The sequence below is a fragment of the Vibrio sp. B172a genome, assembly GCF_030248355.1.
In the GTDB taxonomy this organism is placed as follows: Bacteria; Pseudomonadota; Gammaproteobacteria; order Enterobacterales; family Vibrionaceae; genus Vibrio; species Vibrio owensii.
The window spans coordinates 1-57,671 of record NZ_JAHGAC010000004.1 but is presented as its reverse complement, the minus strand read 5'-3'; the positions used below and the strand labels follow the sequence as shown (position 1 = coordinate 57,671).

49 protein-coding genes and 1 other RNA gene (1 of these 50 running past the window's edge) are annotated in these 57,671 nt (G+C 45.6%); 34 read left to right on the top strand and 16 right to left on the bottom strand.

The features are described 5' to 3' along the window. The 12 genes from pepB to KIT90_RS06075 all read left to right on the top strand — a co-directional run. Window positions 1-1,098, top strand: partial view of an aminopeptidase PepB gene (gene pepB / locus KIT90_RS06130; RefSeq protein ID WP_009705579.1) — the 3' portion only. 201 nt of this gene lie to the left of the window's left edge; 1,098 of the gene's 1,299 nt are visible here — the last part of the coding sequence; its start codon lies off the left edge, out of view; it ends in the stop codon at window positions 1,096-1,098. Between the two features lie 100 nt (window positions 1,099-1,198). After that, window positions 1,199-1,624, top strand: a complete 426-nt coding sequence (gene ndk / locus KIT90_RS06125; protein ID WP_005440311.1) for a nucleoside-diphosphate kinase — start codon at window positions 1,199-1,201, stop codon at window positions 1,622-1,624. A 211-nt stretch (window positions 1,625-1,835) separates the two neighbouring features. After that, on the top strand, window positions 1,836-2,963 hold the full coding sequence (locus KIT90_RS06120) for a bifunctional tRNA (adenosine(37)-C2)-methyltransferase TrmG/ribosomal RNA large subunit methyltransferase RlmN (RefSeq protein ID WP_009697672.1): 1,128 nt from the start codon (window positions 1,836-1,838) through the stop codon (window positions 2,961-2,963). A 419-nt stretch (window positions 2,964-3,382) separates the two neighbouring features. Then, entirely contained in the window at window positions 3,383-4,345 is a 963-nt protein-coding gene (gene rodZ, locus KIT90_RS06115; RefSeq protein WP_054824404.1) for a cytoskeleton protein RodZ, read from the top strand. Window positions 4,346-4,350: 5 nt separating this feature from the next. After that, window positions 4,351-5,469 carry a flavodoxin-dependent (E)-4-hydroxy-3-methylbut-2-enyl-diphosphate synthase gene (gene ispG, locus KIT90_RS06110; RefSeq protein WP_005424674.1) on the top strand — a complete coding sequence of 373 codons (1,119 nt, stop codon included), beginning with the start codon at window positions 4,351-4,353 and terminating at the stop codon, window positions 5,467-5,469. 55 nt (window positions 5,470-5,524) lie between these two features. Then, on the top strand, window positions 5,525-6,793 hold the full coding sequence (hisS, locus tag KIT90_RS06105; protein WP_005424690.1) for a histidine--tRNA ligase: 1,269 nt from the start codon (window positions 5,525-5,527) through the stop codon (window positions 6,791-6,793). Window positions 6,794-6,918: 125 nt separating this feature from the next. Further along, window positions 6,919-7,533: a YfgM family protein gene (locus tag KIT90_RS06100; protein WP_005440307.1), complete on the top strand. Its 615-nt coding sequence runs from the start codon at window positions 6,919-6,921 to the stop codon at window positions 7,531-7,533. A gap of 12 nt (window positions 7,534-7,545) precedes the next feature. Next, entirely contained in the window at window positions 7,546-8,706 is a 1,161-nt protein-coding gene (gene bamB / locus KIT90_RS06095) for an outer membrane protein assembly factor BamB (RefSeq protein ID WP_009705582.1), read from the top strand. Window positions 8,707-8,887: 181 nt separating this feature from the next. Then, the gene (gene der, locus KIT90_RS06090) at window positions 8,888-10,384 is read left to right on the top strand and encodes a ribosome biogenesis GTPase Der (protein ID WP_005440296.1); all 1,497 of its coding nucleotides are present in this window, start codon (window positions 8,888-8,890) and stop codon (window positions 10,382-10,384) included. 79 nt (window positions 10,385-10,463) lie between these two features. Beyond that, a complete protein-coding gene (locus tag KIT90_RS06085) occupies window positions 10,464-11,333 on the top strand; it encodes an alanyl-tRNA editing protein (RefSeq protein ID WP_285375878.1) in 870 nt (289 codons plus the stop codon). Window positions 11,334-11,627: 294 nt separating this feature from the next. Further along, a complete protein-coding gene (locus tag KIT90_RS06080) occupies window positions 11,628-12,632 on the top strand; it encodes a sensor domain-containing diguanylate cyclase (RefSeq protein ID WP_039841889.1) in 1,005 nt (334 codons plus the stop codon). A gap of 71 nt (window positions 12,633-12,703) precedes the next feature. After that, complete coding sequence (locus tag KIT90_RS06075) at window positions 12,704-12,928, top strand: zinc ribbon domain-containing protein (RefSeq protein ID WP_005424754.1); 225 nt, start codon at window positions 12,704-12,706, stop codon at window positions 12,926-12,928. Here the strand turns inward: KIT90_RS06075 and xseA are convergent. Then, window positions 12,921-14,252 (bottom strand): exodeoxyribonuclease VII large subunit, encoded by a 1,332-nt coding sequence (xseA, locus tag KIT90_RS06070; RefSeq protein ID WP_285375876.1) that lies wholly within the window; start codon window positions 14,250-14,252, stop codon window positions 12,921-12,923. The two genes, KIT90_RS06075 and xseA, sit on opposite strands and share 8 nt — an antisense overlap. Window positions 14,253-14,483: 231 nt before the next feature. On the opposite strand from xseA, the gene guaB reads away from it, so the two are divergent. The 5 genes from guaB to KIT90_RS06045 all read left to right on the top strand — a co-directional run bounded on the left by guaB (window position 14,484) and on the right by KIT90_RS06045 (window position 21,997). Continuing rightward, a complete protein-coding gene (gene guaB / locus KIT90_RS06065) occupies window positions 14,484-15,947 on the top strand; it encodes an IMP dehydrogenase (RefSeq protein WP_005447694.1) in 1,464 nt (487 codons plus the stop codon). A 125-nt stretch (window positions 15,948-16,072) separates the two neighbouring features. Continuing rightward, the gene (gene guaA, locus KIT90_RS06060; RefSeq protein WP_005424749.1) at window positions 16,073-17,626 is read left to right on the top strand and encodes a glutamine-hydrolyzing GMP synthase; all 1,554 of its coding nucleotides are present in this window, start codon (window positions 16,073-16,075) and stop codon (window positions 17,624-17,626) included. A 164-nt stretch (window positions 17,627-17,790) separates the two neighbouring features. Continuing rightward, window positions 17,791-19,314 carry a Na+/H+ antiporter NhaC family protein gene (locus tag KIT90_RS06055; protein WP_285375875.1) on the top strand — a complete coding sequence of 508 codons (1,524 nt, stop codon included), beginning with the start codon at window positions 17,791-17,793 and terminating at the stop codon, window positions 19,312-19,314. A 200-nt stretch (window positions 19,315-19,514) separates the two neighbouring features. Next, a complete protein-coding gene (locus KIT90_RS06050; RefSeq protein WP_020194993.1) occupies window positions 19,515-21,224 on the top strand; it encodes a glycoside hydrolase family 19 protein in 1,710 nt (569 codons plus the stop codon). Window positions 21,225-21,403: 179 nt separating this feature from the next. Beyond that, window positions 21,404-21,997 carry a GPR1/FUN34/YaaH family transporter gene (locus KIT90_RS06045; protein ID WP_009705589.1) on the top strand — a complete coding sequence of 198 codons (594 nt, stop codon included), beginning with the start codon at window positions 21,404-21,406 and terminating at the stop codon, window positions 21,995-21,997. 128 nt (window positions 21,998-22,125) lie between these two features. Here KIT90_RS06045 and KIT90_RS06040 read toward each other — a convergent pair whose 3' ends face one another. Both KIT90_RS06040 and KIT90_RS06035 read right to left on the bottom strand, forming a co-directional pair. Beyond that, on the bottom strand, window positions 22,126-23,673 hold the full coding sequence (locus KIT90_RS06040; protein ID WP_005440270.1) for a sodium:alanine symporter family protein: 1,548 nt from the start codon (window positions 23,671-23,673) through the stop codon (window positions 22,126-22,128). A 307-nt stretch (window positions 23,674-23,980) separates the two neighbouring features. Beyond that, window positions 23,981-25,237 carry a D-amino acid dehydrogenase gene (locus KIT90_RS06035; RefSeq protein ID WP_285375874.1) on the bottom strand — a complete coding sequence of 419 codons (1,257 nt, stop codon included), beginning with the start codon at window positions 25,235-25,237 and terminating at the stop codon, window positions 23,981-23,983. Between the two features lie 106 nt (window positions 25,238-25,343). Between KIT90_RS06035 and KIT90_RS06030 the strand changes: the two genes are divergently transcribed. The 6 genes from KIT90_RS06030 to KIT90_RS06005 all read left to right on the top strand — a co-directional run bounded on the left by KIT90_RS06030 (window position 25,344) and on the right by KIT90_RS06005 (window position 31,928). Then, window positions 25,344-26,246 (top strand): LysR substrate-binding domain-containing protein, encoded by a 903-nt coding sequence (locus KIT90_RS06030; protein WP_285375873.1) that lies wholly within the window; start codon window positions 25,344-25,346, stop codon window positions 26,244-26,246. Window positions 26,247-26,408: 162 nt separating this feature from the next. Next, window positions 26,409-26,981, top strand: coding sequence for a DUF6795 domain-containing protein (locus KIT90_RS06025; protein ID WP_039841875.1), 573 nt, complete (start codon window positions 26,409-26,411; stop codon window positions 26,979-26,981). A gap of 1 nt (window position 26,982) precedes the next feature. Continuing rightward, window positions 26,983-28,125: a lipase family protein gene (locus KIT90_RS06020; RefSeq protein WP_038895991.1), complete on the top strand. Its 1,143-nt coding sequence runs from the start codon at window positions 26,983-26,985 to the stop codon at window positions 28,123-28,125. A 168-nt stretch (window positions 28,126-28,293) separates the two neighbouring features. Next, window positions 28,294-29,562, top strand: coding sequence for an O-acetylhomoserine aminocarboxypropyltransferase/cysteine synthase family protein (locus KIT90_RS06015; protein WP_285375872.1), 1,269 nt, complete (start codon window positions 28,294-28,296; stop codon window positions 29,560-29,562). Window positions 29,563-29,769: 207 nt separating this feature from the next. Next, window positions 29,770-31,098 carry an aspartate aminotransferase family protein gene (locus KIT90_RS06010; RefSeq protein WP_285375870.1) on the top strand — a complete coding sequence of 443 codons (1,329 nt, stop codon included), beginning with the start codon at window positions 29,770-29,772 and terminating at the stop codon, window positions 31,096-31,098. Further along, window positions 31,092-31,928 carry a 3-keto-5-aminohexanoate cleavage protein gene (locus KIT90_RS06005; RefSeq protein WP_285375869.1) on the top strand — a complete coding sequence of 279 codons (837 nt, stop codon included), beginning with the start codon at window positions 31,092-31,094 and terminating at the stop codon, window positions 31,926-31,928. The genes KIT90_RS06010 and KIT90_RS06005 overlap by 7 nt, the downstream gene beginning before the upstream one ends. A gap of 48 nt (window positions 31,929-31,976) precedes the next feature. Here KIT90_RS06005 and KIT90_RS06000 read toward each other — a convergent pair whose 3' ends face one another. The 6 genes from KIT90_RS06000 to smpB form a co-directional block, all read right to left on the bottom strand. After that, window positions 31,977-33,344 carry a Na+/H+ antiporter NhaC family protein gene (locus tag KIT90_RS06000; protein WP_045415715.1) on the bottom strand — a complete coding sequence of 456 codons (1,368 nt, stop codon included), beginning with the start codon at window positions 33,342-33,344 and terminating at the stop codon, window positions 31,977-31,979. A gap of 179 nt (window positions 33,345-33,523) precedes the next feature. Then, window positions 33,524-34,099 (bottom strand): DedA family protein, encoded by a 576-nt coding sequence (locus KIT90_RS05995; RefSeq protein ID WP_285375894.1) that lies wholly within the window; start codon window positions 34,097-34,099, stop codon window positions 33,524-33,526. Between the two features lie 145 nt (window positions 34,100-34,244). Then, window positions 34,245-36,287, bottom strand: coding sequence for an FUSC family protein (locus KIT90_RS05990; RefSeq protein WP_285375868.1), 2,043 nt, complete (start codon window positions 36,285-36,287; stop codon window positions 34,245-34,247). Between the two features lie 95 nt (window positions 36,288-36,382). Then, window positions 36,383-37,279: a LysR family transcriptional regulator gene (locus tag KIT90_RS05985; protein ID WP_285375866.1), complete on the bottom strand. Its 897-nt coding sequence runs from the start codon at window positions 37,277-37,279 to the stop codon at window positions 36,383-36,385. Window positions 37,280-37,403: 124 nt separating this feature from the next. Continuing rightward, window positions 37,404-37,771: a transfer-messenger RNA gene (gene ssrA, locus KIT90_RS05980) on the bottom strand. A gap of 68 nt (window positions 37,772-37,839) precedes the next feature. After that, on the bottom strand, window positions 37,840-38,325 hold the full coding sequence (gene smpB / locus KIT90_RS05975; RefSeq protein WP_005440253.1) for an SsrA-binding protein SmpB: 486 nt from the start codon (window positions 38,323-38,325) through the stop codon (window positions 37,840-37,842). A 118-nt stretch (window positions 38,326-38,443) separates the two neighbouring features. Between smpB and KIT90_RS05970 the strand changes: the two genes are divergently transcribed. Further along, entirely contained in the window at window positions 38,444-38,887 is a 444-nt protein-coding gene (locus KIT90_RS05970) for an SRPBCC family protein (protein WP_005424743.1), read from the top strand. Further along, the gene (locus KIT90_RS05965; protein WP_005440246.1) at window positions 38,877-39,233 is read left to right on the top strand and encodes an RnfH family protein; all 357 of its coding nucleotides are present in this window, start codon (window positions 38,877-38,879) and stop codon (window positions 39,231-39,233) included. Before KIT90_RS05970 ends, KIT90_RS05965 begins: the two co-directional genes overlap by 11 nt. Window positions 39,234-39,289: 56 nt before the next feature. Here KIT90_RS05965 and KIT90_RS05960 read toward each other — a convergent pair whose 3' ends face one another. The 6 genes from KIT90_RS05960 to nadK all read right to left on the bottom strand — a co-directional run bounded on the left by KIT90_RS05960 (window position 39,290) and on the right by nadK (window position 46,035). Further along, complete coding sequence (locus KIT90_RS05960; protein ID WP_009705602.1) at window positions 39,290-40,555, bottom strand: erythromycin esterase family protein; 1,266 nt, start codon at window positions 40,553-40,555, stop codon at window positions 39,290-39,292. Window positions 40,556-40,775: 220 nt separating this feature from the next. Next, entirely contained in the window at window positions 40,776-41,135 is a 360-nt protein-coding gene (bamE, locus tag KIT90_RS05955; RefSeq protein ID WP_005440242.1) for an outer membrane protein assembly factor BamE, read from the bottom strand. 247 nt (window positions 41,136-41,382) lie between these two features. Further along, window positions 41,383-41,865: a GNAT family N-acetyltransferase gene (locus tag KIT90_RS05950; protein ID WP_285375864.1), complete on the bottom strand. Its 483-nt coding sequence runs from the start codon at window positions 41,863-41,865 to the stop codon at window positions 41,383-41,385. A 28-nt stretch (window positions 41,866-41,893) separates the two neighbouring features. Then, window positions 41,894-43,558, bottom strand: a complete 1,665-nt coding sequence (recN, locus tag KIT90_RS05945; RefSeq protein WP_009705604.1) for a DNA repair protein RecN — start codon at window positions 43,556-43,558, stop codon at window positions 41,894-41,896. Window positions 43,559-43,726: 168 nt separating this feature from the next. Further along, a complete protein-coding gene (locus KIT90_RS05940; RefSeq protein ID WP_285375862.1) occupies window positions 43,727-44,914 on the bottom strand; it encodes a DUF3103 domain-containing protein in 1,188 nt (395 codons plus the stop codon). A gap of 236 nt (window positions 44,915-45,150) precedes the next feature. Next, a complete protein-coding gene (gene nadK / locus KIT90_RS05935; protein ID WP_005440235.1) occupies window positions 45,151-46,035 on the bottom strand; it encodes an NAD(+) kinase in 885 nt (294 codons plus the stop codon). A gap of 145 nt (window positions 46,036-46,180) precedes the next feature. Here nadK and grpE point away from each other — a divergent pair, with 145 nt between their 5' ends. The 4 genes from grpE (at window position 46,181) to dnaJ (ending at window position 52,066) form a co-directional block, all read left to right on the top strand. After that, complete coding sequence (grpE, locus tag KIT90_RS05930; protein WP_285375861.1) at window positions 46,181-46,777, top strand: nucleotide exchange factor GrpE; 597 nt, start codon at window positions 46,181-46,183, stop codon at window positions 46,775-46,777. 420 nt (window positions 46,778-47,197) lie between these two features. Further along, a complete protein-coding gene (locus tag KIT90_RS05925) occupies window positions 47,198-48,472 on the top strand; it encodes a dicarboxylate/amino acid:cation symporter (protein ID WP_009705607.1) in 1,275 nt (424 codons plus the stop codon). Window positions 48,473-48,796: 324 nt separating this feature from the next. Continuing rightward, window positions 48,797-50,713, top strand: a complete 1,917-nt coding sequence (gene dnaK, locus KIT90_RS05920; RefSeq protein WP_005440231.1) for a molecular chaperone DnaK — start codon at window positions 48,797-48,799, stop codon at window positions 50,711-50,713. 204 nt (window positions 50,714-50,917) lie between these two features. Continuing rightward, window positions 50,918-52,066: a molecular chaperone DnaJ gene (dnaJ, locus tag KIT90_RS05915; protein ID WP_005440230.1), complete on the top strand. Its 1,149-nt coding sequence runs from the start codon at window positions 50,918-50,920 to the stop codon at window positions 52,064-52,066. Between the two features lie 94 nt (window positions 52,067-52,160). Here dnaJ and KIT90_RS05910 read toward each other — a convergent pair whose 3' ends face one another. Beyond that, the gene (locus tag KIT90_RS05910) at window positions 52,161-52,598 is read right to left on the bottom strand and encodes a type IV pilin protein (protein ID WP_285375860.1); all 438 of its coding nucleotides are present in this window, start codon (window positions 52,596-52,598) and stop codon (window positions 52,161-52,163) included. 103 nt (window positions 52,599-52,701) lie between these two features. On the opposite strand from KIT90_RS05910, the gene KIT90_RS05905 reads away from it, so the two are divergent. From KIT90_RS05905 to KIT90_RS05885, 5 genes are all read left to right on the top strand, one after another. Next, window positions 52,702-53,217, top strand: coding sequence for a GspH/FimT family pseudopilin (locus KIT90_RS05905; protein WP_285375893.1), 516 nt, complete (start codon window positions 52,702-52,704; stop codon window positions 53,215-53,217). Window positions 53,218-53,226: 9 nt separating this feature from the next. Then, window positions 53,227-53,853, top strand: a complete 627-nt coding sequence (locus tag KIT90_RS05900; protein ID WP_285375859.1) for a PilW family protein — start codon at window positions 53,227-53,229, stop codon at window positions 53,851-53,853. Beyond that, window positions 53,853-55,181 carry a hypothetical protein gene (locus KIT90_RS05895; protein ID WP_285375858.1) on the top strand — a complete coding sequence of 443 codons (1,329 nt, stop codon included), beginning with the start codon at window positions 53,853-53,855 and terminating at the stop codon, window positions 55,179-55,181. The genes KIT90_RS05900 and KIT90_RS05895 overlap by 1 nt, the downstream gene beginning before the upstream one ends. After that, window positions 55,171-55,581 carry a prepilin-type N-terminal cleavage/methylation domain-containing protein gene (locus KIT90_RS05890; RefSeq protein WP_039984746.1) on the top strand — a complete coding sequence of 137 codons (411 nt, stop codon included), beginning with the start codon at window positions 55,171-55,173 and terminating at the stop codon, window positions 55,579-55,581. The genes KIT90_RS05895 and KIT90_RS05890 overlap by 11 nt, the downstream gene beginning before the upstream one ends. A gap of 289 nt (window positions 55,582-55,870) precedes the next feature. Beyond that, window positions 55,871-57,430, top strand: a complete 1,560-nt coding sequence (locus KIT90_RS05885; protein WP_005440222.1) for an AbgT family transporter — start codon at window positions 55,871-55,873, stop codon at window positions 57,428-57,430. Window positions 57,431-57,671: the final 241 nt, after the last annotated feature.

Below are 57,671 nucleotides of genomic sequence, written 5' to 3'. Positions count from 1 at the left end.
TTGGAAAGCGTTTGGGCATTCCACCAAGGTTACCGCAACCCGAAAAAACACGGCACGCTAGAGTGGGTTGAGCTTTCTGAGCAAGACCAAGCAGAGTTGCACGCTCGCATCACCTCTACGGACTTTACTCGCGATATCATCAACAAAACAGCCGAAGAAGTGGCGCCACGTCAATTGGCAACCATGGCGGCTGAATTCATCAAATCAATCGCACCACAAGGCACAGTAACGGCTCGCATCGTTAAAGATAAAGATTTGCTTTCAGAAGGTTGGGAAGGTATTTACGCAGTAGGTCGTGGCTCTGAGCGCACATCGGCAATGCTGCAACTTGATTACAACCCAACAGGCGATGAAAACGCACCAGTCTTTGCATGTCTAGTAGGTAAAGGCATCACCTTTGATTCAGGTGGTTACAGCTTGAAGCCATCAAACTTCATGACAGCAATGAAAGCGGATATGGGCGGTTCAGGTACGATTACTGGCGGTCTTGGTCTTGCTATTCTTCGTGGTCTTAATAAGCGTGTGAAGCTGATCCTTTGTTGTGCGGAGAACATGGTTTCTGGTCGTGCACTTAAACTTGGCGACATCATCACTTACAAAAACGGTAAGACCGTTGAGATCATGAACACCGACGCAGAAGGTCGTTTGGTTCTTGCTGATGGTCTTATCTACGCAAGTGAACAAAACCCTGAGTTGATCATTGACTGTGCAACCCTAACGGGCGCAGCAAAGAATGCACTGGGTAATGACTACCATGCACTAATGAGCTTTGATGATGAGCTGTCACACCAAGCGCTAACGGCGGCGAATCAAGAGAAAGAAGGTCTATGGCCACTGCCTCTTGCTGATTTCCACCGTGGCATGCTGCCATCAAACTTTGCAGACCTATCTAACATCAGCTCTGGTGATTACTCGCCAGGTGCAAGTACAGCAGCGGCATTCTTGTCTTACTTCGTAGAAGATTACAAGAAAGGTTGGCTACACTTCGATTGCGCAGGTACGTACCGCAAGTCAGCGTCTGATAAGTGGGCGGCAGGTGCGACAGGCATGGGTGTTCGCACACTTGCTCGTTTCCTGAACGAACAAGCCGCAAAATAAGACTTTTACCAGTGCAGACACCCCGTCTGTACTGGTATAACTAAGAGAGACGCAAGTCACTCATATAAAACTATTATTACAAGTACAAAAAGGAAACCTTATGGCTCTAGAAAGAACGTTTTCAATTGTTAAGCCTGACGCTGTAGAACGCAATCTGATTGGTGAGATTTACCACCGCATTGAGAAAGCAGGTCTACGTATCGTTGCTGCAAAAATGGTTCATCTGACAGAAGAACAGGCGAGCGGTTTTTACGCAGAACATGAAGGCAAACCTTTTTTCCCAGCACTGAAAGAGTTCATGACATCTGGTCCTATCATGGTTCAGGTTCTTGAAGGTGAAGATGCCATCGCTCGTTACCGTGAGCTTATGGGTAAAACAAACCCAGAAGAAGCGGCATGCGGTACAATCCGTGCGGATTACGCACTGAGCATGCGTCATAACTCTGTTCATGGTTCAGACAGCCCAGAATCAGCAGCTCGTGAAATCGAGTACTTTTTCCCAGAGTCAGAGATTTGCCCTCGCTAATCTTGTATTAATTTGATTTTTAAGCCTCGGACTTTTCCGGGGCTTTTTATTATCTGCTTGCCAGTGGGAAAGGGTGATAAATTGTTGGCTAAAATTTAATCATTAAGATTTTAATGCCTTAGCAAACTCAAGGTTTTAGAACCCTTGTTGTGACTGCATAAAGGCTGTACAATTCGCGCCCTTATTCTTGTTTCAGTCATTGAGAGGCAACATGACCACTGAAAAAATCAATCTACTCGACTTTGATCGCAAAGGCATGCGTCAATTTTTCGCGGAAGAGCTAGGCGAAAAAGCGTTCCGTGCGGATCAGGTTATGAAGTGGATCTACCATTTCGGTGTTGATGACTTCGACAATATGACGAACATCAACAAGAAGCTACGTGAAAAACTGCAACACAAGTGTGAAATCAAAGCACCGACGGTAGCAGAAGCGCAACACTCTTCAGACGGCACGATTAAGTGGGCGATGAAAGTGGGCGATCAAGACGTAGAAACGGTCTACATCCCAGAAGATGATCGCGCGACATTATGTGTGTCTTCTCAGGTAGGTTGTGCATTGGAATGTAAGTTCTGCTCAACTGCTCAACAAGGCTTCAACCGTAACCTAAAAGTATCTGAAATCATCGGTCAGGTATGGCGTGCTGCACGTGAAATCGGTTTGCAAAAAGAAACCGGTCGTCGTCCAATCACTAACGTCGTGATGATGGGTATGGGTGAGCCACTTCTTAACATGAAGAACCTTATTCCTGCGCTTGAAATCATGCTTGATGATCTTGGTTTCGGTCTTTCTAAGCGTCGCGTTACTGTATCAACGTCAGGTGTGGTTTCTGGTCTTGATCAGATGACAGGTAAGATTGACGTCGCATTGGCGATCTCTCTACATGCGCCAAACGATAAGCTGCGTAGTGAAATCATGCCAATCAACGACCGTTGGGATATCCAAGATTTCCTAGCATCTGTACGTCGTTACATTGCGTCTTCAAATGCGAACCGCGGTAAAGTAACGGTTGAATACGTACTGCTTGATCATGTGAACGATGACATGGACCACGCACGTGAACTTGCGGAGCTAATGAAAGATACGCCATGTAAGATCAACCTGATTCCGTTTAACCCGTACCCAGGTTCTCCTTACAAGAAACCAAGCAACTCGCGTATTGACCGTTTCCAAAAAACATTGATGCAATATGACCACACCGTAACGGTTCGTAAAACACGTGGTGATGATATTGATGCTGCGTGTGGTCAGTTAGTCGGTGATGTTATTGACCGAACCAAACGTACAGCAGCGCTAAAAGCGGCACGTGGTGCAGAAACCATTGACGTGAAAGCGGTGTAATTCACAGAGAATAGAAAAAATAGCCAGAGCCTTATGCTCTGGCTATTTTGTTTGTTACGTGCGAATTGTAATCCGATGGTTACAGACTTATTGGCGCTAATTTCGTTTTGTTGTGTCAATTTTTGGACAAAAGCTTGAGCTATCTGTTAATTTGAGAGCAAAGAGTTTTTGTCTTCGTTAAACATTCGCTTATCATGGTAAGTGAAATATAACTACGACACTGACAATTCTCAGTATTTTTTCCAATACGCTTTGCTGAACCATTGCAAAACGAGCATTCTTACTTTGTACACTGAGAATTTCTAAAAGATTATTTTGGTTAACACGTTTAGGCTAGCTATCTTTAAGTTAGGCTTGATTAGAACAAAAACGAAAATAAATAACCGTGTTAGCCACCAAACAGATTAAATACCGCCATTATGACAGAACACGAAAAAACCAATGAAGTGCCGCTTTCGATGGAAGCAGGCACGTTGCTAAAAAACAAACGCGAATCTCTAGGCATGACTCAGAAGCACGTTGCTGATCGCCTTAGACTTCGCGTTTCTGTTATTGAAGATATTGAAAACAATCGATTTGAGGAACAACAAGTCACCACATTCACTCGTGGCTATTTGCGTTCATATGCAAAACTTGTTGGTCTCGATGAAAAGATTGTTTTGGCAGCTTTAGAGCAAACATCTGAAGTGCATGTTAAGCCACAAGAAACAGAAATGCAGAGTTTCTCTCGTAAAACTAAACACGAGAAACATAACAGCCGCATTATGCTGCTAACTTGGGCGATTGCGATCGTTATCACTGGTATTTCTGGTGCGTGGTGGTGGCAAAACCAACAAGAGAACAGTCTTGCTCAGTTAAGTGCAGAGACCGCAGAAACCGAACAAGTTGCTGATGACGCTGACATCGATCAGATGAGCGCAGATGAACTTATCGCAAGCACGCCTGCAGAGATTGCTCCTGTATCGGCTGCGCCAGCTGTAGTTTCTCAAGCGGATACAGCAATGAGCGCTGCGGGTGATGTGACAGAGCCTGTTGTTGCCGCGACAGAAGAAGTGACTGAGGAAGCGGCTCAAGAACCGGTAGCGGTGATTGAGGATGCACAAGAGACAGAAGAGCCTGCGGCTCCAGTTGTACCAGAAGGTATGACGCTGCTAACGATGAAGTTCAAAGCAGACTGTTGGATTCAAGTAAAAGATGCAAACGGCAAAACTCTGGTGAGCGGCACTCGTAAACCGGGTCAAGACGTAGAACTTGCCGGAAAAGCACCTTTTAAAGTGATATTAGGCGCACCTGAAGGCGTAACAATGACATTTGCAAGTGAACCTGTCGACCTTTCTGGGTATACTTCAGGCAAAGTAGCTAGATTCACTTTACCGTTATAAATATTATGCAACACGAATCTCCAATTATTCGTCGTAAATCGACGCGTATTTATGTGGGTGATGTGCCAATTGGTGATGGTGCACCAATTGCTGTACAGTCAATGACAAACACTCGCACGACTGATGTGGAAGCCACAGTCGCACAAATCCGAGCATTAGAAAAAGTGGGTGCAGACATTGTACGTGTTTCTGTCCCTACCATGGATGCTGCGGAAGCCTTTAAGCTCATCAAACAGCAAGTGTCTGTACCGCTGGTGGCGGACATTCACTTTGACTACCGTATTGCCCTGAAAGTGGCGGAATACGGTGTCGACTGTTTGCGCATTAACCCAGGCAACATCGGTAACGAAGAGCGTATTCGCTCGGTTGTTGATTGTGCCCGTGACAAAAACATCCCAATCCGTATTGGTGTTAACGGCGGTTCTTTGGAAAAAGATCTGCAGATGAAATACGGTGAGCCGACGCCAGAGGCATTGGTAGAGTCGGCGATGCGTCACGTGGATCATCTAGATCGTCTTAACTTTGACCAGTTCAAAGTCAGTGTGAAAGCGTCGGATGTGTTCCTAGCGGTGGATTCATATCGTCTATTGGCAAAACAGATTGACCAACCACTACACCTCGGTATCACCGAAGCAGGTGGTGCAAGAGCTGGTGCTGTGAAGTCATCGGTTGGCCTTGGTATGCTTTTGGCAGAAGGTATCGGTGATACGCTACGTATCTCGTTGGCGGCAGATCCGGTAGAAGAGATCAAAGTTGGCTTTGATATTCTCAAGTCTCTGCGTATTCGCTCACGTGGTATCAACTTTATTGCTTGTCCAAGCTGTTCACGTCAGGAATTCGACGTGATTAACACAGTAAACGCACTGGAAGAGCGCCTAGAAGACATCATCACACCTATGGATGTGTCTATCATCGGCTGTGTCGTAAACGGCCCTGGTGAAGCTGAAGTTTCACACCTAGGTCTAGCAGGCAGCAATAAGAAGAGCGCATTCTACGAAGACGGCAAACGTCAGAAAGAGCGTTTCGACAACGATGATCTAGTGAACCAGCTAGAAGCGAAAATCCGTGCGAAAGCGTCTGTATTAGACCAAGCTAACCGCATCGATATCAAACAAGAAGATTAATCTCATAGCTTGAGCACGCTAAGTGTGCTCGGGTTACTAAGCGACGGTAATAATTGTGGCAAAGAAAATCCAAGCAATCCGAGGCATGAACGACTGCCTTCCAACTCAGTCTCCGCTGTGGCAGAAACTTGAAAACGCAGTAAAAAGTACTGTGAGCGCATACGGCTACAACGAAGTGCGCATGCCAATCGTTGAAGAAACAAACCTATTCAGCCGCGCGGTTGGTGAAGAGACAGATGTCGTTTCAAAAGAAATGTACACCTTTGATGATCGTAACGGAGACAGCCTAACACTTCGCCCTGAAGGTACGGCGGGTTGTGTACGTGCATGTATTCAAAACAGCCTGATTAACCGTGACGAACAACGTCTATGGTACATGGGGCCTATGTTCCGCCACGAGCGTCCACAGAAAGGTCGTTACCGTCAATTCCACCAGTGTGGTGTTGAGGTGTTCGGTCTAAATGGTCCAGATGTTGATGCTGAGCTTATCATGATGACAGCACGTCTATGGCGTGAGCTGGGTATCAACGAACATGTTCGTCTTGAGCTTAACTCTATCGGTTCTCAAGAGGATCGCGCGGACTACCGCACGGCACTGGTTGCATTCCTTGAGCAACATATCGATGTGCTAGACGAAGATTGTAAGCGTCGCATGCACACGAACCCACTGCGAGTTCTGGATACGAAGAACCCTGACGTTCAGGCTATTTTAGGTGATGCCCCTCGTCTTTCTGAGTACTTAGGTGAAGAATCTAAAGCACACTTCGCAGGTCTATGTGAACTTTTAGACGCTGCAGGTATCGAATACACAGTTAACGAGCGTCTAGTTCGTGGTCTGGATTACTACAACCGCACGGTATTTGAGTGGATCACTGAGAGCCTAGGTGCTCAAGGCACAGTATGTGGCGGTGGTCGTTACGACGGTCTTGTAGAGCAATTGGGTGGTAGTGCAACACCAGCAGTTGGCTTTGCTATGGGTCTAGAGCGTCTTGTTCTGATGCTAGAAACACTAGAGCTAACAGACGTTCGTCGCAGTGTAGATGTTTACGTTGTGACAGCAGGCGAAGGCACAATGATGGTTGGTATGAAGCTAGCAGAACAGCTTCGTGAAGCTATTCCAGGCGTTCGTGTTATGAGTCACTTTGGTGGCGGTAACTTCAAGAAACAGTTTAAGCGCGCAGATAAAGTTGGTGCTGTAGTAGCATTGGTTCTGGGCGAAAATGAAGTTGCAGAAAACACAGTAGTACTAAAAGACTTGGTGGGTGGTGAGCAAGAGACTTACAACCAAGCAGAAGTTGCTGAGAAGATCGCAGCACTGATTTAAGTCTTTTAATAAGCTAAAGATTAAATCCTAATTCGTAATACTAAGGCTCCCAAGATAGGAGCCTTTCGACGAAATAGGGACAATGGCAGCCTCGCTGCCATTTACATGTTTTAAGAGGACAGGAAGTGGAACTTTACGATACTGAAGAACAACAAGTTGAAGCCATTAAAGACTGGTGGAAGGAAAACGGTAAAGCCGTCATCATCGGTGCGGTTGTTGGTTTAGGTGGTCTATTTGGCTGGCGTTACTACCAGGATTCTGTGATTCAGGCGAGTGAAGCAGCTTCTCAAAGCTACACAACAGTAATGAACGCTCTGCAAACCAAAGGTGCAGACGCACAAGCGGACATCCAAGCGTTCATCGACTCAAACGAAGTTAAAGAGTACTCAGTACTTGCAGCACTTCAACTAGCGAAAGTACAAGTGGATGCGAAAGATCTTTCAGCAGCACTTGAGCAACTGAAGTGGGCTCAAAGCAACACCAAAGATGCCGCGCTATCTCCACTTATTAGCTACCGTATTGCGCGCATTGAAGCTGAAATGGGCAACTTTGACGCAGCAAACGCAGAACTAGATAAAGTGACAGATGCAGCATGGACTGGTCGTATTGCTGAACAGCGTGGTGATATCGCTCTTCGTCAAGGTGACAAAGAAGCAGCATATGCGGCGTACACTGAAGCTCAGCAAGCTGCAGATGCTAGCCCAACGCTACAAATGAAATTGGACGACCTGGCGAAATAAGGACCGCATTGGATGAAAAGAGTCTTTAAGAAAGCCTTATTAGGGGCATTGACGGTGGGAATTCTAGCTGGTTGTGCTAGCGAAGAAGATACTATCGTTATGGCTCCACTACCTCAGGTAGACAGTGAGTTTACGCCAAGTGCGAAATGGACAGCATCGATTGGTGATGGTGTAGGTCATTACTTCTCAAAACTGTCGCCTGTTGTAGCAAATGATACCTTGTTCGTTGCAAGCCGTGATGGTCTAGTGAAAGCGCTGGATCCAGAAGATGGCAAGCAAAAGTGGCAAACCGATCTAGAAGAAGATGTGATTGCACGTCTTTCTGGTGGTATTACTGCTGCTTACGGTAACCTGTACATCGGCTCTGAAAATGGCGAAGTGATTGCACTTGACCAAGAAACAGGTGAAATCAACTGGCGTATTGAAGTCGGTGGTGAAGTGCTGGCGAGACCAGTCGCTGACTCAGGCATGATCATCGTGAACACCAGTCGCGGTATGTTGATTGCACTGGATGAAGCATCAGGTGAACAGCGCTGGGCATTGAGCACAGAAGTTCCAAACCTAACGTTGCGCGGTGATAGCACTCCGACAGCGATTGGTGGTGGTGTTTTCTGGGGTACGGCAAATGGCCGACTAGCGGCAGCGATTGTTGAACGTGGTCAATTGATTTGGCAACAACCGGTAGGTACACCAAAAGGTGCGACCGAAATTGACCGTCTTGTTGACGTAGACTCTTCACCGATTGTACTGGGCGGCACTCTTTTCACCGTGGGTTATAACGGTCAGCTTATCGCTATCGATTTGCGTAGTGCAAACCCAATCTGGAAACGCAACTACTCATCTGCGAACGATATTGCGACAGATGGCAGCCGTATCTTCGTGATCACCGAGAAAGATCATGTCGTGGCAGTCGATGCTCGTAGCGGTACAGAGTTGTGGGAAAACAGTAAGTTGGAATACCGCCAGCTTACAGCGCCAGTCATCGTTGATAACTACCTAGTGGTAGGTGATACATTGGGTTACCTACACTGGATTGACCGCTCAACGGGTGAATTCGTTGCACAACAATACGTCGATGACAGCGGCTTTGCTGTTGGTCCTACATTGTTGTCTGATGGTTACGTGATTACTACTCGCAATGGCGATGTAAAGAAACTAACCATTAACGAATAATATCGTGATATAATTCACATTCGGCTCCTGGCTGGTAACAGTTAGGAGCCGTTTTGTTGTTTGAAATTATTAATTATTAACCGTTATTCCTGACGTGGTTATAGGTAAAAAGCTGGTTTGATTTGGCATCGAGCAAGTCGTTACCTATAACTACAGAAGAAAGATTATTGTAGAGGTTGTTATGGTACCTGTTGTTGCTCTAGTAGGGCGTCCGAACGTAGGTAAATCTACACTATTTAACCGATTGACTCGCACACGTGACGCGTTGGTTGCGGACTTCCCTGGCCTAACGCGAGACCGTAAATATGGCCAAGCTCGTCTTGGTGAAGAACACGAATTCATCGTTATTGATACCGGTGGTATTGATGGCACAGAAGAAGGCGTAGAAACAAAAATGGCACAGCAATCGTTAGCAGCGATTGATGAAGCTGACGTTGTGCTATTCCTTGTTGATGGTCGTGCTGGATTAACGCCGTCGGATGAAGCGATTGCCGCGCACCTGCGTAAAATCGAAAAGCCAGCAATGTTGGTGGTAAACAAGATTGATGGTATTGATGCTGACGCCGCTTGTGCCGATTTCTGGCAGCTTGGTGTTGACGACATGTACCAAATCGCAGCAGCACACGGTCGTGGTGTAACTGCGTTACTTGAGCGTGCTCTAGCGCCATTCTTTGATGATCTACTGGCAAGTGAATCAGAAGAAGGTGAGATTGAAGATCTGACTGAATTCGAAGATGAAGAGCTAGCGGTTGAAGATTACACTGAAGAAGACGCAGAAGCCGAGTTCAAGCGTTTGCAAGACCAGCCAATCAAACTGGCTATTATCGGTCGTCCAAACGTTGGTAAATCAACACTGACTAACCGTATCCTTGGTGAAGAACGCGTTGTGGTATATGACATGCCAGGCACTACGCGTGACTCAATCTACATTCCAATGGAACGTGATGGTCGCGAGTACGTATTGATCGATACTGCAGGTGTACGTCGTCGTGGTCGTATCAATGAAACAGTAGAGAAATTCTCTGTTGTTAAAACGCTGAAAGCCGTAGAAGACGCAAACGTGGTTCTATTGGTTATCGACGCTCGTGAAAACATTTCTGACCAAGATTTAAGCCTACTTGGCTTCGCATTGAACGCTGGTCGCTCAATCGTACTAGCAGTAAACAAGTGGGATGGTCTGGATAACGATGTAAAAGAGAACGTGAAGAAAGAACTCGATCGCCGTTTAGGTTTCGTTGATTTTGCACGTATTCACTTTATCTCTGCGCTTCACGGTACTGGCGTTGGTCACTTGTTCGAATCGATTCAAGAAGCGTACAAGTCGGCAACGACACGTGTAGGTACATCTGTTCTTACTCGCATCATGAAGATGGCAACAGACGACCACCAACCGCCTATGGTTCGTGGCCGTCGTATTAAACTTAAATACGCACACGCGGGTGGTTACAACCCACCAATCGTGGTTGTTCACGGTAACATGGTTCGCGATCTACCTGATTCGTACAAACGTTACTTGATGAACTACTTCCGTAAATCTCTGGAAATCATGGGTACACCAATCCGTATTAACTTCCAGAACAGCGATAACCCGTACGAAAACCGTGGTGGCAAGCTGACTCTTTCTCAAGAGCGTAAGCGCAAACGTATGATGTCTGCAGTGAAGAACCGCAACAAGTAATCGCCTAAGATTTTATGAATACCCAAGTTTCGACTTGGGTATTTTTTTATTCAAAGCTTTCATAAGAAGTAATCAACACATGACAATCACAGCAACCAAGACGCGTTTCTGTCATCAAACTTGGCAGTTAGAGGCGCACGTACAAATTGTTCTATCTACATCAGAAGCTACTTACGTTGTTACTGATGTCACGCCTTTTCATCCCGTTAGCCATATTTGGCCTGATCACCCAGCAGATAAAGGCACGATGACGGTGAATGGTAAGAGCTTTGATGTGGTTGACTGCCAAGTGGGTGCTGTAGAACTAGCAAGCGGAGAGTTATATGTTGGCCAAACTATTCCGGTAAAACGTGATACGGAAGGGTGGGTGTTTGTTGTCGTGCATGTCTTGCCATTCACCGATACGTGTGATGCTGGTGATATTGCGTTGCTGGAAGTAGATAAAGAATACCAACTGTCTCTAAGTCGTGGTCATAGCGCAGGGCACATTGCATACCTTGCACTCAATAAGGTGCTGGCGCAGAACTATTGGCGTAAAGATGCTGACCGTAAAGACCCGCATGGTAACTACGATTTCAATAGCTATGCGCAAGAAACCAGTTTTGTTACCCCAGATAAATGTTTGGATACCTACCGTTTAGGCAAAACACTCCGCAAAAGAGGGTTAAACAGTGCAGATATGCTGTCTGACCTAAAAAGCATCGAACAACAGGTGAATGTTCTGTTGGGGGATTGGCTAAAAAGAGACGTTGCGATCACTGTCGATTGCCATGGGGAACACCTTACGGATTCACGTTATTGGCAATGTGATTTAGGCGAAGGTGAAATCGCTGTCATCCCTTGTGGGGGAACGCATGCGAGCCATTTGAGTGACTTCGGTTCTATCCATGTCACACTAGTGGAAATAGACCCACAGACAATTGAAATGCACACCGATGTAAGACGCTAAATTTGGATTCTGATCTTTTTATTAAATCCTGTTTGTGTGGTTTATTGTTCGAAAGTGTAGTTTTTAGTTCTGATTAAAATTGAGAGACAGAATATGTAACTTATGCTTTCGGTATGTGGTTATATAAATATTCTTTTAAGGGGTGATCGCTGATCAAAAGGGAAATATCCGAAGATCAGCATTCGATCTTTTATAGTGTCGCGTGCGCATAATGTGAGTTAGCTACCTGTGTCATATTAATAGATTTATTATATTTCAGGCTAATTAACATAATAACGATATGAATACGCCACAATGGACAAAGATAGACTGTTAGATGCTCACCGAGCAGTCAATCGTCTTTTAGGTAAGCTTGCTCTGGGAATGGAACGCGATAGCCTCAACCATGAGGTTATCAAGTTAAGTGAACACCTATTTGGGAAGAGGCAAGCTTCCATTTTACGATTGCACCCCGATACCAACACACTGCATTTGGAGTTTGCCCCACACTTACCTGATTTCTACAATCAAGCGATTGAAGGCGTCCCTATTGGACCTGATATTGGCTCATGTGGCGCTGCTGCATTCTTAAAGCAAACCGTGGTCGTTAGTGATATTGATCATCACGCTAACTGGGCCGCTTTCCTTGAGCTGACTCAACAAGCCCAACTCCGTGCATGCTGGTCTGTGCCTATTATTGCTTCGGATGGTCATGTGCTTGGGACATTTGCCATTTACAGCAATACGCCTTCTGAACCTCATCCTTATGAACTCGAAGTGCTCGAAATGCTAGCCGCTTTGTATGCGGTAGCCTTAGAGAAGTATCGCCTAGAAGAACAACTTCATTTTCATGCCAGTCGAGATCCACTGACGCACTGCTTTAACCGCCGCGCGCTTTTGACCGAAGTCGATCGCAAGATCAACCACAAATGTGCACGCAGCGCTGTAGTGGGATGCTTTTTCGTTGATATCGATGAGTTTAAGTACATCAATGATCGCTTTGGGCATGAGACCGGAGACCAAGTTTTGGTGCTGGTGGCTGAGCATTTAAAGCAAGCGTTCCGTTCATGTTCAGTGATAGGGCGTTATGGTGGCGATGAGTTTGTGGGTTTCAGCTGCTTTCATGATTTGGATACATACCAAAACTTTACAACCCGTCTAGTTCAAGAGCTTAACCAAGTATGCCAGTTAGAGGAATACAAAGTAAAAGCCAGTATAGGTGCCGCTTGGAGTACCATGAGCGAGCGTGCGGTATTGCAAGAGCTTATTCAAAAAGCGGATGTGGCGATGTATCAAAACAAGCGTGCTAAACGCGCGTGATTAAGATCAAAGCATAAGATTGCCGTATGATTAGACTGTGAGTCAGTAAATAGAAGTTTTTAGGGGTAACCATGCAACCGAATATTTGCCCAACATGCGATATTGAGCTGGAGTGGACAGGCCAATACCACTGCAATCAATGTGAGTCGGATTATAAGAAAGTGGGATTTTGTCCAGATTGCGATGCTGAACTAGAAAAGCTACAAGCTTGTGGTGCGGCGAACTATTTCTGCAACAGTTGTAATGAACTCAAATCGAAATCACGTGTTCGATTTGAGTTTCAAAAAATCAGTTAACGGTAGAGCGAAGCTCACCATCAGATAAGCGGGTGACTAAAACGTCGCCCGTTTTTACATCTTTCGCTTGGGTAACAACCTGACCTTGCTCAGTTTGAGTAATCGAGTAGCCACGTTTTAGTGTTGCCAGTGGGCTTACCGTATCTAGCTTCTCCGCCGCTATTGCCAGTTGGTGGCGCATGGTCAGTAACTTACGATCCATCGCATCCAGCAATTTTTGCTCAACTCGATCAAGCTTCGACTTCTGCTCAGCCAAGCGTTTTACTGGTGAGTTCAGTTGTAGGCGATGATGCTTACGCTCAACAGCTTGTTGGCGTGTCGTGATGAATCGTTGCATTGCGCGTTGTAGGCGCATCTCCAACTCATCAAGTTGTTGCGTCTGTCGCTGCAATTGATAGCTTGGATGCTGGCGCTCTAAGCGGTGCATCAGTTGAGCCGATTGCTGTTTTTGTTGCGCTAGGTAGTAACGCATTGCACTGGCTAGCTTATGTTGGCGAGTCACCAAAGCTTGATCTTTGTGGCTGTTATCACGACTTACCAATTCAGCCGCCGCTGATGGGGTCGGCGCTCGCATGTCTGCAACAAAGTCAGCAATTGTCACGTCAACCTCATGACCAACTGCACTGATGATCGGAATTTGGCTTGCAGCAATAGTGCGAGCAAGGATTTCGTTGTTAAAGCACCAAAGGTCTTCTAACGAACCGCCACCACGACCAACAATCAATACATCACATTCGTCACGACTGTTTGCACGGCCGATTGCCTGCGCAATTTGAATGGCCGCTTCTTCACCTTGCACCATGGTTGGGTAAACCACCACGGGTAGGGAAGGATCACGGCGTTTCAATACGTCTAAGATGTCGTATAGTGCTGCACCGGTTTTTGAGGTGATCACACCAACGCGTTTTGGGTGCTCAGGTAAAGGCTGCTTATTGGTTTGAGCAAACAAACCTTCTGCTGCCAATTTCATCTTAAGTGCTTCGAACTCTTGTTGTAGACGACCATCACCTTCTGGCTGCATGCTTTCAATGATCAACTGATAGTCACCACGAGGCTCATACAGAGACAGACGGGCTTTAACTAATACTTGATTGCCGTTAGCAGGTTTGAAAGTGACGCGACGATTGTTACCACGGAACATGGCACATTTAACTTGAGCGCGAGAATCTTTAAGAGTGAGGTACCAGTGACCAGAGACGGGAGCTGAAAAGTTGGATATCTCTCCGATAAGCCAGACGATCCCCATTTCGTTTTCGAGCAGCAGACGCACTTCGGCATTGAGACGAGAAACAGTGAAGATGTTTTGATTGGTCTGGGAGAGCACAGCTAATTCCGTAGACGTGAGTATGGAAATTAGCGGCAATATAATACATATCAAGGGGGTAATTGCAAGAAAAAAATTAAAAAATTTGTGGTCAAGCGATTGCGTTAACCGTATAATCCCTCCGCAATATCTAATCCAAATGTAGCCAACAACCTAAAACTGGTTACCCTCATTATGCGAAACGATGAGATTGGATTGTCTTTTTACTCCTCTAATTGTGAGATATTGCAAATGCTAAGAATTGCCAAAGAAGCGCTGACATTCGATGACGTACTACTCGTGCCAGCTCACTCCACCGTTCTCCCAAACACAGCTGATCTTCGCACTCAGTTGACTAAGAACATCACCCTAAACATCCCAATGATTTCAGCGTCTATGGACACTGTTACTGAAGCTCGTCTAGCTATCGCGCTAGCGCAAGAGGGTGGCATTGGCTTTATCCACAAAAACATGTCTATTGAGCAGCAAGCTGCTGAAGTTCGTAAAGTTAAGAAGTTTGAAGCTGGTGTTGTTTCTGATCCAGTAACTGTTAGCCCTGAAGCGACTATCGCTGACGTGGTTGCACTGACTGAAAAACACGGCTTCGCTGGTTTCCCTGTAATCACAGAGAACAACGAGCTTGTAGGCATTATCACTGGTCGTGATGTGCGCTTTGTTACTGACCTTTCTAAGAAAGTGTCTTCAGTAATGACAGCAAAAGAAAACCTTGCAGCAGTAAAAGAAGGTGCAACACGTGAAGAAGTGCAAGAGAAGATGCACGAAGCACGTGTTGAGAAAGTATTGGTTGTGAACGATGAGTTCCAACTAACCGGTATGATCACTGCGAAAGACTTCCATAAAGCAGAACGTAAACCAAACGCATGTAAAGATGAGCGCGGTCGTCTACGTGTTGGCGCAGCCGTTGGTGCTGGCGCTGGTAACGAAGAGCGTGTTGCTGCTCTAGTTGAAGCGGGCGTTGATGTTCTACTTATCGACTCTTCACACGGTCACTCTGAAGGTGTACTAAACCGTATCCGCGAAACTCGCGCTGCTTACCCAGATCTAGACATCATCGGCGGTAACGTTGCGACAGGTGCTGGTGCTAAAGCACTTATCGAAGCGGGTGTTAGCGCAGTGAAAGTGGGTATCGGCCCTGGTTCAATCTGTACTACTCGTATCGTAACGGGCGTTGGTGTTCCTCAAGTAACAGCAATCGCAGACGCAGCAGAAGTGGCGAACTCATTCGGTATTCCAGTTATCGCTGACGGCGGTATCCGTTTCTCTGGTGATATCTGTAAAGCAATCGTAGCTGGCGCATCATGTGTGATGGTTGGTTCAATGTTCGCAGGTACAGAAGAAGCTCCGGGTGAAGTGATTCTTTACAACGGTCGTTCTTACAAGTCTTACCGTGGCATGGGCTCTCTTGGCGCGATGTCTCAAGGTTCATCTGACCGTTACTTCCAGTCTGACAATGCAGCAGACAAGCTAGTACCAGAAGGTATCGAAGGTCGTATCGCATACAAAGGTCGTCTAAAAGAAATCGTACACCAACAAATGGGTGGTCTACGTTCAAGCATGGGTCTTACTGGCTCTGCAACGATTGAAGATATGCGTACTAAAGCTGAATTTGTTCGTATCTCAGGTGCGGGCATGGCTGAATCACACGTACACGACGTTCAAATCACTAAGGAAGCTCCAAACTACCGTCGCGGTTAATTTTACTGTTGTAAAAATAAAACCTACACACTCGACGTAAACGTTTGCTTTTTTCCTTGAAGCATTAATAAGAGGCGAGTACACTCGCCTCCGTTTTAATAACCTAGCTTATAAGACTGCTCAAAATGACTAAAAATATTCATGACCAACGTATTCTGATCTTGGACTTCGGTTCTCAGTACACTCAGCTAGTAGCGCGCCGTGTACGTGAAATCGGTGTTTACTGTGAACTGTGGAGCTGGGACGTTGAAGAAGCGGATATTCGTGAATTCAATCCAGACGGTATCATCCTATCTGGTGGTCCAGAAAGCGTAACGGAAGATAACTCTCCACGCGCTCCTCAATACGTATTTGACTCTGGTGTGCCAGTACTAGGTGTATGTTACGGCATGCAAACTATGGCTGAGCAGCTAGGTGGTAAAGTAGCGGGTTCTACAGAACGTGAATTCGGTTACGCACAAGTTAAAGTTTCTGGTGAATCTGCACTATTTAAAGATCTTGAGCTAACTCAAGACGTGTGGATGAGCCACGGTGACAAAGTAGTAGAAATTCCTGCTGACTTCGTGAAAGTTGGCGAGACAGACACATGTCCGTACGCTGCGATGGCGAACGAAGAGAAGAAATACTACGGCGTTCAGTTCCACCCAGAAGTAACGCACACGAAAGGCGGCCTACAAATGCTAGAGAACTTCGTTCTTGGCGTATGTGGCTGTGAGCGTCTATGGACTTCTGAATCTATCATCGAAGACGCGGTTGCTCGTATTAAAGAGCAAGTGGGTGACGACGAAGTTATCCTAGGTCTATCTGGTGGTGTTGATTCATCGGTAGTTGCTATGCTAGTTCACCGTGCAATCGGCGACAAGCTAACGTGTGTATTCGTAGATAACGGTCTTCTTCGTCTAAACGAAGGTCAACAAGTAATGGATATGTTCGGCGACCAATTTGGTTTGAACATCATCAAAGTTGACGCTGAAGATCGCTTCCTAAAAGCACTTGAAGGCAAGTCGGATCCAGAAGAGAAGCGTAAGACAATCGGTCACGTATTCGTAGACGTATTTGATGAAGAGTCTAAGAAGCTGAAAAACGCGAAATGGCTAGCTCAAGGTACGATTTACCCAGACGTTATCGAGTCTGCTGCATCTAAGACTGGTAAAGCGCACGTGATCAAATCACACCACAACGTGGGCGGTCTTCCAGATGACATGGAAATGGGTCTTGTTGAGCCACTACGTGAGCTGTTCAAAGATGAAGTTCGTAAGATCGGTCTAGAGCTTGGTCTTCCGTACAACATGCTTTACCGCCACCCATTCCCAGGTCCTGGTCTAGGTGTTCGTGTTCTTGGTGAAATCAAGAAAGAGTACTGTGACTTGCTACGTCGTGCAGACGCTATCTTCATTGAAGAACTACACGCTGCAGACCTATACAACAAAGTATCTCAAGCGTTCACGGTATTCCTACCAGTTCGTTCTGTAGGTGTAATGGGCGATGGTCGTAAGTACGATTGGGTTGTCTCTCTACGAGCGGTAGAAACTATCGACTTTATGACTGCGCATTGGGCACACCTACCATACGACTTCCTAGGTAAGGTTTCTAACCGTATCATCAACGAAGTTGACGGTATCTCTCGCGTGGTTTACGACATTTCTGGTAAGCCACCAGCGACAATCGAGTGGGAATAATTTCCCGTTAGATATACCAAATTGAAAACCAGCCTTCGGGCTGGTTTTTTTATGCCTGAAAAGTGTGACCGCAGGTCTCAACTTTTTTATTAGAAAATATATACATGCGAGATTGTTGAATGTATATTCATTTTTAGTGTTTAAATATTAAAGTTGGTATTGCTATGGAACAGGCAGAAGTTACCTCCCTCATCCCCATCATCATTACGTTAGTCCTCGCGTTAACTACAAGAAACGTTGTTGTCGGTCTTTTTGCCGGCGTTGTTAGCGGTGTGGCTATGTTAGAAGGCACATTCGTTGACAAAGGTCCGCTCGATTCGTTTAGCGCACTGATGAAAAGTTACCTGTTGCCGCAACTGACTGACAGTTACAATGCGGGCGTCATTCTTCTATTGGTTTTCATTGGTGGCTTTGTAGCCTTAATGGAGAAATCTGGCGGTGGCGTAGCGTTCGCTAAAAAGGTCACTCAATGGGTTGCTAGTAAATGCCAAGCGCAGCTTTCTGCTTGGTTTGGCGGCGTTGTTATTTTCTTTTCAGACCTTGGTACACCGTTAATTGTTGGCCCTGTCTTTCGTCCTCTTTTTGATAAACTGAAAGTCTCTCGCCAGAAACTAGCCTTTATCATCGATTCAACTTCATCCCCAGTGGCGATCCTCATCCCTTTCATCGGTTGGGGCGTTTACATCATGAGCCTGATTCAAAAAGAGTTTGCTGCACTGGATGTGGGTATCAGTGATTGGGATGCCTTTATTGGTGCGATTCCTTACCAGTTTTATGCCTTTTTAGCGATCGCGATTGTGCCGATTGTCTCTTTCTTCAAACTGGATTTTGGACCAATGGCGAAAGCCGAACAGCTTGCAGAGCAGGGTTCTGACTTTGGGAAAGTGCAAGATTCATTGAATGTGTTTGAGCATAAAAATGCAAAAACAAGTTTTGTTTGGGCACCGCTTCTCGTCATGCTTGTAGTGCTTTGTTCAATATTGGTTCCTCATGGTTTTCCATTTCAGAAAGTAGCAGGCTCAACTTTCCGTGCTGCACTGTCGTCGGCGTATTTCTTTGCTGCAATTACTTTGATCAGCCTGATGGCGTTTTATGGCGTGAGAAAGCTCTCTGATGGCATTCAGGTTTACCTAAAAGGGATGTCAAACATGATGTCCGTTGCGGTGATTCTAGTTCTCGCTTGGTCACTGAGTTCTGTCGGTAAAGAGCTTGGCGCTGCGGCCTACATTGCAGAGCAGGCACAAGCTGGCTTCCCTTACTGGTTATTGCCTGCCGTGGCTTTCCTATTGGCGGGTATTATCTCTTTTGCCACAGGGTCTTCGTGGGGGACTTTTGCCATCATGATGCCATTGGTCATTCCAACCGCAGTCGCGATTGATGCTCCATTGTTGGTGTGCATCGGTGCGGTGCTATCTGGCGGTTTATTTGGTGATCACTGTTCGCCAATTTCAGAAACCACCATCTTGTCCTCTACAGGAGCGGGGTGTGAGCAGTATGAGCACTTTAGAACCCAGTTGCCTTATGCTGTACTCAACGGCGCTATCGCCCTGACAAGCTTCCTCGTCGCCGGAGTAATGGCTTCTCCTGTAATTGTGCTGGTGGCAATAGTCGCGCAGTTTGCCATTTACTTGGTGCTCTCTAAGCAGCAATCTTCTCAGACGTTAGAGCAAGCAACAGCAGAGCAATAGCAATAAACGAGAGTGGGGGATTATCCCCCGTTTTCTTTTGAGTCGAGGTAACAGTTTTTGTGATACCCGCTGTGTAACAGTATTTATTTATGAAATTTGCGTCGCAGAATTAATTCACTTCACTCGGCGTTTTTTCTACATGATCCACTATGTGTCTAGTTATTCCTTGTATATTGTATTGTTAAATACGGAGATTAGACATGTTTGCACTCAAACATCTGCCTCTCGCATTGGGTTGTGTACTCGCTGCACAAGCTCATGCCAGCATGAATATCCAACCTGATCCACAAAATCCAAATGGTTACGTGATTGCTCGTGGCGACATCCAAGCTATGGAGCAAAGTAAAACCTCTGACCCTATGTATGCTATTTGGTCACAAGCGCTAGAGACTCGTCCAAATACGGTTGTTGAAGCGATTGTTCCAGGAGCAGCAAGCAATCCGGAAAACGTTAAGCGAGTTGAACGTGTCTTCCCTGAGAGCGAGTGGAACTTCCTTACTCAGATGGCGGCACCAGAGTATACGTACACACGTTTCTTGCGTGCGATCGGTAAGTTCCCTGCATTCTGTGGTGAGTACACCGACGGGCGTGATTCAGACGCGATTTGTAAGAAATCCATCGTGACAGCATTTGCGCACTTTGCTCAGGAAACCGGTGGTCACATTGCGGTTGATAACGTATCGGACAACCCACTTGCACTGGAAGAGTGGCAACAAGCATTGGTTCACGTGCGTGAAATGGGATGGTCTGAAGGTCAAGAGGGTTACACCACAGGTTGTGGTCAGAATGATTGGCAAAATAAGCGTTGGCCTTGTGAACCTGGTCAAGGGTATTTTGGTCGTGGTGCAAAACAGCTTTCTTACCACTTTAACTACGGCGCGTTCTCTGAAGTGATGTTCGATGGCGATGCATCGGTATTGCTGAAAAATCCGGGCCTAGTCGCTGACTCATGGTTGAACTTAGCTTCTGCGATTTGGTTCTTCTTAACGCCTCAAGCGCCAAAACCAGCAATGCTTCACGTGATTGATCGTACTTGGGTACCATCTCAGCGTGAAATTGATGCGGGTATTGGCTACGGCTTTGGTACCACGATCAACGTCATCAACGGTGGTATTGAATGTGGTGAGCAAAACAAAGATAAAGGTCAGCCTGTTAACCGCATTCGTTACTGGGAAGGTCTAGCGGCGCACTATCAGATTCCTATCGAAGCAGATGAGACCAATACCTGTTGGCAACAAACGCCTTACGGTAGCTTAAACCTTAACGGTGCCACTGACGTGCTTTACACCAACTGGGATGGTAACTGGAAGTACTACTCAGATCGCCCAGGCGGTCACTCATTTGAATGTGAGTTGGTTGGCTTCCAAACCGCCTATTCAGCGCTAGTGGCTGGTGATTACGAGAAGTGTGTTACTAACTTCTACCAATCTCATGCAGGTTGGCCTGAAGTTCGCGTTGTCGATAAATTAGACCCAGTCGATCCGGTTGACCCACCTGTAGGCGGTGTTGCTGCATGGGATGCAGGCAAGGTTTATAACACGGGCGACCAAGTCTCTTACAAGGGGGCGGTATATGAAGCGAAGTGGTGGTCACAAGGCAATGAGCCTACTAAAGGTGACCCTTGGAAATTGGTCTCAGGTACGCCAACAGAGCCACCAGCGACTGAACCGCCAACGACTGAGCCTCCTGTAACAGAACCACCTGTTACCGAGCCGCCAGTGACAGAGCCTCCGGTTACTGAACCACCAGTATCGGGTGACTTTATTGCATGGGAACCAGGTGTGACTCAAGTGGCTAATGGTGACAAAGTGACTTATCAAGGCAAATGCTTTATCGCGAAAAATGGACCGGGAGTATGGGAATCACCGACACAGAGTAATTGGTTCTGGGATGAGATTTCTTGCCAGTAATTGAACAATAAATAGTCTAACTATCTATAAAGACTCTGCTTTTTAGCAGGGTCTTTTTTTATTCGTTTGGTTGCTTGTTTGTGCAATCTAAGTTTTCAATAACGTCTTTTCTCTTTTGTTTTTGAGTCCATTAAAATTCGCGCGCAATTTTTATCAACATTTTTGAAAAGGTAATGTACATGTCTACAAAACTGGCTAACCCAGCGCCACTAGGTCTAATGGGTTTTGGTATGACTACCATCCTGCTAAACATCCACAACGCAGGTTTCTTCCCAATGGATTCTATGATTCTGGCTATGGGCATCTTTTACGGTGGTCTAAGCCAAGTACTTGTTGGCATGATGTGCTTCAAGCGTGGTGACACGTTCGGTACGACTGCATTTACTTCTTACGGTCTATTCTGGCTAACACTAGTTGGTCTAATCGTAATGCCTTACATGGGTCTTCCAGCAAGCCCTGCACACTTCATGGGTTGGTACCTACTACTATGGGGTATCTTCACTGGCTTCATGTTTATTGGTTCTCTATGCTACCCAGTAGCGAAGCAAGTAGTATTCGGTTCTCTTACTATCCTGTTCTTCCTACTAGCGGCACGTGACTTCACTGGTAGCGAGCTGATCGGTACTATCGCTGGCTTTGAAGGTATCTTCTGTGGCGCGAGCGCAATCTACTTTGCAATGGCTCAAGTACTAAACAACGAATACGGCCGTACCGTACTTCCTGTTGGTGAAAAGCAAAAGCCACAAGTTGCTACGCAAGAAATCGCTGCATAATCGCTCCGAATTGAATGCAAAAGAAAAGGGTTAGCCACTGGCTAACCCTTTTTTAATGTCCGTTGTTCGGACCACTGCTTTTTCTTATATACCTGCCAACCTATTGGGGGAGGATGCTAAGTGAAGCATTAGGTAGATGGTTGCTCTACCGTTTCTGTTGTATCGCTGTCTGCGGTTGGTGCTTTACCTGTTTTGCGCTTGTACTTCTCTTCCCAGTAAGTCGCGCCTTTAATACCAAGCGCTACTGGGTTGAACGTAAACTCGGTCACACCACGTTTCTGTTGCTCTTCGTAGTCAGCCAGTGCTTTTAGTGCAGGCTTCGACATGAAGAAGATGATCAGAATGCCGACAATGTTCAGCCATGCCATTAGGCCTACGCCCACATCACCCATTGCCCACGCAAGATTCGCTGTCTTAACCGTACCGTAGAATACCGCTGAGATAAGAATGACCTTCAAGATAAACATCAGACCGTTTACTTTCACAGTGCGACGGATGTACGCAATGTTGGTTTCTGCGATGTAGTAGTACGCCAGAATTGTTGTGAAGGCGAAGAAGAATAGCGCAATTGCGATGAATGGCTTACCTACGCCTGGTAGGGCACTCTCAATCGCCATTTGCGTAAACACAGGGCCATTCGCACCGATATCCGCTGGAAGGTTCTGTACTAGGAACGCGCCTTCTACTGCACCGTGAACGTTGTATGCGCCAGTGATAAGAATCATAAACGCCGTTGCTGAACACACTAGCAGTGTATCGATGTAGATTGAGAATGACTGAACAAGACCTTGCTGTGCTGGGTGATCAACACTTGCCGCCGCTGCTGCGTGAGGACCAGTACCTTGACCTGCTTCGTTAGAGTAAACACCACGTTTTACACCCCAACCAATCGCAGCACCAATACCTGCCATTGGTGTAAATGCATCACCAATGATCATGCCAACGATGCGTGGAATCTCACCGATGTTAAGTAGGATGATAACGAAAGCCGTGATGATGTAAGCCAACGCCATGAATGGAACCACAATTTGAGTGAAGTTCGCGATGCGCTTTACGCCACCAAAAATGATGAAGGCAAGAATGACACAGACAACCGTACCAGTGAAAATTTTAGCGAAACTGAAGGTACCAATAGCGGTTTCAATCATGTCACCTGAGCCAAATGCTGCTTCTACTGCGTTACCAATACTGTTCGATTGAACGCCAGGAAGTAGAACACCACATGCAAAGATGGTTGCGATAGCGAAGATCCATGCGTACCACTTCTGACCCATTGCTTTTTCGATGTAGTAAGCTGGACCGCCGCGGAATTCGCCTTCGTCTTCTTCTTTATATATCTGTGCGAGTGTTGATTCTGCGTATGCCGTTGCTGCACCAAAGAAGGCAACAACCCACATCCAGAATACTGCACCAGGGCCACCGAAGCCGATAGCGGCAGCAACACCTGCAATGTTACCTGTACCTACACGGCCAGATAGTGAAACGGCCAAAGCCTGAAATGATGAAATCCCCTTGGTTGAACTCTTACCATTAAGTAGCAAGCGCCACATTTCAAAGAAGTGACGAATCTGCACAAAGCGCGTCATGATCGAGTAGAACAAACCAGCGCCAAGACACAGATAGATCAGTGCCGGACTCCAGATAATTCCATTCAGAAAATCAACTAATGACTGCATGAGTATTTTCCCTGTTTGTTATGGTTGTGGTTGTTTTTCGTACAACACATTACCCTTTTTTGTAATGCAATTGTTAACCTTTTTAACTAAAAATCCCTTGTAGCGTGATGGTGGGCACAGAATGGTTAAATATTGTTAAAAATTGGTTCTTGTTATGTATCTGTGTGGTTTTTATTGGAAATAACAATGAATTGATTGAATATGCAGCACATTGTCATGAAAATGTGCTGCGAGAGATGAAAGTCATATCTTCTGAATGCTATTCAACTTGTGGAGTAATACACTATTTGAAATGGTTTGCAGGTGTTTAGGCGTAACGACTCAGGTTCAATTCTGAGTGATTTGTCACTTTGGGAACGGCGTTCATGATGACGTCTGTCAGTATCTGAGCTGAGCCACAAGCCATAGTCCAACCGAGCGTGCCATGCCCTGTGTTCGTAAATAAATTCTCGTAAGGTGTTGTGCCAATAATAGGCGTACCATCGGGTGTCATAGGGCGAAATCCACTCCAAAACTCGGCTTGAGTAAAATCGGCGCTTTGCGGAAACAGATCTCGAATCACCATTTCAATCGTATTTTTGCGTTTTTGCGGTAACGAAGGATCAAAGCCAGCAAGCTCTGCGGTTCCTGCGACGCGAATGCGGTCATCAAAACGCGTCATTGCGACCTTATAGGTTTCATCCATGACGGTAGAACGAGGCGCAAATTGCTCACATTCAATTGGCACCGTCAGTGAATATCCTTTGACGGGATAAACAGGAATGTCGATCTCAAGCTGTTTGAGTAACGCTGTAGAATAGCTGCCAGAGGCAAGGACAAACTGGTCTGCTTTAAACAAACCACGGTCCGTTTGGACACCCATGATCTTTTTGCCTACAGTAACCCAATTACTCACCTCCGTATTGAATTCAAACCTTACGCCACGGGCTTTTGCTAGCTCTGTTAACTGTTGGCAGAATTGAAAACAATCACCCGTTTCGTCATCAGGTAGATATAACCCACCGACCAATTTTTCTTTTACTAATGCCAATCCTGGCTCTTGCTTGATGCACTGTTCGATATCCATTAACTGAAAACGTGTACCGCTTTGCTCTAACAACTCAAGATCTTTCTCTATGGCATCGAGCTGCTGTTGAGAGCGAAATACTTGCAAGGTGCCTAACTGACGCCCTTGGTATTCAATCGCATGGTCACGGCGCAACTGCTCCAGACACGCACGGCTATGATTGGCGATAGACAGCATTCGGGCTTTGTTGATTTGATAGCGGGACAAAGTGCAGTTTGACACCATTTGCGTTGCCCAACGGATAAGCTCCGGGCTGAGAGATGGTTTTATTTTGAGTGGTGCATGCTCTTCAGTGAGCCACTTTATGGCTTTGAGTGGAATCCCCGGCGCAGCCCATGGCGAAGAGTAACCATAAGAGATTTGTCCGGCGTTAGCGAAGCTGGTTTCCATCGCACTGCTTGGCTGGCGATCGATCACGGTCACCTGATAGCCTGCCTGAGATAAATACCAAGCCGAGGTTAATCCGATAACACCACTGCCTATTACGATGACTTCCATTGATGCGCTCCACACATTTTTGATGTTGCGCAGTTTCTCTTCTTTACCTTTTGTTAACAATCGATATAAATTACATTCAGCGTTTAGAAAACCTATAGGCTCAAAGATGAAAAGCAGTGTCGTTAGCGGATTGTGGTTATTCAGCCAAGTGGCGGAACACAGCAGCTTTACCAGTGCTGCAAAGGCATTGCACCTAACGACGGGGGCGATCAGCCAGCAAATCATTCAGTTAGAAGAACAGCTCGGTTTTAATTTGTTTGAACGCCACTCGCGCGGAATTCGACTGACGCCTAAAGGATTACAGCTGTATCAATCTTCACAATTTCACTTCTCCGAACTAGGAAAGGCACTTCAAGAGCTGCAAATTGAAAAGCCCCACAATGAAATTCGCCTCAAACTGACGCCTTCTTTTGCATTTAAATGGTTAGTTCCACGCCTCGAAAGCTTTCATCTTGAAAACCCCGATCTCCAAGTGCAGATTTTTGCCGAGGGAGCACTAGTGAATAGTGAGCTAAAGGACTATGACGTTGCGATAGACTACGGTTCTCATCCCTATCGAGATAAAAGCGCTGAGCGGATTCTCAATGAGCAACTTCTACCGGTGATGAGCCCAAAATACCTTGAGGATCATAGGTGGCTAAAAACTCTTAAAGCGTCACCAGAACAATGGCGAGACGCGACATTACTGCACGATGCTATGCCATGGGATAAGGCTCCGCGTGACTATGAATGGCTGTACTGGGCATCAAGCATGGGGTTCGATTTCAAAACAGAGGTAGGGCACTTCTTTAATCGTACGGATATGGCAATGTCTGCTGCCGAAGCTGGGGTGGGGATAGCAATGGCGCGTATGGCGCTGGTGGAAGATGAACTTGAAAGCGGTCGCTTAGTCTCGCCATTTGAACCTGTGGATGCTAACGCAGGATACTACCTGATTATTAATACCAAAAGTGAGCCTACAGCACGATTTAGACGTTGGCTTTTGCAGCAAGTCCAATCATCAATGTAGAGAGATAATTGGCACAAGTGTTTAAGAAATAATAAAAATAAATTTCTTAATTACATGATACTTCGAATTGCTTCCCACAAATTGTCTTCCGTTTATTAACTCCTCTCACTCTGTCTTCTTTTTCCATATCATCCAAAAATTAATCAATAGATGAGAAAGACTATGGCTAAAAGAATCTCTCTTATGTTGGCCCTAGCTCTATTTTCGGTAGGAGCAAGTGCAATGTTTTGGCCGTTCAAAAAATACGATGTGGAAATGTCTCCGGATGTGCGTGGTGTTATCAAGCTTGATGGCGTGCCGCAGGCGGGGTTGACGGTTCATCGAGACTTATTCTATGAAGGTTACAAAGACGGAAAAAAAATATCTGATGAAGCAATAACAGACTCAAGTGGGGAGTTTTATTTCCCCGAGTTTCTAGTCCGTTCTAAGGCACCTAGAGATGTTTTCGGGCAGAACTTCATCATAGCTCAAGAAATATATACCTACTCCGAAGGCAAGGAAGTTTATCTTTGGAACGCCACTAAGTATGCCAAGCCTATCCCTCTGGCATCTCAATTATTGTTATCACTTAACTGCGAGTTAAGACAAGAAGAGCTTAATTATGAACTGAGAGATCCTCAAAGTGGGGAGCGATTATATTTGCCTTTAACCTCTGTTTGTCGCTGGGAAGGATTAGAGGGATATACAAATGAGCAATTAATCGAAAAAACAGATAATTTAACGCCAGAGGATTAAGATGAGTACATTATCTCCTGTTATTGCATCAGATATTGCAAGTGCTGCGTATCAGGCAAGGTTGAAAAGAAAGAGTATTTCTCTACAAAATAGCACCAAGGTTCATTTTAAGTTTGATGTTAATAACGTTATATCTGGAACGTCAGGAGGCTTTTTCTATCGCCCTTCCTCTGGTTTTCTAATAGCGGGGTTGGGCGTGAGTGAGGTCTATAAAAGAGACATCGTCTTTTCTTTTAGAGGAACTAAAACTCTCGCCGACATCTTGACCAATGTGACTGCAAATGCAAAAGGCACACAATCAGGAGAGCTAGTGCACAGTGGATTCCAAGGAACTTTGAATTCCATGATCCCTGAGATTAAGTCATTTCTAAAAAGAAGCCAGTCATGTGAAGTTTTAAATATCCATTGTGTAGGGCATAGTCTTGGTGGCGCTCTAGCTACTTTGGCGGCGAACTGGCTGAAATCATCTTCAGAAATTAGCGCAAAAGTTCACCTTTATACATTTGGTGCCCCTAGAGTGGGCGGAAAAAACTTTTCTATGAATGCAACTCAGCGTGTCGATAGTATTTTTCGATGTGTGAATGGGGGAGATCCTGTACCGAAAGTTCCGGTATGGCCTTTCTATCATGCTCCATACAATGGGATTGAGTATCTAGCTTGTAGGCAGCAAGGCTTGATTCCTTCAGCTCATGATCTCGCTCGTTATGCTAAATTAACGGACTTCCAGAGCTGGGAAAAAATCTATTCTCAAAAGGTTGCGAATGCTTTGGAGAGAGTCGTATTGAACTATAGAAATCGACTTGAAGTGAAAACTAATGATTTTTGGGCAGACAGAATATCAGCTGCAATATTAACATTGCTAATAGATGGAGGTCTTGCTTCATTTGTCTTTGGTGCACAAGCTCTAGGTGCTGGCATTGCAACTATCTACGATGCTATAGCTCGTTCAATGGTAAAAATCTCAGAGCTTTCTAGTGAATTTGCAGATCGTGTAAAAGGCTTACTTGGCCATATGTTGGTGTTTGCGGGCAAAGGTGCACAGATCGCTATTAAGTTTACTTATTCCTTTATCCGTTGGGTATTCGAACTGGTTTTAGGCAAATTAAATAAAGCAGTGAAAGCTGCACTAAAAACTAGCTTTTAGTCTTCAATTAAATCGCCTCATTCGAGGCGATTTTGTTTTGTGTTATTCATATCTGAATAAGTTCTTTCTAAAACCAATCCTCTCCCTGTGACTTGAGCTACTTTTCTTTGCTGAAAAAATCGGCAATATAAAAGAATAACCATTCACTCAATAGTTCAGGGAAGATGCATGAAAGACGAAACACTCTCGATCCATTTTGGCTACGAAACCGACCCAACAACCAAATCAGTTGCGACACCGATTTACCAGACGGTCGCGTATGAGTTTGATAATGCTCAGCATGGTGCCGATCTCTTTAACCTCGAAGTTCCAGGCAATATTTACACCCGTATTATGAACCCGACCAATGACGTGCTGGAAAAACGTATGGCAGCACTAGAAGGTGGTATTGCTGGTTTGGTTGTCAGTGCAGGCAGTGCGGCAATTAACTATGCCATTCTCACGCTCGCGCAAGCCGGCGATAACATCGTTTCTACTCCTCAGCTATACGGCGGCACTTACACTTTATTTGCGCATATGTTGCCGAACCAAGGTATTGAGGTACGTTTTGCCAAGGATGACAAACCTGAAAGTCTCGCGGAGCTTGTCGATGAGAATACCAAAGCGGTTTACTGTGAAAGCATTGGTAATCCGGCTGGCAATATCATCGACCTTGAACGTGTTGCTGAGCTGGCTCATGCGCAGGGCGTACCTGTGATTGTCGACAATACGGTCGCAACTCCTGTGCTATGTAAACCAATCGAATTTGGTGCAGATATCGTGGTGCATTCGCTGACTAAGTATGTGGGTGGTCACGGTACGACATTAGGTGGCATCATCATTGATTCGGGCAAGTTTCCTTGGGCGCAGCACAAAGATCGTTTCCCTGTATTTAATCAGCCTGAACCTTCTTACCACGGCGTGGTTTACACCGAGGCATTTGGAGAGGCAGCGTTTATTGGCCGTGCTCGCACCGTTCCTTTGCGTAATACTGGTTCTGCTTTGTCACCGATGAATGCGTTTATGTTGATGCAGGGGCTGGAAACGCTGTCGCTGCGTATGGAGAGACACACTGAAAACGCACTCAAAGTTGCGGAATACTTAAGCCAGCACGATAAAGTGAGTTGGGTAAGTTACGCAGGCTTGTCAGATTCTGAGTTCTATCCATTGGCAGAGAAATACATGCAAGGTAAGCCCTCGGCGATTTTGTCGTTTGGTTTAAAAGATGGTTACGAGGCAGGTGTACGTTTTTACGATGCGCTTAAGATCTTCAAGCGACTGGTGAACATTGGTGATGCGAAGTCGCTTGCTTGTCATCCTGCATCAACTACTCACCGACAGTTGAGTGAGGCGGAGCAAAAGCAAGCAGGAGTCTCTCCAGAGATGATTCGTTTGTCTGTCGGCATTGAACATATCGATGATATTCTGGCTGATTTAGAACAAGCTCTGAACGCGTAATTATACTTTTCAACAGAGCTTTTGGTTACCCATAGGCCAGCCTTACTAAAAGCTGGCCTTATTTCTATAAGGTACTTATTTATAATGATTTTTGAGTATTTGGGTTACGGTATTCCAAATGCTCATGATGGTGTACTTTTCTTACCTTGCGTATAAGTCTCATCTTACTGACTATGCTTAGAAAATAGTCACTAGGAAGGGACGCTCATGTCTTACGTGTTTCACCGTCATTGCCACGCCAAATTGCCCACTATCGCCAGAGGAGAAGGGGTTTACCTGTTCGATAATCAAGGCAACCAGTACCTCGATGCTTGCGGCGGTGCTGCTGTTTCAAACCTTGGGCATAGCCACCAAGCTGTTAAACAAGCCATGCTCGACCAAATCGAAAAAGTGCCTTTTGCTCACACGGGCTTTTTTACTAGCGAAGCTAGTGAGCAGTTAGCTGAGTTGATTTGCAAGCAAATGCCATCACAATTCAATCACGTCTACTTAGTCAGTGGAGGCTCTGAAGCGGTTGAATCTGCGCTAAAGATGGCAAGGCAATACTTTGTGGAATGTGGCAAACCTGAGAAAAAGCAGTTTATTGCCCGTCAACAAAGCTACCACGGTAATACGCTTGGTGCGTTGGCTGTTGGTGGTAATGAATGGCGGCGCGAACCTTTTAAACCCATTTTGCACCCAAGCCATCATATTGCGCCGTGTTATGCCTATCGTTATCAAAGAGAAGATGAGTCAGAGCTCGATTATTCACTGAGAGCCGCCAATGAGCTTGAAGCTAAAATTTTAGAACAGGGTGCAGATAACGTCATGGCGTTTGTTGCAGAGCCAATAGTTGGCGCAACAGCGGGCGCAGTACCTGCCACTCAAGGTTACTTCAAACGAATACGAGAGATTTGCGATCGCTATGATGTGTTGCTGATCATGGATGAGGTGATGTGTGGCGTCGGGCGCAGCGGTAGCTTTTTTGCTTTTGAACAAGAGCACGCCGTCCCAGATTTAGTCTGTATGGCGAAAGGTTTAGGGGCGGGTTATCAACCTATCGGAGCCGTTGTTGCCAATGATAAAGTCTATCAGGCGATTGCGTCTGGCAGCGGCTTCTTTCAGCACGGGCATACCTTTATGGCGCATCCTGTTGCGTGCGCAGCTGCCGTTGCGACCATTCATACCATCGGTGACCAAAAGCTCCTGCAAGCCGTCAATCAGCAAGGGGCGATGTTAAAAAGAGAGCTCGAATCGGCGCTTTCAGACCTCCCGTATATTGGGGATATTCGTGGTAAAGGGTTGTTTCTTGGCATTGAGCTTGTCGCAGACAAAGTAAGTAAAACACCGCTGCCTAATTCAACTTTGGCAGACAAAAAAATCAAGCAAAAAGCGATGGCAAATGGACTGATGTGCTACCCAATGGGCGGCACGATTGATGGTGTAAATGGGCATCATATCCTTCTTGCCCCACCTTTTATCATCGAACGAAGCCACATTGACGAGCTGGTGGAAAAGCTCACTCGTACACTTAGAGAGGTGTCGCAAACATGGTAGTGAACTCCCAAACTAAAAGAGCTCGAATCGCGATTATTGTTGCGCCCAATGGGGCGAGAAAAACTAAGCAAGACCATGCTCAATTGCCGATGACTATTGAAGAAATGGTTGCCGATGCGAAAGCATGTCAAACGGCAGGGGCTACCATGATCCATTTGCACGCGAGAGATGCGCAAGGCAGGCATTCTTTAGAGGTTGATGACAACTTAGAAATCTACCACGCGGTGAAAGCTGCGGTGGGGGATTCGATGATTGTTCAGCTCACGACTGAGGCTGTTGGGATGTATTCGCCACAACAGCAAATGGCGCTGATCAAAGCGGTAAAACCAGAAGCCGCTTCTTTTGCTTTACGTGAACTGATTCCTGATGAGCAGAGTGAGGAGCAAGGTTTTGTCTTTTTTGATTGGGTTGCTGAACAGGGTATTCTCAGTCAAATCATTTTGTATGATCAGGCAGACATAGAGCGTTATTTTTCCCTACGAGAGCGAGGCGTTTTACCCAAGCACAACCAACACGCGTTAGTGGTACTTGGCCGTTATCATGAGGCTCAACAATCTTCGTCATGGGATTTACGGACACTGCATTTGGAGCGCTTTATCGAAGAGAACGTTAGGTGCGCCGTGTGTGCGTTTGGCGCGAGAGAGCAAGACTGTTTAACCCATGCAATGTTACTGGGATTGGATGCTCGGGTAGGCTTTGAGAACAACCATTTGAGTTCGGATGGTCAACTCGCGAAAAGCAATGCAGAGCAAGTTCGGCGATTAAAAGAGCTTTGTGAATTACTCGGTGTACCACAGCATGATGCAGAAAGTTTTCGAGAGTCCATTTAGTCACGCATACAAAAAAGGCTCCAATAGGAGCCTTCTTCAAATTTATTTTTAGCTTTCAGTCTGAGGAACAGGCTGACGTGCCGGATGCTTGATAAACACCGCTACGATTGCTGCAATTGCAAGTGCGAAACAGTAGTAAGAGTTCGCGACAACTTCCAGTGGAGAAAGGTTAAATACCGAACCCAATAGCAGAACTTGCGCACCGTATGGCAATACACCTTGGATAACACACGAGAAGATGTCCAACAAACTTGCAGAGCGACGCGGTGAAACGTTGTTCTCTTCTGCCAGCTGACGAGCCACGCTACCTGATACGATGATGGCAACGGTGTTGTTAGCGGTACAGGTATTTACCATCGAAACCAGACCAGCAATACCTAGTTCGCTTGCACGGCCATTTGCTTCTTTCGAGTGGTTAGAACCAAACGTACGGATGATGCCGCTCACTAGATTAGTCAGGAACGCTAGACCACCTTGGCGACGCATAAGCTCACTCAAGCCACCAATCAGCATAGATAGCAAGAAGATCTCTTGCATGTTGCCAAAGCCTGAGTAGATGTCTTGTGCGAAGTTGGTTAGACCGTAATCATCGATAGAAGACAAGCTCACGCCACCCGCTAAAACGATACCAATAGTAAGCACGACAAACACATTCATGCCTGATACAGCAAGGATAAGAATCGTCACATATGGCAGCACTTTCAGCCATTCAATAGGACCAGTTTCTGGTACTTGAGTTGCTGTGCTGTTGAAGGCAAAGATCACAAGCGCCACCAGTGCTGCTGGTAGTGCGATACGGATGTTCTCTTTGAACTTGTCCTTCATCTCACAGCCTTGAGAACGGGTTGCCGCAATGGTGGTGTCTGAGATGATCGAAAGGTTATCACCAAACATTGCGCCGCTAAGTACTACACCAGCAGTCAATGGAAGGCTCATACCTGCCGATTGAGCAATACCCAGAGCAACAGGCGCAACTGCAGCGATGGTGCCCATTGAGGTGCCCATTGCCGTCGCGATAAACGCAGAAATCAGGAAGATACCCGGCAAGATCATGCTAGTTGGAATCGCAGATAGACCAAGGTTAACGGTCGCATCTACGCCGCCAGACGCTTTTGCTACCGCAGCAAAGGCACCAGCAAGCAGGTAGATCATACACATCGCGATGATGTCTTGATGACCAACGCCACGCATAAAGTGTTCGATAGAACGATTGAGTTTGTCTTTGCTTAAGATGAGCGCAAGGATCACCGCAGGCAATACCGCGATAGGCGCTGGCAATTGGTAGAACGCGAAATCAACGCCTTGCAAAGATAAGTAAGTGCCCACGCCAATAAACAGCGCAAGGAATAGCACTAAAGGTAAAAGTGCGACCGCTGATGGTGCGATTGCTTTATTAGAATTTTTAGAACCAGACATGTGAACGACAACATAATCAATAAATAAGGCGAGCAGACTAATCTGACACCAAAGACTTGTCAACGTCTAGACGTCTAAATGGCTGGTTATTTTTAATCGAAAAGACCAATAAAAAAGGCTCACATAACATATCTTATTGATACCGTGAGCCTTTGTGGAATTATATTGGTTTAGAGCATTTACGCTTTTTTTCGTTTGAGAAGCGCGAAGATCATCAGTGAGAACAGCAGTGCTGCGCTAGACCAAACCACGTAGCGATGAGCGGTATAGAACTGGCTAAGGACGCTCAAATGCTCAAACGCGAAGTTGGTGAGTAAACTGAACACGGCAACCCAAATGGTGGTTGCAAGCGCGTTACCTAATAAGAACTCTTTGCGCGGCATCTTAGCAATACCGCAAGCAAGCGGCATGAACTGCTTCATCCCTTCCACGAATCGGCTAACAACCAAACAAGCAGGACCATACTTCTGAATCGTACTTTGTAGCTTCTGCATTTTGGGGCCAGAAATATAGCCTTTCTTGTCTAACCAACCTTCAAAGTAATAGCCAATCAGGTAGCCGCACGTGTTGCCAAAAAAGCAACTCAACCAAGAGACTATCATCACTAGGCTAAGGTTCATGACATGCTCAGATGAAATGATAGACGCCGCAATCATCAGCGATTGCCCCGGCATCGGAATACCAATGCCTTCAAGAAAGATGCTGACGATAAGGGCGAGATAGCCATATTGCTCAAGCAGAGGCTTCATCGCCATCAATAGTTCATTTATGTGTTCCAAACGCTTTCCTCTAACAAAAGTGGAACGAAGCTGGAGTGATACTCCTGTTAGTTAGCTTGGTCAATCGACGTTGTTCTCAGTCAGTGAAATCTGACACGCCGTTGATAATAGTGCTGCGTATTTAGTCTTTTAGGTTACGCCTTACTAAGTCGTGCATTTGCTTAATGGTCATCAATGCTAACCAGATGATCTCTTCGACAGAGCGCTGTCCTGCGGTCGAGGAGGGATGATTGGCATCGGTTTTATTGCTCAGTGCTGGAAGCTCATGAACACGATTGTCACGAATCGTACTGATCAACGCATCCATCGCATCATGAATCAGACGTTCGACTTGGAGTGAGCCTTGGTAGTGGGTGCCCGTTCTCACTAGAGGGATAAGCAAGCTGAGGTAGTGACTCAACAAGCGATAATGGCTCAACATATCTTCATAATAATGCGGATCGGCGCGAGTGTGTCTCGGCTCTTGCTGCATCTCGTTGTAAATCAGTTCAAGGTCGCTTTCAGCAGTGAGCATAGCGGCACGTTGCTTAGTGAGCGCCATATGATCACGTTGCTCTGTGTTGACTTGTAACTGCTCATAGCAATACACAAATAAGCTCTTTGAACTATCGAGTGCTTTTAATGCTTGGGTATGAATCTCCTTGCCTCGCCACTGTGGCCACAATAAACCATAACCGAGTAGGACAATTGCGCCACCGATGACATTGTCGATCAAGCGCGGAGCGGCAAAGTCGAGCCCTTGGTGTGCCATAGTCTGATAAACCAAAATCAACAGTGCGGTAATACAGCCAATCGCCAGCGAGTAATGACGCATAATATTGAGCATTGCGACAGGTAATAGGACAGCTATTAACACAAACAGGATGGTCGTTGGTACGCCAAGATGAATCAAGGAGGTGGCGAACAGTACCCCAAGCGCCGTACCTAAACAGCGTTGCCAAGTTTTACTTCGGGTTGCCAAGAAGCTCGGCTGAATGACCATCAACATGGAAATCAACACCCAATCCGGACGAATCAATTCAAAGTATTCGGCAATCCCAGCACCAAGAGCAAACATCAAACCAACGCGAGTCACGTGGCGCCAAATCGGGTTGCCTCGACTCGGTAAACGAAAAGACAACTCGAATGGTTGCACCTCAAAGGAGCGTTCATAAGCGGGTTCATTGAGCTCAATACGACGAGAAATATGCTTGACCGCATATGCCCAGTAGCGAAAGCGAGGTTGGTCTTCTAGCTTCACCGCCTCAATCAAATCATGAGCTTCCTGTTCTAGTGAGCTCAAGTGTTCCATCTCTTCATGCGTGTTATGCAAAAGCTGCTTGGCTTTGTGTCTTAATCTTTGCTGACAGTGTTGGCTCCAAACCAAGAGCAGATCTCGTTTCGGTTTACTGGATTGAAATTGCTTGAGCAGATCAGGATTGCTTGTATGGCTGCTCAAGATGACTTCAAATGTATCGAGCGCCAAAAACAAAGCCTGACGCAGAGAGTTGGCGTCTTCATGTTTCGAGCGAAAAGATTCTGATTGTAGCGCTTGTTGGAACAGTTCAATCAACTGATATTTGATGCGCCGTTTCGGGGCATCGTTTTCGCTTCCAAGCAAGAAAGCCTGGCGATATTGAATGTAGTCCGCTAGCGTCTCGTAAATCGCAGAAAGACAAACACGCAACGCGTAATGTTTCCATAAAGCAAACCAAAGCCAACTGAACAGCGAAAAAGTGAGTGGCCCCAACACCAACATAGGATAGAGGCCCACTACCGCACTGGAATTATGCAGCGACAAGCTCACGACCGCGATCAGCAAGCTCGACATGCCAAGACGTCCCCAAAACGGACCATTCACTGCTGTACTCGCCAATACTGCTCCCATCGCGCCGTAAGTCAGCCACAGCGGTAAGCCCATATTCAGCAGAGCATAACTGATGACGAGCGTAATGCTCCACGTAAAAGCGGTAATCGCAAAGCGTGTCCAGCGCCTAGGGCCAGCAGTGTCTAAACCACTGATCAATGCTGCGGGCATGGTCATTAAAGCCGTCATGGAGAGATTGATTTGGTTGAATAGCACACCCAACCCCATGAACAGAACAATCGCGCTGGTGGCACGCAAACCAAGGTTGATAGAAGGGGAGTACCAGATTTTACGCAGAAAGGCAGGAGATAACGTCATAAACCCTCAGTACAGTTGGCAACCCCTTCAGTGTAACGCGAATATCTTTAGATGTGCTGGCTTCAACCACAGATTGAAAAATTGAAGCGGAGTCGTTACTTAATCGACGCATCTCCAAGCTGAGTAAATAGCCAATCATTGAACAGCGATACTTTTCGCGCTGCGAGACGGTAGTTCGGCACAAATACGTAATAGCCATAATGGCTATGCATACTCAATTGTTGGATGTGGTGGACCTCATCTCTCGACATCGCCTGTTGCACCATAAAATCAGGCAGAAGAGCAAGCCCTTTGCCAAGCTTTACCGCTTCATAAGAAAGATAGAAATGCTCATGACCGATGGGGTGATAATGAATCGCGCTTTGCAGAGATTGTTCTAGTTTGAACTGCTCCCACAACTGCGGGCGTGTCGTTTGAGGAATAAAAGCGAAATCCGTAATCGACTGTTTGTCGTTACACGTTGAAGAACTTGATGAGCCCGTTAGCAGCAGCGTTTCTTGACGCAACAATCGACCATGTTCGTAGTGACTGGAGAGAGGAAGGCAGCGGATGGTGATGTCGCTGTCTACATCCAACTGATTTACTGGACCATCACTGGTGCGAACTTTAACGCGGATATCAGGATGGATTTGATGGAATGCATCAATGTTTGGCACCAACCACAAACTGGCGAAAGAAGGCGTAACATCGACTACCAATAATTCTTGCTCTGTGTCCGTTTGGATCAAGCTTGCCGTCGCATGTTGGATGATCTCCAACGCTTCAGTTACCTTGGGTAAGTAACGTTTTCCCTCTTCGGTGAGCTCAATACCGTTGATACCACGTTGAATTAAAGGCAGCCCAACCAGTTGCTCTAGCGTCGCAATCTGTTTACTCACGGCACCTTGAGTTACGCACAAACTCTCTGCCGCTTTAGAAAAGCTCAGCTGGTTAGCAACTGCGACAAAGGTTCGAAGTGCACGAATAGAAGGGTATTCACGGCCTTTTAGCATAAACTCATGTCCATTGATGAATGCTTAACCACAGACTAAGAGATTTTGGCGAGGAATCAAAGCGATGAGTTGAGGGGAGATACAAAAAGGGCCAACTCTTTCGAGTTGGCCCTTTCCAAACGTTTGGTGGAGCTGGCGGGAGTTGAACCCGCGTCCGAAAACCTTTCATCATTGGTACTACATGCTTAGTCGATCTTTAAATTCACCATCCACCTGCGAACCGACACGCTAGTAAATGACTATCCTGAATTAAAATTCGCCGTTCATCTCTCAGGCGGGAGAATCCGGGCTAGCGCGTTTGGGTTTGATCCCTCGTTGGTCCCCGTCTTACGTGCGGAAGCTAGGGCGAGAGAGCTCTGAGCAGGTTATTAAGCTGCTAGTGCGTAGTTTTCGTCGTTTGCGACTATTTTTTTGCGGTTTGTTAACGAGGCCTACCGCACCTCGGCATGCACCTCAGACTTCTGAATTCCCGTCGAATCCTAAATCAGCCCCAGAGGTAATATCGGCATAGTAACAGAAAAGCCTAAGCTGTCCAGTACTATGCGTCTAAGTGGTCAAGTTTAACGCAGTGAACTCTTCATCACGCGTGCTTTTTCACGAGCCCAATCTTTTTCTTTCAGATCGGTACGTTTGTCGTGAAGCTTCTTACCTTTCGCTACACCGATCTTGATCTTCACCCAAGAGCGAGACCAGTACAGTGACAATGCGGCTAGCGTCATACCTTCACGGTTGATGCGACCAAGAAGGTTGTCGAGTTCACGACGACTCATTAGTAGTTTGCGCACACGTGTAGGGTTTGCGACAACGTGAGTTGATGCTTGATTAAGAGGAGTGATGGTCATTCCGCTGACAAAAGCCTCTCCGTCACGCATGAAAACGTAGCTTTCAGCGATATTGGCTTTACCTTGGCGAAGTGCTTTCACTTCCCAGCCTTGTAGCTCCAAGCCTGCTTCAATTTCATCGTCAATGAAGTATTCGTGGCGAGCTTTTTTATTAAGCGCGATAGTGTTGCTACCCGCTTTTTGTTTTGATTTTTTCTTTACCATAATGGCCTCATTATACGGGTTGGGTATACGTTAGGAAATCCTTTTATTTGCGCTATCGTCGAATAAAAGTAAAATTGGCACAAGTCTTAAACTTGTACGCGTATCGATAGGAGTGTGTATGAAGCAAATCAGCCGTTCTGCTTTGGTGTCTTTTAGTGCAGAGCAGATGTTCGATCTGGTCAATGATGTTTCGAAGTATCCTGAGTTTCTACCTGGTTGTTCAGGTTCACGAATCATTGAGTCTTCGGGCGAAGGTATGGTGGCTTCTGTCGACGTGGCGAAAGCAGGTATCAGCAAGACGTTTACAACTTCTAATGAACTTATTCCTGGTCAAGCGATCATGATGAATCTGGTGGATGGTCCTTTTAAGACCCTTCGTGGTGGATGGATCTTTACCGCACTTGATGAGCAGGCTTGTAAAGTTGAGCTGAAACTTGAGTTTGAATTCTCAAGCAAAATGATTGAGATGGCTTTTGGCAAAATCTTTAATGAGCTAACCAGCAACATGGTAAACGCTTTTACTAAACGTGCGAAACAGGTGTACGAGTGCTATGAGTATTGAGTCGGACATGATTCATGTTGAGGTGGTGTATGCACTTCCTCAGGAGCAGCGTGTGTTCAATTTGGTTGTAAACAACCAAGCAACGGTCGAAGAGATTATTCGTCAGTCAGGTGTACTTGAATTGTACCCAGAGATTGATTTGAAGAAGAATAAAGTCGGCGTTTACAGCCGCAACGTTCGACTAGATGCGACGGTTCGAGACAAAGACCGAATCGAAATCTACCGTCCATTACTGGCGGATCCAAAAGAGATTCGCCGTAAACGAGCTGAGCAAGCAAAAGTGGCAGGAAATGCAGATCCTGTGACGGGCGGTAAGCCAAACTCTTTGAGAAAATCAGCGGAATAACGCTCGTAGATATAAAACAAAACCTCCCAACTGGGAGGTTTTGTCATTTCTGGCGCTTATCTTGGCGAATCTATCGAACTCGGGGTTTCTGTTCTGGTGTAGATAATCCCTTCCGCTAGGTCGTTGGCGTAGCTTAGAGGTTGGTAAATGATGCTATCTGGGTGTTTTAACCCGGCAATATCTTCCATTTTAATAAAGGCATTTTCGACGCCATTTTGTGCCAAGAGTTTCTCCACACTTCCCATCTCACGAGTTGAAAAATGAGGAATAGCCCTTAGCTCTGGATCGGATTCCATTGGAGTGATATATCCATCTTCGAAGGTATGAATCAAGCTGTACACTTCATTTGGGTCTACTTGTTGGCGCAGATGCCAAAATGCACCGGTGCTGTCATGCCATGCACCAACGTAGTTACTTATGTGGACGTTGTGGCCCCAAGCGAGAATGCTTTTACCTGGTAACCACTCTTTCTGTAGCCATCGTAGGTTGTCGGCTTGCATGACTTCATCAGGGTTGTAGGTATCAAACCAACGACTTTGCACATGCGCTTGCATGCTTTTGACTATCTGCAACCAGAAGGTGGCGTATTCACGAAAATCTTGCCTTTGCTCCAATGGAGGTAGGAGTTGTTCGGCTTTCATTTGAGACATCACAGAGTTAAGAGATGCAAGTTGATTGATAAATGCTTGCTTCGCGCTGTGGTCTGGCTCGGCAAAATACCAAGGGCACATCATTGCCTCGCCGTTGGTGATAAAGCTTGCCCAATCTAGGTTAATCAATTGGTGCTTCTCTGCGAATGTTTGCATTTCTGGCAGCATGGTACTGCAAGCAGGGTCGCTGCTGTGTCTGCCATCAAATGCAACATAATACAAAGGCTTGTCAGTAAACGCTTGTTGCTCAACGTACTCGTATAACGGGTAGATTTCTGGAGTTTCTGAGTAGAGGAACATGAAAGAGTAGAGCATGGCGTCTCGTACATCGGTGATTTCTCCATCCATCAAGCGTTGCCACAAGCGAAGTCCGTCATACAGGCCACTCTCCATTGCAAGAACATCGATTTCACCAGATTGATGCAAGTATTTGGTAATACGAGATTTCAACTTGTAGCCTTGTGCTCCACCATGAGTCGCTTCACCGAGGCCAATAAATGATTTACCAGCTACAGCTTGCCTGATGGGTTCAAGGTCTGAGTCATCCGCATGATTAAACTCCAAACTGTTGATATGGGAGGTTATAGCGATTTGTTCTTTCGAATCGTCATCATCACAGCCAAGCAAAAGGAGTGAAGAGATGGCGAGTAGACCATAAGACATTGCTTTCATTTTCGTGTTCCTTGCATGAACCATTACTCCATTCAGATTAAATGTGAGTGGTTGCATAAAAAAATGCTCAGCAAGAGGATTTGCGAGTCCATTCAAACAAAGCGATGAAGGGAGAGTAAGAGGGAAAATAAAGCTGTGAATTAGGGAGTTAGAGTGAGTGACAAGCAATAAAAAAGCCTCCATGAGGAGGCTTTAGGAATACTGCGAAAATAAAGGTTGTTTACTGAATCTTCTCGTAAAACGCATCGCTTTTCGGGTAATCGCCAGTGAGATCTGCCAGCGTACCTTGATCGTTAAATTGAACGATCAGATCTTTCTGTACGGAATCACCGTGACCTGGTGTGTGATGGTAAATGTAGTACCACGTGTTCGGGTAGCCATTTTCAACCAACATAGGTGAACCAAGAACGTAGCGAACCTGTGCTTTAGTCATCCCAAACTTTAATTTATCAACCGCACTTTGTTCTACATAGTTGCCTTGGTTGATATCAATACGATAAACCAGTCTTTCCAATACCGAACATCCTGTCAGCAATGTCATTGCTAATGGTACGGCAACTAACCACTTCTTTAATTGCATAATAATTTCTTAGTAACCTTTAAAATACTGCGCTGATAATAAACAAGCTCGACGCAGATGTAAAAAGCTATGCGTCGTATGGTAGGAAATCTGACAACGAATTTTGAGTTGAGTTGCATTTATTCGCTGATATTGCACGCTAAATGACAGAACATGACTCACAAATTCGCTTAAACCGAGAACTGAACAGTTTGTCACGCACAATAATGGCATGTTTGTCAGGCCTATGAAGGAGAAAATTCAGTGGTTATTTGGCTTGTGAAAACTCAAGTAGAGTATCGCCGGAAAAGCGATAGTACTCTTTCTCGTTGACTCGCTCAGCACCAATCGATTGGTAAAACCGACCTGCGATAGGATTTGTGCTTTCTGCTGTCCAATCTAATCGATGACAACCATGATTGATAGCAAGAGACGCGAGATATTTCATCAGCTTTAGTCCTACGCCTTTCCCTCGCGCAGAAGAGGACACGAATAGGTCCTTCAAATACATTTGACCGGAGAGTTTCGGTGCAGGAAACATCACGGTGTAAGTCGCAAACCCCATTATGGTGTCGTTATTGTATGCAGCAATAACTTTGACGCCAGAGTACTCTGAAAAGACTTTGTACTTGAGATAATGTGCCAACTCTTTCTCTGTGGCTGCCTGTTCTTTGAAGTAGTACTGCTCTAATTCGGTAAAAATGGGGATGAGATCTAAGCAGCTTTCATGGTCGACTGTCCTGATATCCATATTTCATCCCCTTATTAAGGCTAAGTCGTTAAGCTGCAATAAGCAGTTCTTTTGCGTTTGCCAATGTAGAGTCAGTGATTTGGCTACCTCCAAGTAAGCGAGCGAGTTCTGCCACACGTTGCTCTTCATCCAGTGAGCGCATTTGTGTTTCAGTTTGGCCACTTTTGGTGTGTTTCGCGACAAACATCTGTTGGTGACCACAACCAGCAACTTGCGGCAAGTGGGTAACACACATGACTTGGGTCGATTCACCTAGTTTGCGTAGCATCTTGCCAACTACGGCCGCTGTTGGGCCACTGATACCTACGTCCACTTCATCGAAGATCAAGCTTGGTGTGTCGACTTTTTGAGCGGTGATTACTTGGATCGCTAAGGAGATACGCGATAGCTCACCACCAGAAGCGACTTTAGCGATAGGCTGCAATGGCTGACCTGGGTTGGTTGAAACCAAGAAGCATACGCTGTCCATGCCCAGTGGAGATGGATGCGCGTTTTCGTTGTTCACTTCGATGCTGAACACGGCTTTTTCCATGCTCAACTCGTGCATGCTTTGCGTGATCAGCTTGTTCAATTCTTTAGCATAACGGCTGCGTGATTTGTGCAGTTTTTCTGCTTGAGTTAAGAAGCTTTGGTATTTCTGTTCCACTTCTTGTGCTAATTCATCCAAGCGTTCATCAGAGCAATCTAGTGCTTCAATTTGTGCTAGCAGATCTTGATGGTGTTGGTAGAGTTCATCCGGCATCACATGGTGTTTGCGAGCCATCGACATCACTTTAGAAAAACGTTCTTCGACATAAGCCATGCGACCTGGGTCGACATCAATGCCGTCAAGGTAGCTGCGAAGTTCGTTTTTGGTTTCTTCTAGTTGGATCATTGCCTCTGACAGCATGTTTGGCAGTTCAGCTAATTTCTCATCTAATTCCGCTAATTGGATTAGGGAGTGATTGGCCGATTGCAAAATACCAAGCGCATTGACTTCTTCACCTTCGTAAATAAGTTCGATGGCTTGCTGGCAGGTAGCGGCAAGTTCACCGCTGTTGGACAGTCGTTTGTGCTCTTGCTCGAGCTCTGCAAATTCTTCTTCACCTAGCGATAACTCATTCAGTTCTTTGATTTGGTATTCAAGCAACTGTTTTTGTGCCTGGTTTTGCTGGCTGTTCTCTTTTAGTTGCTTAAGGTTATTGTCTGCCTGACGCCAATGCTGGTAAGCACTGCGTGTGCTTTTTAATAAGTTTAAATGTCCTGCATATTGGTCAAGCATGGCCATTTGATGCTCGCTTTTCATCAGTTGATGATGAGCATGCTGTCCATGGATGTTGATCAACAACTGCCCAAGAGATTTGAGTTGCGAAAGTGGGACTGGGCTGCCGTTGATGAAGGCTCTAGAGCGGCCTTCTTTAGTGATGATGCGACGCAAGATACATTCGCTGCCATCCAGCAGGTCGTTATCTTCTAGCCAACGCGTTGCGTGTAGATTGTTGTCCAGTAAAAAGGCTGCGCTGACTTCTGTTTTTTCTTCGCCTTGTCGCACCATGCCTGCATCGGCACGTCCGCCTAAACAAAGACCTAATGCATCAATTGCAATAGATTTACCTGCGCCTGTTTCACCAGTGATGGTGGTCATGCCCTTTGAAAGCTCGAGCTGTAAAGATTTAACAATCGCAAAATTATTAACACTTAGATGAGCCAGCATTTTTATTTACCTGTATAACTGAACAACACTGTATAAGAAAACAGTATATACTGTTTCTTTATACAGTAAAGGTGGGTTAGGTATTTTTTCTCAAAGAAGCGATTTTTTGTGAGGGAGAAGGGAAAAATAGGTCGCAGAAAATGCAACGACCTATTTAAATTGAACAAGTTACGGGCGAGTTGGGTTAATTGTGAGCGGCTCTAAAGTAACCACTGCGTTGACGCCGGCACCTGGATGGTCGACATAAGAAGTGTCTTGCATCAGCGTGTAGTAAACATCGACAAAATCATCATCGTTGGTGAGTGCCCCATCAGGTATCGCATCGATAATTTTGTTCGTGATTTGAGGAATGATGGCGTATGCCTGTACTTCTGGATCTGGAATTGCCTTCAGGACTTCTTCTGCAACCTGAACAAGCAGCTTGGCTAACTGTTTGTAATCGGTGCCGTCATCTTGCTCCATCAAGACGATATCCGCCGCCCCCCAACGGTAACGAGACCAGTGAATGATGATTTGGTTCGGATAGTAATCTTGATTGTCGTAATCCAAATATGGAAGTTCGACCAAATCTAACGTTGGCTCGTCACGGCTTGGATTGACGCCAGTAACGATGGCGTAGATTTCTGCTTTGCCCGAGATCCAAGGTTCTTGATCATCTGAAAGACGAATCTTCTTAAGTTGCGTGGTTTGAATTGGTTGAGTGGAGCTTGCTGCACTGGCCAGAAGAGGAGCATTAACTCGCAGGTTATCGGATAGATATGGCTGGACCATGGTTGCTTGACCTAAGCTTTTCATCTCTGCTTGCATAGCTTGCAGGCCAGCTTTGAGTTCTGCTGAGCTATTGTTATCAATAACCAAAACCGGTACGTCAGGAAGTTGATAAACGTCTAACTGGTGGATTTGACCATAGACATCGTACGCTTCGATGTATTGCCATTGCTCATCATCGCCACTTGGTTCAAAAGCAAATAGGGGGCTAATTTTGCCTTCTTGCCATACATCTAGCATCTCTTCATTTGCAAGGCGAACTTCGAGAAGCTGTTCTGAGTATTCTGAAATGCCTTTCCATGAGCGAATTTGTGTATCGGCTTGTATAAGTTGTTTACTGAAAGCCGACAGGGGAGTTTGTTCAACAAAAGAAGAAACAGGGACATTGATGTGTTCTGCGGTGATGTCTCGGCGCAGCATCGGTTCTATGTCGGTGTAGCTCTCACTGAGTTGTTGTGCCAACGCTCGTTTGGTGTTGGTGATGTCCTCGGCTTTTGCGTTTGAAATATCGGTAACCTTTGCCTCCTCAGATTGGCAGCCCATAAGCGCTAACGTACTGAGAGCGGACAATATAATTGTTTTTTTCATAATGCGTCCTTTGAGATAATTGGTATGAAATAGAGTTTATATTCTATTCATGGCGAGAATATCACCGGACATCGAGCATTCAATTCGAGCGTTAAGGTTTGTATAAAATTTGCACACAAGATCTAAATTTATAAAATTAATTTTAACGTTGCTTGATTGAATGTCGTTTGGCTTTTACAAGAGGCTTTTATGGCAGAGAAGAAAAAAGGTTGATGCTTTCACACCAACCTTTATTGCTAAAACAGTTTACTTGACCAACCAAGCTTATTTCTGAGTACGTGATAGTAGCTGTAGTCCTTCGGATGGATCAGCTTGAGAACGTTCGGGCTCTGATAGATATGGATTTCATCACCTGGAGACACTGGTAGAGAGACTTGCCCGTCACAACTCACTTCTTGCGTGCCGCGGTTTTCTGGAGAAACGACCAGTTTGATACGACGTTTTCCATCCACAACTAACGGTCGGCTAGACAATGTATGCGGGAACATTGGCACCAGAGAAATCGCGTTTAGGCTTGGTGACAAAATTGGGCCGCCACCTGACAAAGAGTAAGCTGTAGAGCCCGTTGGAGTGGAAACAATTAACCCATCGGCACGCAGTGAGAACGCGAAGCTGTTATCAATATAGACTTCGAACTCAATCATGTGCGCGACTTGGCCTGGGTGCAAGACCGCTTCGTTCAATGCTGCGTTGTGACTCTTGATTTGACCGTGACGATGGATTTCTGCTTCCAATAAAAAGCGCTCTTCTTCTATATATTCGCCTTTTAATACGGCTTTTAATGCTTCTTTAAAGTCATCAGGATCAAGGTCAGTCAGGAAGCCCAAGTTACCTCGGTTTACCCCAATGACAGCCACATCAAAACGAGACAAGATGCGAGCTGCGCCTAACATGTTGCCATCACCGCCAACGACAATAGCGAGATCGGCGTTTTTACCCAGTTCAACAAGGCTGGCAAACTGGTTTTGCGGGATTTCGTCTAAAATTGCAGCAAGGCGATCATCGATAAAGACTTGGTAACCTTCAGAGGTCAGCCATTCGTATAACTCTCTATGAGTTTGAATTGCCTGCTGATCTCGTGGTTTTCCGATAATCGCGATCACGTTACATGGGTTTTTCATAGCATTTCCGCATTAAAGAGGCTTGAATCAGGAATCTTCATCCCCATAATAATGGCAAGTTACCTAAATATGCGAATTTTTATGTGGTTAAAGCCCACAAAACGTGAGTGGCTTTAAGGACATTAAGTTGAATTCTGGAGATATCATGAGCAACGAAGAAAACAAAGTTACAGAAGAAGAGCTTGATCAAATCATCGAAGAAGCTGAGAAAGTAGAAGCGGCAGCGCAAGAAGCTGAAGCAGAACTTGAAGACATTGGTGATGAGAAAGACGCTAAGATTGCTCAACTAGAAGCAGCACTACTGTCTAGCGAGACAAAAGTGAAAGACCAGCAAGATGCGGTTCTTCGCTCTAAAGCTGAAGTAGAAAACATGCGTCGTCGTACTGAGCAAGAAATCGATAAAGCTCGTAAGTACGCTCTGAACAAATTCGCTGAAGAACTACTTCCAGTTATCGATAACCTAGAGCGTGCTATCCAAGCTGTGGATGCAGAGCACGAAGTGGTTAAGCCAATTCTTGAAGGTGTTGAGTTAACACACAAGACATTTGTAGACGCAGTATCGAAATTCGGTTTGAAAGAGATCAACCCAGAAGGTGAAGCATTCAACCCTGAGTTCCACCAAGCGATGTCTATTCAAGAAAGCCCTGACCATGATTCAAACACAGTAATGTTTGTAATGCAAAAAGGTTACGAGCTAAACGGTCGAGTTATTCGCCCTGCAATGGTTATGGTTGCTAAGTAATCATCTAAATCATTGATATAAATATATTAAAACGCCCGCTATTACAAAGCGGGCGTTTTTATTTCAAACATCCCTTCAAACATATTCACCCCTCTGAATATGCGATAAATTTGAAATTTGATCCCCTTCAAAGTTTTTCTTATTGGGAAATAATTTTCCTATAGGGGATATCCTTTCTTTATCTTGCGTACTTATGGAATGCTGTGTCTATAAGTGTCTGTTATGACTTGCCTTCAAAATTAAATTCTGAATATGAATGTGAATCTGGTGATTTACTTTTAATGTTATTTATTAACATTCTTGTAAAGAAGGTCTTTATTTTGTAACCCTGATGTGTATTATTCGCGAGGTCTGCTGTAAAAATCAGCAGATGTAACTATAAAAATATAAATAGTAAACACAACATTTCGGAGATTTATGATGGATAAATCGCTTTCTAGTAAGATTTTTATCGGCTTGTTCGCCGGCCTCGTGCTGGGTACAGCTATTCAGTACTTATTTAGCGGTATTGCGATTTTTGATACCTATATCTTAGGTACAGCAGAAGGTGCGGGCGGCATGTTCGTTTCGCTGATTAAACTTCTGGTTGTTCCTCTGGTTTATGTATCAATTGTATGTGGCATCGTGGAGCTTAAAGACATTCGTTCTTTTGGTCGCTTAGGTGGTAAAACCTTTACTCTTTACATTTTGAATACCGTCGTCGCGATCGTTGCTGCTCTTACTGTTGCTATGATTGTTCAGCCTGGTGCAGGTGCAAACCTTGCGGGTACGATCTCTGACTCTGTGGCACTCAAGTCAACAGAAACGCCAGACATCTTCTCTATGGTTGTGAACATTGTCCCAAGCAACCCAGTTCAGGCGTTTGCAAATGGTGACATGTTACAAATTATCTTTATGGCAATTCTGACAGGTCTTGCAATTCAAGCGCTTGATTCAAAAGGCGGCCCAGCGGTTCGTACTTTTAAGATGGCGAACGAAATCATGATGAAGCTGATTGGCCTAGTGATGAGCTTAGCGCCATATGGTGTGTTTGCTCTGATGATTCAACTTGGCGCAACCTTGGATGCAGGTACGCTTGCATCGGTAGCAGGTTATGTTGCTCTTGTGGTTTCAATGCTAGTGCTTTGGATCTTCGTGGTTTACCCATTAGCGGTTCAAATGTTCACGGGTATTTCTGCACGTGAGTTCTCTCGCAAGACGCGTGAGCAAGTGCTGTTCTCTCTATCTACCGCAAGTTCAAATGCGACGATTCCGGTAACGATGCGCACTCTTACTGACAAGATTGGTGTGTCTAAGTCAGTAGCTGGTTTTGGTGTACCACTAGGTGCAACTATGAACATGGCGGGCGCTTCTATCTATATCGCAATCGCAGCGGTATTCTGTGCAAACGCGTTTGGTCAGCCTATCGCGGTATCTGACCTAGTGACTCTAGGCTTCACGGTTCTGCTACTGTCTATTGGTGCAGGCGGTGTTCCTGGCGGTGGTGTAGTAATGGTTGGCGTTATCCTTCACCAATTGGGTCTGCCACCAGAAGGTCTAGCAATCGTTGCAGCGGTTGACCGTATTAACGATATGTTCTGTACATCATCTAACGTAGTCGGCGATACAGCAGTAAACACGATTGTTGCTAAGTCTGAAGGTGAGATTGGTAAAGAAGAAATCGTAGATGCTGAACCAGCACAAGCAAGTGCGTAATTCATAACTACACATTTAACTGAATTCAAAGCGAGGTCCCAGGGCCTCGCTTTTTCTTTTTAGAAACGCTTTGCTTCGGGAACGGACTTCGTCCTTTGGAACGCTGCGCTCCGAGATTCGAGAATCCCGCCTCCACCTTTTGCGCAACTTTTTTCAATTTTTTTTGTTCTCTCCCTTGAAAAGCTATTTGCAGCCCTTATCTATTGGGCATAAGAGAAGCAAACAACATTATTTTTGTTTGTGAGCAAGGGTTGAAACCCGATTCTACGTCCCCACATAGGGGATATAGCAAAACGAAAATAGAATTTATTCGGAGATAGCCTGATGGGTAAAATCATTGGTATTGACTTAGGTACTACTAACTCTTGTGTTGCTGTTCTAGACGGTGACAAGCCACGCGTAATTGAAAACGCAGAAGGCGAGCGTACAACCGCATCTGTTGTTGCATACACAGACGGCGAAACGCTAGTAGGCCAACCTGCTAAACGTCAAGCAGTAACAAACCCAACTAACACGCTATTTGCAATTAAGCGTCTAATTGGTCGTCGTTTTGAAGACGAAGAAGTTCAACGTGACATCGAAATCATGCCTTACAAAATCGTTAAGGCTGACAACGGTGATGCTTGGGTAGAAGCGCAAGGTCAAAAAATGGCAGCTCCTCAAGTTTCAGCTGAAATCCTGAAGAAAATGAAGAAAACTGCTGAAGACTTCCTGGGTGAGGAAGTAACTGGCGCAGTTATCACAGTTCCTGCTTACTTTAACGATGCTCAACGTCAAGCTACAAAAGACGCTGGCCGTATCGCAGGTCTAGAAGTTAAACGTATCATCAACGAACCAACAGCGGCTGCTCTAGCATACGGTCTAGACAAGTCAGGCGGCGACCGCACTATCGCGGTATACGACCTTGGTGGTGGTACATTCGATATCTCTATCATCGAAATCGATGAAGTTGAAGGCGAGAAAACGTTCGAAGTTCTAGCAACTAACGGTGACACTCACCTTGGTGGTGAAGACTTTGATACGCGTCTAATCAACTACCTAGTAGACGAGTTCAACAAAGAGCAAGGCATCAACCTTAAGAACGATCCACTAGCGATGCAACGTGTTAAAGAAGCAGCAGAAAAAGCGAAAATCGAGCTTTCTTCTACTTCTCAAACTGACGTAAACCTACCTTACGTAACTGCAGACGCGACTGGTCCTAAGCACATGAACGTGAAAGTGACTCGTGCGAAACTAGAATCTCTAGTTGAAGACCTAGTACAACGTTCTCTTGAGCCACTAAAAGTTGCTCTAGCTGACGCTGACCTATCTGTAAACGACATCACTGACGTAATCCTAGTTGGTGGTCAGACTCGTATGCCTATGGTTCAAGCGAAAGTTGCTGAGTTCTTTGGTAAAGAAGCTCGCCGCGACGTAAACCCTGATGAAGCAGTAGCAATGGGTGCTGCAGTTCAAGGTGGTGTACTTGCTGGTGACGTTAAAGACGTACTTCTACTAGACGTTACTCCACTGTCTCTAGGTATCGAGACAATGGGCGGCGTAATGACTAAGCTAGTTGAGAAAAACACAACTATCCCAACTAAAGCGAACCAAGTTTTCTCTACAGCAGAAGACAACCAGAGCGCGGTAACTATCCACGTTCTTCAAGGTGAGCGTAAGCAAGCGTCTTTCAACAAATCTCTAGGTCAGTTCAACCTAGAAGGTATCCAAGCTGCACCACGTGGTATGCCACAAATCGAAGTTACTTTCGACCTAGATGCGGATGGTATCCTACACGTTTCAGCGAAAGACAAGCAGACTGGTAAAGAGCAGAAGATCACTATCCAAGCTTCTGGCGGTCTAAGCGACGAAGACATCGAGAAAATGGTTCAAGAAGCAGAAGCGAACAAAGAAGCGGACAAGAAGTTCGAAGAGCTAGCGACTGCACGTAACCAAGCTGACCAAATGATTCACGGTACTCGTAAGCAAGTAGAAGAAGCTGGTGAAGCGCTACCTGCAGAAGAGAAAGAGAAGATTGAAGCAGCTATCTCTGAGCTAGAAACTGCACGTAAAGGCGATGACAAAGAAGCGATCGACGCTAAAGTTCAAGCGCTAATGACGGCAGCTCAAAAGCTAATGGAAATCGCTCAACAACAAGCTCAAGCGCAACAAGCACAAGGTGCTGACGCTGATGCTCAACAGTCTAAAGAAGACGACGTAGTTGATGCTGAGTTCGAAGAAGTTAAAGACGACAAGAAATAATATTATTTCTAACTAGGCGGCCCATGGTCGCCTAGAGTCGATAAGACTTTTGTGCGCGGGCGTTTGGGGTAACTCTTACGCCCGTCTGTTTGTCAAAGCTGTCTTTCTAGTTAAGTATTTTGCAATGAGTGCACTTACCTAGAACGATACAAACACCAAGCGGTAAATCATGCCGTTTGCAGTAATTAATTGGTGACGAAGAACATGTCAAAACGTGATTTTTACGAAGTATTAGGCGTAGGCCGTGATGCCTCTGAGCGCGATATCAAAAAGGCGTACAAGCGTCTAGCGATGAAATTCCACCCAGACCGTAACCAGGGTGATGAGTCTGCTGCGGACAAGTTTAAAGAAGTAAAAGAAGCGTACGAAATTCTCACTGACCCTCAAAAGAAAGCGGCGTATGATCAGTACGGCCATGCAGCTTTTGAACAAGGCGGTGGCGGCTTCGGCGGCGGCGGTTTTGGTGGCGGTGGCGCTGACTTCGGCGACATCTTTGGTGATGTGTTCGGTGATATCTTTGGTGGCGGCCGTCGTGGCGGTGGTCAGCAGCGCGCACAACGTGGCGCAGACCTACGTTACAACATGGAACTGTCGCTAGAAGAAGCGGTTCGTGGTGTATCAAAAGAGATCGAAGTACCTACGCTTGTACACTGTGATACCTGTGATGGTAGTGGCGCGAAGAAAGGCTCTTCAGCTGAGACTTGTGGTACCTGTCATGGTCACGGTCAAGTTCAGATGCGTCAAGGCTTCTTTGCAGTACAACAGACCTGTCCTACCTGTCACGGTAAAGGCAAGATCATCAAAGACCCATGTAATGAATGTCATGGTCAAGGCCGTAAGCAGAAAACTAAGACACTTAACGTTAAGATCCCAGCAGGTGTTGATACTGGCGACCGTATTCGTCTATCTGGCGAAGGTGAAGCGGGAGAAATGGGCGCACCAGCAGGTGACCTATACGTACAAGTTCACGTGAGAGAGCATCATATCTTTGAACGTGAAGGCAACAACTTATACTGTGAAGTGCCAGTAAGCTTTGCGATGGCAGCTCTAGGTGGTGAAGTGGAAGTTCCGACGCTAGATGGTCGTGTGAACCTTAAAGTACCTACAGAAACGCAAACAGGTCGTATGTTCCGTATGCGTGGTAAAGGTGTGAAAGGTGTTCGTGGCGGCGGTGTGGGTGACCTAATCGTTAAGCTAGTGGTTGAGACTCCAGTTAACCTAAGTTCTCGTCAAAAAGAACTGTTGAAAGAGTTTGATGAGTCTTGTGGTGGCGATGCTGCAACTAAACACAAGCCAAAATCTGAAGGCTTCTTCAACGGTGTGAAGAAGTTCTTTGATGACTTAACCAGCTAATTACTGACCAAGTTAAAATTTAATAAGAAGCCCGCATTGATGCGGGCTTTTTCGTATCTGCTTTCTTTTGACCAGAGAAGAGAAGGTGGCTTAATCAGTTCCAGCACTCGCTTGGTGATTCAATATTCGTCGAAGTTAATGTTATTTTTTTATCTTGGCCGCTCGGAAAGCAGCTGTCCCCATCTTGTCCACGATCAGATTTTGCAGTTGCTGTAATTGTATATGCTGCTATTGCTGAGCTTGCGATGGAAAATGAGAAGCGGTCTACGTCCGAATCACAAATCGTGCAACTACCCCCAGATATAATCCCGCTCCAGTCATAGCCACCGTTGTAAGTGGTTTCGAGTTCTAACTGAATACGACTGATGTCACTCAACGCAACAGTGCGATGTGCAGTGATCGCGTGGTTGGAATAAGACGGATAGGCGATAGCTGCAATGATTCCTACAATCACTACAGCAATCAGTAATTCGACCAATGTCATCCCTCTTAATCGTCTGTTGTATCCGTTGCAACGAGAAATTCGAATCATGACGAGTAGTTTCCTTTTCACTTTTCCGCCTATTTTTCTCAGGTGATAGCATCTGCGCAAGATGAATTACGGCGCTTTTGCCGTTTGCATAGGAATTTGGGAAATGCCTCGCGGGTTTACGTTGTTGGAGCTTCTGATCACCATCGCTGTAATGAGTGTTTTACTGGCGGCGGCAGCACCATCTTTCCAAAATGTTTTTGAAACCAACAAAATGCAGCGCCTAGCCGATGAACTGCATGGTTTTGTTATTCAGGGAAAATCAGAAGCTGTTTTGCGTCGAGAGAGGCTTTGGGCGCACTTTATCATGTCCGGTAGTTCATCTAATGATGGTCACTGGCACATCGATCTTACTGATAACGGAACGGAGGGCGCAGGGACGGTTTTGTTCTCTTTTTCAGGAGCGCCTTATGAAGGGATCGTCTTTACACCTAATTACGCTTCCGACCAAATCAGTTTCGACGACGTTCATGGTCGCCCTTCCTCCGGCAATATCAAATTTTATCCGGTAGGAGAATCTGCAAAAGCACTCAAACTCATCTCCCATACTCTTTCTGCTCGCGTTCGTGTATGCAGTGATAACAATAATACCGAGTTCTTCGGTTACTCAACCTGTTCTTAAGAGGTGAATATGTTTAACCAAAATGGGGCCAGCCTCGTTGAGTTCATGATTGCTTCTTCTTTAGGGCTGATCTCTTTGGGTATCGTCGGTTCGCTTTATATCAGTGGTCAGAAGGTAGCGATGGAACGCTCAAAGGAGCTGATGCTATTGCAAAATACGGCCAGTGTTTTACAGATGATGAAAAGTGATATTCAGCGTGCTGGGTTTGATGGTAGCGATGAGAATTCGGTCAAGATCTCTGGTGCTAGCAACACCCTTTACACCATTAGTGGTGCTGATTCTGCGCTTATTGCATACGTTTATAACGTTGGGGCTTCTGGTGCCACGTCTCTGTATAAAAACGTGGTGTATGAACAGCGAGATAGTACACCAGAGTCGCTGTTTGTGTGTGAAAAGAAACAAGCCACTATCTGGGATATCAATGATGTGGCCAACCTCTCCGGCACAGGGACGTGTAACACACTCTTCGACAAAAAGGCGATTCATGTTAATCGGTTTGACCTTGTGAGTGAGGTGTTAGAAAGCACCGATGCTAAGAGTGCTCTGGTGACGGTTACATTAGGAACAGAGTTAAAAGATGCGACGGGTACTCGTACCGAGCAGTCCTTTACGGTAAAACAAAGGAACTGGCAATAATGAATAAACAACAAGGTGCAGCAGCGTTACTGGTTGTCAGTGTATTACTTGTCGCAGCGTTAATGATGTCGCTTGGTAGCTACAAGTCACTTTTCTATCAGATCAAACGTGCCAATAACCAAATTGAAGCGCGGCAAGAGCATTGGCGTGCTGAGGGAGGATTGGAGTGTGCTTTCGCTCTAGTTCAAGAGACTGTGTCTGTTCCGACTCCAACACAACTAGATGTCTGTAGTTCAAGTTTGACACTGAGTAAAGCCAGCCAATATTTGACAGTTGTCTCTGAGAGTGGGTTTGCTGAAATAACAAAAGTCATAAGATTCGCAGGTAGAAATGGGGCTGGAGCGATCCAGACAACGGCAGATCTTTATTTAAACGGCTCTAACTCTATTAGCCCTGATCCTTTAAAAGAGGCAAGCACTACCAATAAATGGCAATGCCGAGCCGTAACATACAGCAGTAAATTGCAAGTGTTTGGCAATTTGCAGAATAAGGGGTTAACGGATAGTGCTAAACCCTATGTTGACTTTCCTTCAGGGCAGGGGTGCGATTCTGGGCATCAATCAACAGTTACTTCTTCGCCAACATCTTCTCAAAAAGATTTCTTGTTAGATGCATCACAACAGCCATTTGAAAACTTCTTTGCTGAAAAACGTGAGGATTGGTTTAAAGTCATGTCCAACGAAGAGTTTGTTAAGGTATCCGCTACTTCTTTGACTAAAAGCTCTGGTGAAATGAAGTTTACGCAACAAACTTTACCAGTCCCATCAAGGGTTGATGATTGTGGCACCCAGATAAAGAATATTATTGATAATGGAAAAGACTTAATCTGGATTTATGGTAATTGTCACTTAACAGGAACCGATTTAAGTAATATTGGAACTGCTATTAATACTTACACTCCTAGCGGTGTTATCTTGGTTGCTCACAATGGGTTATTTACCACAAGTGGTGCGCTTACTTTCAAAGGGTTACTTTTCCATTTCGTTTCTGGTGAAACAGATAATAGTGGAAACTTCCATCCTGACTTCACTCCCTCCTCTGCTTCATGGACTAGCAGTTCCTCAACGGTCCAAGACGATTTAGAGGCATTGAAGTTAGTACTCAATGGTCATGTTGCTAACTTTACTCCTAAACCGGCTGATACCGACATAGTGTACTATCAACAAGGTGCTTTTTTCCCTTCAGGTGGTTATGTGATGGATGCTCCGGGGCAGGCCGCTATTTTTGGCGCTGCGCTAGATCTATATTTTGATGGCAACGCAATTGATGTGCCGCTCTCTCGTATTCTGAAGACTAAATGGAAAAAGGGCTCTTGGAATGATCTCTAAACAACAAGGTTTTAGTTTAATTGAGGTGCTCATTTCATTCTTGCTACTCGGCATCGGCGCACTTGGTCTGACAAAGCTGCAAATCTATATGGAACGCAAATCAGAATATGCGATTCACAGTATTGAGGCGCTACGCTTAGCGGAAAATCAACTCGAGTGGTTTCGGACTCGTGGCGCTTCTGATGCGCTTTCTACGATTTCTAGTGCCTCATTTGCTTCGATCATGACAGGATCTTCTACTGCGGGAGCTTACATTGTGGAATGGGAAGTTCCAGCGGCAACAGTTTCTGGTTCCCTCAAAACCATTACCATTACTTCTAGCTGGCAAGATCGGATGGGGGAAACGCAATCTGTTGAATTGAAAACTATGATTTCGCAGTACAGTGAGTTCGAAAACTGAGGTGTTTTCTATTCCGCTTATAATTACTTTTATCGTTAATATTGACGCTTTTTATTGCTAATTTCGGTGGTTAACAGGTGGTTTTGCAACTGTTAACGCGAATGGTGTGCTACTGTTTTTTTTATGTTTAATCGATATGGCTTTTTTGCAAAATATGTCTCCAAATATGGAAAAAAACGTAGAACCTTGTGCTTTCTTAATCACTATTTAATAGAATGCTCGGTTGAAAATAGGCCGTTATAATTATTCAAATAGGCCATGGCACCAACATCATTCATATGGAGTTACCATGAGTAACCAAGCAGTAAATAAAGCACCGTCACCGAAGCCGAGCGGTATGGATCGCTTTCTGAACTTTATCGAGCGAGCGGGTAACAAAATTCCTGATCCAGCGATTCTGTTCTTCTGGGCACTAATCATTACTTGGGCTGCGTCTGCACTTTTGTCGAATGTTTCTTTCGACCTTCTAAATCCTCGAACTGGCGAAGCTCTTACTATTACTAACCTTCTAACAGGTGAAGCACTAGCAAGTTTCCTTGCTAACATGGTGACAACGTTCACTGGCTTTGCGCCACTTGGTATCGTTCTTGTAGCGATGTTGGGTGTAGGTGTTGCCGATTCTTCTGGCTTCATCACAACTGGTCTTAAGAAGATGCTGAACTTCACGCCAGCGAAACTTCTTACTCCAATGCTAATTCTTGTAGCAATCGTATCGCACACAGCTGCGGATGCGGGCTACGTTCTAGTTATTCCTCTTGGTGGTATCATCTTCCACGCAGCAGGTCGTCACCCTCTAGCGGGTATCGCGGCAGCGTTCGCAGGTGTATCAGGTGGTTTCTCTGCAAACTTCATCCCTTCAGGTATCGACCCTCTACTAGCTGGCTTTACGCAAACAGCGGCACAGGTTCTAGACCCTGAGTACGTGGTTAACCCGCTAGCGAACATCTTCTTTACTGGTCTATCTTCAGTAATCATCGTTGCTATTGGTTGGTACGTAACTGAGAAAATCATCGAACCTCGTCTAGCGAACACGCCTGTCGATGAAGATGCAGAAAAAGCACCAGATCTAGGTTCTTTCACTGAAACTGAATCAAAAGCGTTCCGTTACGCTGGTTGGGCTATGATGGCAGGTATCGCACTTCTTGTTGTGGCACTTATCCCAGAAAACTCTGCACTGCGTTCACCTGAAGGTGAAATCACAGCGTTCTCTGCGCCAATCATGAAGTCTATCGTTCCTCTGATCTTCATCCTGTTTATCATTCCGGGTTACGTTTACGGTCGCGTTTCTGGCACGTTCAAGACAAGTAACGACATCATCAAAGCGATGGCGGATACGATGTCTACGATGGGCGCATACATTGTAATGTCGTTCTTCTGTGCGCAGTTCTTATCTGCATTTGCGCAATCAAACATCGGTACGATGCTAGCGCTATACGGTGCCGAAGGTCTTAAAGCGATGAACCTACCGGGTGAAGCAACTATCATCGGTATGATTCTTCTAACGGCTTCTGTAAACCTTCTAATCGGTTCTGCATCAGCGAAATGGGCTCTTATCGGTCCAATCCTAGTTCCTATGCTAATGGCTGTAGGTATCTCACCTGAGCTATCTCAAGCGGCTTACCGTGTAGGTGACTCTGTATCGAACATCATTTCACCTCTGATGGTATTCTTCCCTCTAGTAGTGGTTTACTGTCAACGTTACGTGAAGTCGACAGGTATCGGTACGCTAGCGTCTCTAATGATGCCATTCTCGATTGCTATGCTAATCGGTTGGTCTATCTTCCTAGTTGCTTACTGGATGCTAGGTATTCCTCTAGGTATTCAAGCACCATACACTTACACAATGTAAGAACGCTGAAGTTACTAAGTAAATTTAAAAAGCGCTGGTCGAGAGACTGGCGCTTTTTGTTTTCGGAAATCGAAGAACGGACTTTGTCCTAAAGGATGTTGCGCTTCGAGAGTCGGGAACGCTTCGCTCTAGGAATCGAGATGTGTGTGCTGGAATATTAGAGGTAAATACAAGGACTCAAAAGGCGTTGACAGTGTTTGCCCTAAATAGACAAAATGAAATAGTCTCTCGTCTCTCGTCT

Excerpts from the sequence above, each read along its gene's own strand:
- ndk (WP_005440311.1), top strand. The coding sequence starts at position 1,199 with ATGGCTCTAGAAAGAACGTTTTCAATTGTTAAGCCTGACGCTGTAGAA.
- KIT90_RS06120 (WP_009697672.1), top strand. The coding sequence starts at position 1,836 with ATGACCACTGAAAAAATCAATCTACTCGACTTTGATCGCAAAGGCATG.
- rodZ (WP_054824404.1), top strand. The coding sequence starts at position 3,383 with ATGACAGAACACGAAAAAACCAATGAAGTGCCGCTTTCGATGGAAGCA.
- ispG (WP_005424674.1), top strand. The coding sequence starts at position 4,351 with ATGCAACACGAATCTCCAATTATTCGTCGTAAATCGACGCGTATTTAT.
- bamB (WP_009705582.1), top strand. The coding sequence starts at position 7,546 with ATGAAAAGAGTCTTTAAGAAAGCCTTATTAGGGGCATTGACGGTGGGA.
- der (WP_005440296.1), top strand. The coding sequence starts at position 8,888 with ATGGTACCTGTTGTTGCTCTAGTAGGGCGTCCGAACGTAGGTAAATCT.
- KIT90_RS06085 (WP_285375878.1), top strand. The coding sequence starts at position 10,464 with ATGACAATCACAGCAACCAAGACGCGTTTCTGTCATCAAACTTGGCAG.
- KIT90_RS06080 (WP_039841889.1), top strand. The coding sequence starts at position 11,628 with ATGGACAAAGATAGACTGTTAGATGCTCACCGAGCAGTCAATCGTCTT.
- KIT90_RS06075 (WP_005424754.1), top strand. The coding sequence starts at position 12,704 with ATGCAACCGAATATTTGCCCAACATGCGATATTGAGCTGGAGTGGACA.
- guaB (WP_005447694.1), top strand. The coding sequence starts at position 14,484 with ATGCTAAGAATTGCCAAAGAAGCGCTGACATTCGATGACGTACTACTC.
- guaA (WP_005424749.1), top strand. The coding sequence starts at position 16,073 with ATGACTAAAAATATTCATGACCAACGTATTCTGATCTTGGACTTCGGT.
- KIT90_RS06055 (WP_285375875.1), top strand. The coding sequence starts at position 17,791 with ATGGAACAGGCAGAAGTTACCTCCCTCATCCCCATCATCATTACGTTA.
- KIT90_RS06050 (WP_020194993.1), top strand. The coding sequence starts at position 19,515 with ATGTTTGCACTCAAACATCTGCCTCTCGCATTGGGTTGTGTACTCGCT.
- KIT90_RS06045 (WP_009705589.1), top strand. The coding sequence starts at position 21,404 with ATGTCTACAAAACTGGCTAACCCAGCGCCACTAGGTCTAATGGGTTTT.
- KIT90_RS06040 (WP_005440270.1), bottom strand. The coding sequence starts at position 23,673 with ATGCAGTCATTAGTTGATTTTCTGAATGGAATTATCTGGAGTCCGGCA.
- KIT90_RS06035 (WP_285375874.1), bottom strand. The coding sequence starts at position 25,237 with ATGGAAGTCATCGTAATAGGCAGTGGTGTTATCGGATTAACCTCGGCT.
- KIT90_RS06030 (WP_285375873.1), top strand. The coding sequence starts at position 25,344 with ATGAAAAGCAGTGTCGTTAGCGGATTGTGGTTATTCAGCCAAGTGGCG.
- KIT90_RS06025 (WP_039841875.1), top strand. The coding sequence starts at position 26,409 with ATGGCTAAAAGAATCTCTCTTATGTTGGCCCTAGCTCTATTTTCGGTA.
- KIT90_RS06020 (WP_038895991.1), top strand. The coding sequence starts at position 26,983 with ATGAGTACATTATCTCCTGTTATTGCATCAGATATTGCAAGTGCTGCG.
- KIT90_RS06015 (WP_285375872.1), top strand. The coding sequence starts at position 28,294 with ATGAAAGACGAAACACTCTCGATCCATTTTGGCTACGAAACCGACCCA.
- KIT90_RS06010 (WP_285375870.1), top strand. The coding sequence starts at position 29,770 with ATGTCTTACGTGTTTCACCGTCATTGCCACGCCAAATTGCCCACTATC.
- KIT90_RS06005 (WP_285375869.1), top strand. The coding sequence starts at position 31,092 with ATGGTAGTGAACTCCCAAACTAAAAGAGCTCGAATCGCGATTATTGTT.
- KIT90_RS06000 (WP_045415715.1), bottom strand. The coding sequence starts at position 33,344 with ATGTCTGGTTCTAAAAATTCTAATAAAGCAATCGCACCATCAGCGGTC.
- KIT90_RS05995 (WP_285375894.1), bottom strand. The coding sequence starts at position 34,099 with ATGGCGATGAAGCCTCTGCTTGAGCAATATGGCTATCTCGCCCTTATC.
- KIT90_RS05990 (WP_285375868.1), bottom strand. The coding sequence starts at position 36,287 with ATGACGTTATCTCCTGCCTTTCTGCGTAAAATCTGGTACTCCCCTTCT.
- KIT90_RS05985 (WP_285375866.1), bottom strand. The coding sequence starts at position 37,279 with ATGCTAAAAGGCCGTGAATACCCTTCTATTCGTGCACTTCGAACCTTT.
- smpB (WP_005440253.1), bottom strand. The coding sequence starts at position 38,325 with ATGGTAAAGAAAAAATCAAAACAAAAAGCGGGTAGCAACACTATCGCG.
- KIT90_RS05970 (WP_005424743.1), top strand. The coding sequence starts at position 38,444 with ATGAAGCAAATCAGCCGTTCTGCTTTGGTGTCTTTTAGTGCAGAGCAG.
- KIT90_RS05965 (WP_005440246.1), top strand. The coding sequence starts at position 38,877 with ATGAGTATTGAGTCGGACATGATTCATGTTGAGGTGGTGTATGCACTT.
- KIT90_RS05960 (WP_009705602.1), bottom strand. The coding sequence starts at position 40,555 with ATGAAAGCAATGTCTTATGGTCTACTCGCCATCTCTTCACTCCTTTTG.
- bamE (WP_005440242.1), bottom strand. The coding sequence starts at position 41,135 with ATGCAATTAAAGAAGTGGTTAGTTGCCGTACCATTAGCAATGACATTG.
- KIT90_RS05950 (WP_285375864.1), bottom strand. The coding sequence starts at position 41,865 with ATGGATATCAGGACAGTCGACCATGAAAGCTGCTTAGATCTCATCCCC.
- recN (WP_009705604.1), bottom strand. The coding sequence starts at position 43,558 with ATGCTGGCTCATCTAAGTGTTAATAATTTTGCGATTGTTAAATCTTTA.
- KIT90_RS05940 (WP_285375862.1), bottom strand. The coding sequence starts at position 44,914 with ATGAAAAAAACAATTATATTGTCCGCTCTCAGTACGTTAGCGCTTATG.
- nadK (WP_005440235.1), bottom strand. The coding sequence starts at position 46,035 with ATGAAAAACCCATGTAACGTGATCGCGATTATCGGAAAACCACGAGAT.
- grpE (WP_285375861.1), top strand. The coding sequence starts at position 46,181 with ATGAGCAACGAAGAAAACAAAGTTACAGAAGAAGAGCTTGATCAAATC.
- KIT90_RS05925 (WP_009705607.1), top strand. The coding sequence starts at position 47,198 with ATGGATAAATCGCTTTCTAGTAAGATTTTTATCGGCTTGTTCGCCGGC.
- dnaK (WP_005440231.1), top strand. The coding sequence starts at position 48,797 with ATGGGTAAAATCATTGGTATTGACTTAGGTACTACTAACTCTTGTGTT.
- dnaJ (WP_005440230.1), top strand. The coding sequence starts at position 50,918 with ATGTCAAAACGTGATTTTTACGAAGTATTAGGCGTAGGCCGTGATGCC.
- KIT90_RS05910 (WP_285375860.1), bottom strand. The coding sequence starts at position 52,598 with ATGATTCGAATTTCTCGTTGCAACGGATACAACAGACGATTAAGAGGG.
- KIT90_RS05905 (WP_285375893.1), top strand. The coding sequence starts at position 52,702 with ATGCCTCGCGGGTTTACGTTGTTGGAGCTTCTGATCACCATCGCTGTA.
- KIT90_RS05900 (WP_285375859.1), top strand. The coding sequence starts at position 53,227 with ATGTTTAACCAAAATGGGGCCAGCCTCGTTGAGTTCATGATTGCTTCT.
- KIT90_RS05895 (WP_285375858.1), top strand. The coding sequence starts at position 53,853 with ATGAATAAACAACAAGGTGCAGCAGCGTTACTGGTTGTCAGTGTATTA.
- KIT90_RS05890 (WP_039984746.1), top strand. The coding sequence starts at position 55,171 with ATGATCTCTAAACAACAAGGTTTTAGTTTAATTGAGGTGCTCATTTCA.
- KIT90_RS05885 (WP_005440222.1), top strand. The coding sequence starts at position 55,871 with ATGAGTAACCAAGCAGTAAATAAAGCACCGTCACCGAAGCCGAGCGGT.